This is a genomic window from Bradyrhizobium sp. LTSP885 (genome assembly GCF_000938305.1).
In the GTDB taxonomy this organism is placed as follows: Bacteria; Pseudomonadota; Alphaproteobacteria; order Rhizobiales; family Xanthobacteraceae; genus Bradyrhizobium.
On sequence record NZ_JYMT01000042.1, the window covers coordinates 975,250 to 1,030,701 of the forward strand.

54 protein-coding genes (1 of these 54 only partly in view) are annotated in these 55,452 nt (G+C 64.5%); 29 read left to right on the plus strand and 25 right to left on the minus strand.

Translation table 11 applies throughout. The features are described 5' to 3' along the window. Positions 1 to 272, minus strand: partial view of a DNA/RNA non-specific endonuclease gene (locus tag UP09_RS33570; protein WP_044542562.1) — the 5' portion only. Its footprint begins 1,909 nt before the window's first position; only the first 272 of its 2,181 coding nucleotides appear in the window; the start codon lies at positions 270 to 272; the stop codon falls past the left edge of the window. Between the two features lie 276 nt (positions 273 to 548). On the opposite strand from UP09_RS33570, the gene ruvX reads away from it, so the two are divergent. Both ruvX and UP09_RS33580 read left to right on the plus strand, forming a co-directional pair. After that, the gene (gene ruvX, locus UP09_RS33575) at positions 549 to 1,031 is read left to right on the plus strand and encodes a Holliday junction resolvase RuvX (protein WP_044542757.1); all 483 of its coding nucleotides are present in this window, start codon (positions 549 to 551) and stop codon (positions 1,029 to 1,031) included. Between the two features lie 2 nt (positions 1,032 to 1,033). Then, a complete protein-coding gene (locus UP09_RS33580) occupies positions 1,034 to 1,960 on the plus strand; it encodes an AEC family transporter (protein WP_044542563.1) in 927 nt (308 codons plus the stop codon). Positions 1,961 to 2,105: 145 nt separating this feature from the next. Here the strand turns inward: UP09_RS33580 and UP09_RS37280 are convergent, their stop codons facing one another. The 5 genes from UP09_RS37280 to UP09_RS33605 form a co-directional block, all read right to left on the minus strand. After that, positions 2,106 to 3,080 carry a right-handed parallel beta-helix repeat-containing protein gene (locus UP09_RS37280; protein ID WP_082070386.1) on the minus strand — a complete coding sequence of 325 codons (975 nt, stop codon included), beginning with the start codon at positions 3,078 to 3,080 and terminating at the stop codon, positions 2,106 to 2,108. 224 nt (positions 3,081 to 3,304) lie between these two features. Further along, positions 3,305 to 4,075 carry a CPBP family intramembrane glutamic endopeptidase gene (locus UP09_RS33590; RefSeq protein ID WP_044542565.1) on the minus strand — a complete coding sequence of 257 codons (771 nt, stop codon included), beginning with the start codon at positions 4,073 to 4,075 and terminating at the stop codon, positions 3,305 to 3,307. 150 nt (positions 4,076 to 4,225) lie between these two features. Beyond that, positions 4,226 to 4,678 carry a hypothetical protein gene (locus UP09_RS33595; RefSeq protein ID WP_044542566.1) on the minus strand — a complete coding sequence of 151 codons (453 nt, stop codon included), beginning with the start codon at positions 4,676 to 4,678 and terminating at the stop codon, positions 4,226 to 4,228. Positions 4,679 to 4,711: 33 nt separating this feature from the next. Continuing rightward, entirely contained in the window at positions 4,712 to 5,119 is a 408-nt protein-coding gene (locus UP09_RS33600; RefSeq protein ID WP_044542567.1) for a hypothetical protein, read from the minus strand. A 233-nt stretch (positions 5,120 to 5,352) separates the two neighbouring features. Beyond that, positions 5,353 to 6,048: a M15 family metallopeptidase gene (locus tag UP09_RS33605; RefSeq protein WP_245302348.1), complete on the minus strand. Its 696-nt coding sequence runs from the start codon at positions 6,046 to 6,048 to the stop codon at positions 5,353 to 5,355. Positions 6,049 to 6,337: 289 nt separating this feature from the next. Here UP09_RS33605 and UP09_RS33610 point away from each other — a divergent pair, with 289 nt between their 5' ends. From UP09_RS33610 to plsY, 3 genes are read left to right on the plus strand one after another with little or no spacing between them, the layout of a single operon-like run. Beyond that, positions 6,338 to 7,291, plus strand: a complete 954-nt coding sequence (locus UP09_RS33610; protein WP_044542570.1) for an aspartate carbamoyltransferase catalytic subunit — start codon at positions 6,338 to 6,340, stop codon at positions 7,289 to 7,291. Between the two features lie 4 nt (positions 7,292 to 7,295). After that, entirely contained in the window at positions 7,296 to 8,597 is a 1,302-nt protein-coding gene (locus UP09_RS33615) for a dihydroorotase (RefSeq protein ID WP_044542571.1), read from the plus strand. A gap of 26 nt (positions 8,598 to 8,623) precedes the next feature. Next, positions 8,624 to 9,217, plus strand: coding sequence for a glycerol-3-phosphate 1-O-acyltransferase PlsY (gene plsY / locus UP09_RS33620; RefSeq protein WP_044542572.1), 594 nt, complete (start codon positions 8,624 to 8,626; stop codon positions 9,215 to 9,217). Positions 9,218 to 9,307: 90 nt separating this feature from the next. Here plsY and UP09_RS33625 read toward each other — a convergent pair whose 3' ends face one another. Further along, entirely contained in the window at positions 9,308 to 10,546 is a 1,239-nt protein-coding gene (locus tag UP09_RS33625) for an amidase (RefSeq protein ID WP_044542758.1), read from the minus strand. A gap of 108 nt (positions 10,547 to 10,654) precedes the next feature. On the opposite strand from UP09_RS33625, the gene dprA reads away from it, so the two are divergent. After that, positions 10,655 to 11,761 carry a DNA-processing protein DprA gene (dprA, locus tag UP09_RS33630; protein ID WP_044542573.1) on the plus strand — a complete coding sequence of 369 codons (1,107 nt, stop codon included), beginning with the start codon at positions 10,655 to 10,657 and terminating at the stop codon, positions 11,759 to 11,761. 70 nt (positions 11,762 to 11,831) lie between these two features. Here dprA and UP09_RS33635 read toward each other — a convergent pair whose 3' ends face one another. Further along, positions 11,832 to 12,239, minus strand: coding sequence for a winged helix-turn-helix transcriptional regulator (locus UP09_RS33635; protein WP_044542574.1), 408 nt, complete (start codon positions 12,237 to 12,239; stop codon positions 11,832 to 11,834). Positions 12,240 to 12,338: 99 nt separating this feature from the next. Between UP09_RS33635 and UP09_RS33640 the strand changes: the two genes are divergently transcribed. Next, positions 12,339 to 12,947 (plus strand): FMN-dependent NADH-azoreductase, encoded by a 609-nt coding sequence (locus tag UP09_RS33640; RefSeq protein ID WP_044542575.1) that lies wholly within the window; start codon positions 12,339 to 12,341, stop codon positions 12,945 to 12,947. 53 nt (positions 12,948 to 13,000) lie between these two features. On the opposite strand, the gene UP09_RS38305 is transcribed toward UP09_RS33640, so the two are convergent. Then, on the minus strand, positions 13,001 to 13,174 hold the full coding sequence (locus UP09_RS38305) for a hypothetical protein (RefSeq protein ID WP_197082784.1): 174 nt from the start codon (positions 13,172 to 13,174) through the stop codon (positions 13,001 to 13,003). Between the two features lie 164 nt (positions 13,175 to 13,338). After that, on the minus strand, positions 13,339 to 14,112 hold the full coding sequence (locus UP09_RS33645) for an SDR family NAD(P)-dependent oxidoreductase (RefSeq protein WP_044542759.1): 774 nt from the start codon (positions 14,110 to 14,112) through the stop codon (positions 13,339 to 13,341). A gap of 133 nt (positions 14,113 to 14,245) precedes the next feature. Between UP09_RS33645 and UP09_RS33650 the strand changes: the two genes are divergently transcribed. Continuing rightward, positions 14,246 to 14,746, plus strand: a complete 501-nt coding sequence (locus tag UP09_RS33650) for a winged helix-turn-helix transcriptional regulator (RefSeq protein ID WP_044542760.1) — start codon at positions 14,246 to 14,248, stop codon at positions 14,744 to 14,746. Positions 14,747 to 14,996: 250 nt separating this feature from the next. On the opposite strand, the gene UP09_RS33655 is transcribed toward UP09_RS33650, so the two are convergent. Beyond that, positions 14,997 to 15,236, minus strand: a complete 240-nt coding sequence (locus UP09_RS33655) for a hypothetical protein (RefSeq protein ID WP_044542576.1) — start codon at positions 15,234 to 15,236, stop codon at positions 14,997 to 14,999. A gap of 227 nt (positions 15,237 to 15,463) precedes the next feature. On the opposite strand from UP09_RS33655, the gene topA reads away from it, so the two are divergent. The 6 genes from topA to rpmG all read left to right on the plus strand — a co-directional run bounded on the left by topA (position 15,464) and on the right by rpmG (position 23,703). Continuing rightward, the gene (gene topA / locus UP09_RS33660; RefSeq protein ID WP_044542577.1) at positions 15,464 to 18,214 is read left to right on the plus strand and encodes a type I DNA topoisomerase; all 2,751 of its coding nucleotides are present in this window, start codon (positions 15,464 to 15,466) and stop codon (positions 18,212 to 18,214) included. Continuing rightward, on the plus strand, positions 18,215 to 20,584 hold the full coding sequence (gene rnr / locus UP09_RS33665; RefSeq protein WP_044542578.1) for a ribonuclease R: 2,370 nt from the start codon (positions 18,215 to 18,217) through the stop codon (positions 20,582 to 20,584). Further along, on the plus strand, positions 20,584 to 21,024 hold the full coding sequence (locus UP09_RS33670; RefSeq protein ID WP_044542579.1) for a DUF983 domain-containing protein: 441 nt from the start codon (positions 20,584 to 20,586) through the stop codon (positions 21,022 to 21,024). The genes rnr and UP09_RS33670 overlap by 1 nt, the downstream gene beginning before the upstream one ends. 37 nt (positions 21,025 to 21,061) lie before the next feature. Beyond that, on the plus strand, positions 21,062 to 21,814 hold the full coding sequence (locus tag UP09_RS33675) for an NUDIX hydrolase (protein WP_044542580.1): 753 nt from the start codon (positions 21,062 to 21,064) through the stop codon (positions 21,812 to 21,814). Positions 21,815 to 22,082: 268 nt separating this feature from the next. After that, positions 22,083 to 23,408: an LLM class flavin-dependent oxidoreductase gene (locus UP09_RS33680; RefSeq protein ID WP_044542581.1), complete on the plus strand. Its 1,326-nt coding sequence runs from the start codon at positions 22,083 to 22,085 to the stop codon at positions 23,406 to 23,408. A gap of 127 nt (positions 23,409 to 23,535) precedes the next feature. Further along, the gene (rpmG, locus tag UP09_RS33685; RefSeq protein ID WP_027537094.1) at positions 23,536 to 23,703 is read left to right on the plus strand and encodes a 50S ribosomal protein L33; all 168 of its coding nucleotides are present in this window, start codon (positions 23,536 to 23,538) and stop codon (positions 23,701 to 23,703) included. A gap of 77 nt (positions 23,704 to 23,780) precedes the next feature. On the opposite strand, the gene UP09_RS33690 is transcribed toward rpmG, so the two are convergent. Further along, positions 23,781 to 25,013: an MFS transporter gene (locus UP09_RS33690; protein WP_044542582.1), complete on the minus strand. Its 1,233-nt coding sequence runs from the start codon at positions 25,011 to 25,013 to the stop codon at positions 23,781 to 23,783. Positions 25,014 to 25,146: 133 nt separating this feature from the next. Between UP09_RS33690 and UP09_RS33695 the strand changes: the two genes are divergently transcribed. Both UP09_RS33695 and UP09_RS33700 read left to right on the plus strand, forming a co-directional pair. Further along, the gene (locus UP09_RS33695) at positions 25,147 to 25,743 is read left to right on the plus strand and encodes a TetR/AcrR family transcriptional regulator (RefSeq protein WP_044542583.1); all 597 of its coding nucleotides are present in this window, start codon (positions 25,147 to 25,149) and stop codon (positions 25,741 to 25,743) included. 127 nt (positions 25,744 to 25,870) lie between these two features. Then, on the plus strand, positions 25,871 to 27,076 hold the full coding sequence (locus tag UP09_RS33700) for a serine hydrolase domain-containing protein (protein WP_156164905.1): 1,206 nt from the start codon (positions 25,871 to 25,873) through the stop codon (positions 27,074 to 27,076). A gap of 5 nt (positions 27,077 to 27,081) precedes the next feature. Here the strand turns inward: UP09_RS33700 and UP09_RS33705 are convergent, their stop codons facing one another. Both UP09_RS33705 and UP09_RS33710 read right to left on the minus strand, forming a co-directional pair. Further along, on the minus strand, positions 27,082 to 28,455 hold the full coding sequence (locus UP09_RS33705; RefSeq protein ID WP_044542584.1) for a PleD family two-component system response regulator: 1,374 nt from the start codon (positions 28,453 to 28,455) through the stop codon (positions 27,082 to 27,084). A gap of 15 nt (positions 28,456 to 28,470) precedes the next feature. Next, positions 28,471 to 28,836: a response regulator gene (locus tag UP09_RS33710; protein ID WP_027538546.1), complete on the minus strand. Its 366-nt coding sequence runs from the start codon at positions 28,834 to 28,836 to the stop codon at positions 28,471 to 28,473. Positions 28,837 to 29,065: 229 nt separating this feature from the next. On the opposite strand from UP09_RS33710, the gene UP09_RS33715 reads away from it, so the two are divergent. Both UP09_RS33715 and UP09_RS33720 read left to right on the plus strand, forming a co-directional pair. Next, positions 29,066 to 29,365 carry a DUF3572 domain-containing protein gene (locus UP09_RS33715; RefSeq protein WP_044542585.1) on the plus strand — a complete coding sequence of 100 codons (300 nt, stop codon included), beginning with the start codon at positions 29,066 to 29,068 and terminating at the stop codon, positions 29,363 to 29,365. Beyond that, positions 29,344 to 30,660 carry a DNA polymerase IV gene (locus UP09_RS33720; RefSeq protein ID WP_082070389.1) on the plus strand — a complete coding sequence of 439 codons (1,317 nt, stop codon included), beginning with the start codon at positions 29,344 to 29,346 and terminating at the stop codon, positions 30,658 to 30,660. The genes UP09_RS33715 and UP09_RS33720 overlap by 22 nt, the downstream gene beginning before the upstream one ends. Before the next feature lie 144 nt (positions 30,661 to 30,804). Here UP09_RS33720 and UP09_RS33725 read toward each other — a convergent pair whose 3' ends face one another. Together UP09_RS33725 and UP09_RS33730 are read right to left on the minus strand one after the other, a co-directional pair. Beyond that, complete coding sequence (locus tag UP09_RS33725; protein WP_044542587.1) at positions 30,805 to 31,206, minus strand: RidA family protein; 402 nt, start codon at positions 31,204 to 31,206, stop codon at positions 30,805 to 30,807. Between the two features lie 409 nt (positions 31,207 to 31,615). Next, positions 31,616 to 32,482, minus strand: a complete 867-nt coding sequence (locus UP09_RS33730; protein WP_082070390.1) for a cell envelope integrity EipB family protein — start codon at positions 32,480 to 32,482, stop codon at positions 31,616 to 31,618. Positions 32,483 to 32,736: 254 nt separating this feature from the next. Here UP09_RS33730 and UP09_RS33735 point away from each other — a divergent pair, with 254 nt between their 5' ends. The 4 genes from UP09_RS33735 to UP09_RS33750 all read left to right on the plus strand — a co-directional run bounded on the left by UP09_RS33735 (position 32,737) and on the right by UP09_RS33750 (position 35,803). After that, positions 32,737 to 33,204, plus strand: a complete 468-nt coding sequence (locus tag UP09_RS33735) for a RidA family protein (protein ID WP_044542763.1) — start codon at positions 32,737 to 32,739, stop codon at positions 33,202 to 33,204. 5 nt (positions 33,205 to 33,209) lie between these two features. After that, entirely contained in the window at positions 33,210 to 33,965 is a 756-nt protein-coding gene (locus tag UP09_RS33740) for a glycerophosphodiester phosphodiesterase (protein WP_044542588.1), read from the plus strand. A 106-nt stretch (positions 33,966 to 34,071) separates the two neighbouring features. Continuing rightward, the gene (locus UP09_RS33745; RefSeq protein WP_044542589.1) at positions 34,072 to 35,319 is read left to right on the plus strand and encodes a GNAT family N-acetyltransferase; all 1,248 of its coding nucleotides are present in this window, start codon (positions 34,072 to 34,074) and stop codon (positions 35,317 to 35,319) included. Positions 35,320 to 35,380: 61 nt separating this feature from the next. Continuing rightward, positions 35,381 to 35,803 carry an HIT family protein gene (locus UP09_RS33750; protein ID WP_044542590.1) on the plus strand — a complete coding sequence of 141 codons (423 nt, stop codon included), beginning with the start codon at positions 35,381 to 35,383 and terminating at the stop codon, positions 35,801 to 35,803. A gap of 141 nt (positions 35,804 to 35,944) precedes the next feature. Here UP09_RS33750 and tsaA read toward each other — a convergent pair whose 3' ends face one another. The 3 genes from tsaA to UP09_RS33765 form a co-directional block, all read right to left on the minus strand. Then, positions 35,945 to 36,436 (minus strand): tRNA (N6-threonylcarbamoyladenosine(37)-N6)-methyltransferase TrmO, encoded by a 492-nt coding sequence (tsaA, locus tag UP09_RS33755; protein ID WP_044542591.1) that lies wholly within the window; start codon positions 36,434 to 36,436, stop codon positions 35,945 to 35,947. 3 nt (positions 36,437 to 36,439) lie between these two features. Then, a complete protein-coding gene (locus UP09_RS33760) occupies positions 36,440 to 37,414 on the minus strand; it encodes a Bug family tripartite tricarboxylate transporter substrate binding protein (protein ID WP_044542592.1) in 975 nt (324 codons plus the stop codon). Between the two features lie 158 nt (positions 37,415 to 37,572). Further along, positions 37,573 to 38,520, minus strand: a complete 948-nt coding sequence (locus UP09_RS33765) for a lytic transglycosylase domain-containing protein (RefSeq protein ID WP_044542593.1) — start codon at positions 38,518 to 38,520, stop codon at positions 37,573 to 37,575. 91 nt (positions 38,521 to 38,611) lie between these two features. Here UP09_RS33765 and UP09_RS33770 point away from each other — a divergent pair, with 91 nt between their 5' ends. After that, positions 38,612 to 39,541, plus strand: a complete 930-nt coding sequence (locus tag UP09_RS33770) for a glycine/sarcosine/betaine reductase selenoprotein B family protein (RefSeq protein WP_044542765.1) — start codon at positions 38,612 to 38,614, stop codon at positions 39,539 to 39,541. 13 nt (positions 39,542 to 39,554) lie between these two features. On the opposite strand, the gene UP09_RS33775 is transcribed toward UP09_RS33770, so the two are convergent. Further along, positions 39,555 to 40,565, minus strand: a complete 1,011-nt coding sequence (locus tag UP09_RS33775; RefSeq protein WP_044542594.1) for a bile acid:sodium symporter family protein — start codon at positions 40,563 to 40,565, stop codon at positions 39,555 to 39,557. A gap of 95 nt (positions 40,566 to 40,660) precedes the next feature. Here UP09_RS33775 and UP09_RS33780 point away from each other — a divergent pair, with 95 nt between their 5' ends. Beyond that, a complete protein-coding gene (locus UP09_RS33780; RefSeq protein WP_245302319.1) occupies positions 40,661 to 41,521 on the plus strand; it encodes a LysR family transcriptional regulator in 861 nt (286 codons plus the stop codon). 23 nt (positions 41,522 to 41,544) lie between these two features. Here the strand turns inward: UP09_RS33780 and UP09_RS33785 are convergent, their stop codons facing one another. Together UP09_RS33785 and UP09_RS33790 are read right to left on the minus strand one after the other, a co-directional pair. Beyond that, on the minus strand, positions 41,545 to 42,582 hold the full coding sequence (locus tag UP09_RS33785) for a phenylacetaldoxime dehydratase family protein (protein WP_044542596.1): 1,038 nt from the start codon (positions 42,580 to 42,582) through the stop codon (positions 41,545 to 41,547). A gap of 127 nt (positions 42,583 to 42,709) precedes the next feature. Then, positions 42,710 to 43,726 (minus strand): carbon-nitrogen hydrolase family protein, encoded by a 1,017-nt coding sequence (locus UP09_RS33790; protein WP_044542597.1) that lies wholly within the window; start codon positions 43,724 to 43,726, stop codon positions 42,710 to 42,712. A gap of 226 nt (positions 43,727 to 43,952) precedes the next feature. Between UP09_RS33790 and UP09_RS33795 the strand changes: the two genes are divergently transcribed. The 3 genes from UP09_RS33795 to UP09_RS33805 all read left to right on the plus strand — a co-directional run bounded on the left by UP09_RS33795 (position 43,953) and on the right by UP09_RS33805 (position 47,017). Then, positions 43,953 to 44,909, plus strand: a complete 957-nt coding sequence (locus UP09_RS33795; RefSeq protein WP_044542598.1) for an AraC-like ligand-binding domain-containing protein — start codon at positions 43,953 to 43,955, stop codon at positions 44,907 to 44,909. Positions 44,910 to 45,095: 186 nt separating this feature from the next. Further along, positions 45,096 to 45,449 carry a PilZ domain-containing protein gene (locus UP09_RS33800; RefSeq protein WP_044542599.1) on the plus strand — a complete coding sequence of 118 codons (354 nt, stop codon included), beginning with the start codon at positions 45,096 to 45,098 and terminating at the stop codon, positions 45,447 to 45,449. 146 nt (positions 45,450 to 45,595) lie between these two features. Continuing rightward, a complete protein-coding gene (locus UP09_RS33805; RefSeq protein ID WP_082070391.1) occupies positions 45,596 to 47,017 on the plus strand; it encodes an MFS transporter in 1,422 nt (473 codons plus the stop codon). Between the two features lie 115 nt (positions 47,018 to 47,132). On the opposite strand, the gene clpA is transcribed toward UP09_RS33805, so the two are convergent. After that, positions 47,133 to 49,544, minus strand: coding sequence for an ATP-dependent Clp protease ATP-binding subunit ClpA (gene clpA, locus UP09_RS33810; protein WP_044542600.1), 2,412 nt, complete (start codon positions 49,542 to 49,544; stop codon positions 47,133 to 47,135). A gap of 436 nt (positions 49,545 to 49,980) precedes the next feature. Next, positions 49,981 to 50,313, minus strand: a complete 333-nt coding sequence (gene clpS, locus UP09_RS33815; RefSeq protein WP_044542601.1) for an ATP-dependent Clp protease adapter ClpS — start codon at positions 50,311 to 50,313, stop codon at positions 49,981 to 49,983. A gap of 528 nt (positions 50,314 to 50,841) precedes the next feature. Here clpS and UP09_RS33820 point away from each other — a divergent pair. Further along, the gene (locus tag UP09_RS33820) at positions 50,842 to 52,755 is read left to right on the plus strand and encodes a TadE/TadG family type IV pilus assembly protein (RefSeq protein WP_044542767.1); all 1,914 of its coding nucleotides are present in this window, start codon (positions 50,842 to 50,844) and stop codon (positions 52,753 to 52,755) included. 94 nt (positions 52,756 to 52,849) lie between these two features. Here the strand turns inward: UP09_RS33820 and UP09_RS33825 are convergent, their stop codons facing one another. Further along, positions 52,850 to 53,191: a phasin family protein gene (locus UP09_RS33825; RefSeq protein ID WP_044542602.1), complete on the minus strand. Its 342-nt coding sequence runs from the start codon at positions 53,189 to 53,191 to the stop codon at positions 52,850 to 52,852. 443 nt (positions 53,192 to 53,634) lie between these two features. Between UP09_RS33825 and UP09_RS33830 the strand changes: the two genes are divergently transcribed. After that, positions 53,635 to 55,434 carry a serine hydrolase gene (locus UP09_RS33830; protein WP_044542603.1) on the plus strand — a complete coding sequence of 600 codons (1,800 nt, stop codon included), beginning with the start codon at positions 53,635 to 53,637 and terminating at the stop codon, positions 55,432 to 55,434. Positions 55,435 to 55,452: the final 18 nt, after the last annotated feature.

Sequence of the window (55,452 nt, forward strand, 5' to 3'; positions counted from 1 at the left end):
TGAATGCGGCAGATCGGGCGCGACGCCAGCGTCCCCTTTGCCAGATAATTGATGCTGTCGAGATCATTGCCCTCGATGATCCGTTCCAGTCCGACCTGAACCGCCTGGACGTCGTCGGTCTGCTGCAGCAGTTGCCGCTGGCGCATCTGCTTCTTTTCGGGCGACAGCTTGAGCGGACCGTCGCCCAGCTTCTTGTCCAGAGCGGTGGGCGAAACATCCGCCTGCTTGAGGCGTTGCTCCGAGGCGGCGATGAGGTTCGGTTTGATCAGCATGATGGCCTCCGGTGGAAGGAAGAATCGTATGCTCAGAAAGCCGCTCGTGCCGCGAACCGGCAGGGAGCATCCACCTCGGGGCCGCGCGTTGCGCAAGCTTGTCTCACGGCCCATGCGTCTCGATTGTTACCTGGATCACAACTCCACGTGATCGAGTTGCGACCTACAGTCGCACAACCTATCGATGAAGGGCCTTCCGAGCGTGGCGTTTCCGCAGGTACGCCGCGCCGTGATCGGGCTTTGCGTCACCACGCGGCCGCGTGCTATGCGCAGGCCATGCCCGCTCCCATCCTTCCCCTGATCGATGCCGCATCGCACTGGCCCGAGCGTGGTGCGCTGATCGGACTCGATCTCGGCACCAAGACCATTGGCGTCGCGGTCTCAAATTCAGACCGGCGGCTCGCGACCGGCGTCGAGACCATCAAGCGCAAGGCGTTCAAGGCCGACGCGGCGCGGCTGCTAGCGCTTGCCGCCGAGCGCAACGTGGTCGGCTTCGTGCTGGGCCTGCCGATCAACATGGACGGCAGCGAAGGCCCGCGCGCGCAATCGACCCGCGCCTTCGCCCGCAACTTCGCTACCCTCACCCCGCTTGCGATCGCGCTGTGGGACGAACGGCTCTCGACCGCGGCGGTGGAGCGCGAATTGATCGGGATGGATGTCAGCCGCGCACGCCGCGCCGAGGTGATCGACGAGCACGCCGCGATCTTCATCCTGCAGGGCGCGCTGGACCGGCTCGCAACGCTCCGCCGGGACCGCTGACCATGGCCGTGGTGATCGCCGCGCTGCTGCCGGTGTTCCTGCTGATCGTGCTCGGCGTCATCCTCAAGCGCACGCTGATGCGGCTCGATACCCAATGGCACGGGCTGGAGCAGCTGACCTATTACGTGCTGTTCCCGGTGCTTTTGGTCCAGACCCTGGTCAAGGCCGATCTGACAAAAGTACCGGTCGCAGGCGTCGGCGGCGCGCTGTTGCTCTCGGCACTCATAATGTCGCTGCTCTGTCTCGCGCTGCGCTCCCCGCTCGCCCGCGCCGGGGTCGACGGCCCGGCCTTCACCTCGATCTTCCAGGGCGCGACCCGCTGGCAGACCTATGTCGCGCTCTCGGTATCAGGAAATCTCTATGGCAGCACAGGACTGGCGCTGGCCTCCGTCGCGATGGTCGCGATCATCCCGCTGGTGAATGTGTTCAGCGTCGCCGTGCTGGCGCGCTACGCCTCGTCAGAAAAACGGTCGCCGGGCGCGATCGTGATGACGGTGGTGAAGAACCCGCTGATCTGGGCCTGCGTGATCGGTCTCGCCGTGAACGTGGCGCAGATCCCGCTGCCAAAAATCTGGCACGAGGTCGCCAATGCGCTCGGCGGCTCGTCGCTGGCGATTGGCCTGCTCGTGACCGGCGCCGGATTGCATCTGGAAGGCCTGTTCCGCCCGAGCCTCGCCGCCAGCGTCGCGGTGGTGCTGAAGCTGATCCTGATGCCCGTACTGACAGTCGCGCTGGCCGTGTGGTTCGGCCTCACCGGCTCGACCCTTGCGATCGTTGCCGCCTGTGCGGCGGTGCCGACCTCCCCGTCCGCCTATGTGCTGGCGCGGCAAATGGGCGGCGACGCGTCGCTGCTCGCCCAGATCATCACGCTGCAGACGATTTTGGCGGCGATCACGATGCCGATCGCGATCGCTGCGGTTGGGCCTTAGGGCGCGGGCGCAAAAATTGTCACGTCCGCTTTACCCTCGAAGGGCGACATTGAAGCCGACGTGGATGTAGGTCGGACTTGGGGCCAAGAGGCGACATCGCGTAGAATGAAAGAAGGCCGAAGACCAAGGCGGCTTCCTTTTGGACTCACTGCTGCCCGAGGTCAGACGACGCGCTGCCGAGCGCCGCCGGTGCCGTACCCATCGATCCATTCCCGGAAAAACGGTTGTTGCCGAAGGTGCCGGACCCCGAACCGGAGATCGCGGTGGTGTTGAATGCTATGTCGTTGTTTGACAACCTGACCGTTTGATAGCTTGTTACCCCGACGTTGTTGTGGCTGATGGTCGAATTGTTGACGACAACCTGCGCGCCGGGATCTCCCTCGACGCCGGCGGTAGTATTGCCGGACAATACAGAGCGGTTGACGACGACGCTGTTGCCAGCCGCAACCGCGATGCCAAAGGTATTCCCGGCCGAGGTCACGTTATCGAGGATCGCTGCTGTTCCTGCGGCCCCCGCGACCACGACGCCAGCGCCTGCATTTCCGCTGATAGCGGTATCCGTGATGACCAACTTGCCCGGTGAAGTCCTTAAATCAATGACGCCCTGCTGGGTATGTTGGATGATATTCATGTCTTCGAGAATAACGGTGCCTGCCGCATTGATCTGGACGCCGCGAGTGCCGTTTCCGAAACCGTTGATCGTGTAGCCCTTCAGACGAACAGTTTGCAAAGCATCGCTCTGGGGAAGATTGATTGTAACCAGCACTCCTCCGTGCACGTCGTTGAAAGCAACCCCGGTGCAGTCGATGGTGATGGACTTAGTGATCGTAAGCTGTCCCGACGCGGGCGCGCTGATGCAGGAGATGCTGCCGCCCGAACCGGTAGCGTTGTGCGCCGTAGAAAAACTTGCACATGGAGAGGTTAAGGTACACGCATTGCCATCGTTGCCAGAATTGGAGACGTAACTCTCGTAGTTTTGGGCGCGAGCCGGAGAGCCTGCGCAAACGGCAATCAGAAAAATTGTAAAAAACGAATATCGCAACAACATTTCGCCTCCCTGATGGATGGGGCGTGCGTCGTGAAATGGTCCGGATGATGCCCGCCCAAAGATGGCGATCATGCCGTTGTGCAAATGCCGGCACAAGAGCGTTCCCGCGGTGGCAGCCCTGACTTCTGCCAAAAATTGAAGCAAAGCCGGGCGTCACCTGTGCTGTTGGTCGTGCAACCACCACCGCTTTGGGTCAAAAGCTGCCGATCACCGCTGCGCTGAGTGACGTCCACTCCACCGCAATGAACCGACGTGCCGATCGTCGCAGCGAAGGAGCGCGTTACCGTCCCGACGGGTCACCCCGCCAGCCACCAGGTCTGGATCGTCGCCGCCAGATTGTTCAGCGCGTGCAGCAGGATCGTCAGCCAGACCGAGCCGGTGCGAAAGCGTAGGTACCCGAACAGCAGCCCGATCGACAGCACCTCGCAGAGGAAGAACCAGTCGTATTGGAGGTGCATCACCGTCCAGACGATCGACGACAATACGATCGCGCCATAGGGGCCGAGAAACGATTGCGACCAGCCGCGATAGAGCCAGCCGCGGGCGAACAGCTCTTCCCACACCGGCGCGGCAACAACGAATGCGATCACCAGCAGCCATAGCGCACCGTCAGCCTGCGCCGATTTCAGCACGTCGCCCATGAAACCGGGCGTCACGTCGCGACCGGCCAGGCGGGACACCATGTCCCAGGCCTCGACCAGCACCGCCAGCGCAACGATGCCGATGATCACATTCTTCCACGACGTCCAGCGCAGTCCGAGATAGTCGGCAAACGGAATCCGGGTCGGACGGATCGCGACCCACAGCGCCAGCAGCACCATCGGCAGGCCCGCGACGACCGAGAGCGAAATCGTCAAGCCGCTGGCGACCACATGGGTGAGACCAGCCATCGACAGTGGCCCGTCCTGCCGCATCACGAGATAGACAATGACCGCAAGCTGGCCGAGGAACATTGCGACGAAGATCAGCAAGCCCCACAGCGCGGTGCCCCAGAATTTCCAGACCCGCGGCGGGCGTGGCGCCGGCTCGATCGCCGCAGGCGGCATGTCGGGATTGAGTGCGTCCATCAGCAGACCTTCATGGCAGCGCCCGCGCCAGCAGCGCGCGCGTCGTCGTCAGACAGCTCCACTGCGCCGTACACGTCGGCGTGGCCTACGGCGCGATGGAATCGGGGGATCATAAGCCTGCCCGCTCGCACGGGGCAGCAAAAATGTGCCCTAGACGCTTCCATGCGTTGGCGCATGGCGGCCGAGGCGCACGTCCAGCCAGTCGCTCGCGCGGGTCTTGTTCACGTCATTCCTGGAAGCCTGGACAGGAAAAATGTCGCCGGCCCGCAGCGGCCGGCCATCGGGATACGCCGCCATCTCCATGGTCGCCTCATGCGTGGCCCCGTCCACCGGGGAGATGTAGGCAAAGCGAATCTCGATCTTGTGCTTGATGTCGTAGCCCTGCCACTTCGGATGGCCGCGCGTCAGAAGGACGGCAAGCTCGCACGACAGGAGATCGGAGCTCGAGCTCCGCCGCCCCTCGGTCTTTTCCATGTAGCACTGGTCCTTGACGCTGCTGACACGCGCGTCGATCGGCCGGAAATTCACCCGCTTGTCGAACTCGCTGTGGGCATAGAAAGCCGCAAGACCGACGCAAATCATCCCATAAACGCCAAGACGCATCCTTGATGCTCCCATACTGCCGAGCGGCGCCGATCAGATGCGTGTCTCGTCGACCTTGGTCTTGGAGGCCAGGATCGGAAATGCGTCCCCGGCGCGCAGTGGTTTGCCGTTGGGGAGGAAAGTCAGTTGCAGGCTCGATGTGTGCGCGGCGCTATCGACCGGCGAGACATAGGTGACGCGCAGCTCGATCTTGTGCTTCACGTTGTAGCCCTGCCATTTCGGATGATCGCGTCGCAGCAGCTCGGCAACCTCGCAACGCACCGGGTCGGAGGTGAACGTCGTCTTGGCGACGACCCCGCGCTCGACCTTTTCCAGATAGCACTGCTCGTTGACAGTGGCGATGCGCGCCTCGACGCGCTGAAAGTTCGTGTTCCTGTCGTACTGATCGTAAATCGCAATGCCGAAAGCGCCGACGGCAACAACTGCAATGGCTAAACGCATGACCCGTGCTCCCGCAATGCCGGTACATCACGGGATCGCAATTAAGGAGTGTTGAACACGCGCGCGGCCGCTATCGCGATGGCAACCGCCATCTTGCGAGAATGCCTCGCATTTGAGGCAATGTCGCCGGACTAGAGCCGTTTCCGTTCCGATGGAATCGGAACGGGGCTCTAGATTCTTGTTTTGACGCGTTTTCTTCCCGCGAACCGGTGGCCACTTCGCTGGAAAACGCTCTAGCGCGGTCGCGTGATCGGAAAATCGTAGGCCTGACCGCCCGCCCCCCGCAGCGAAAAGTGCCACCATTCCTTGGAATAGTTCGCAAAGCCCTGCCGGCCCATCGCCGCCACCAATCTGCTGCGCCAACGCCGCTGCGCCGATGTGATCGAGCCAGCAGCGGTATGGCCCTTCACATCCGAGCAGTCATAGCCGGTGCCCATGTCGACGCTGCCCTCCGGGGCGCGCTTTGCCACCGGCGCCGTGCAGTCGGCATAGTCGCGCGCGGGATCGAATTTACCGGAATTGTCGGCCGTGAGATCGACCAGCGTCAGATCGACCGCGGCTCCCGTCGAATGGCCGGAATGGGTGGCGATGTAGCCGAGCCGGAACAGGTCCGCTTTCGAGAAGGCCGGATTGTAGCGCCGCTCGGCCGCGGTTTCCTTGCCGTTCTGCGACCACGCCACCATGTCGGCGACCGCACGCGCCGGCCGGTAGCAATCGAACATCTTCAGCGACAGTTTTTGCCGTGTGAGTTCCTGCTGCACGGCCTTGAGACGCAGCCCCACCTCACGCGTCACCACGCATTCGCTGGCGCCATAGCCCACGATCGGCCGCCCCATGAAATTGTTCGAGGTGGCGTAGCGGATGTCCTGGATGATGGTCGGGTCGATATCGCGCAGGAACACGAAGCCGTCAGGCAGGGTCTGTGCCATCGCGGGTGAAATCCAGGCAGCGACAGCGGCGGCGATCACGACAATTTTCACAAGGCTCACCTTTATCGTCATGGCCGGGCATAGCCGTCCAAAGGACGGCGTCGCTTCCGCTCGCCTATGTCCCGGCCATCCACGTCTTTTTCTCGGGCAACTTCAAGAAGACGTGGATGCCCGGGACAAGCCCGGGCATGACGGCGGGAGACCCGGCGATATCATACTCGGGGATAACTCCTCCGGCCCCTCTTCGCGCTTGCCCCTTGGGCCATCCGCGCCTATAGCTCTCGCTTTAATGACCCCATCATTGAAATCGACTTTCGTCCTTGGTCACCGGCATCTGCTGGGCATCGAGGGCCTTTCCGCCCACGACATCACCGGCCTGCTCGACCTCTCCGAGGAGTATGTCGAGCTCAACCGCCAGGTCGACAAGAAACGCGCCTCGCTGCGCGGCCGCACCCAGGTGAACCTGTTCTTCGAGGCTTCAACGCGGACCCAGTCCTCGTTCGAGATCGCCGGAAAACGGCTGGGCGCCGACGTCATGAACATGTCGGTGTCATCGATGTCCACCCGCAAGGGCGAGACGCTGATGGACACCGCCGTGACGCTGAACGCGATGCACCCGGACATCCTGGTGGTCCGCCACCACGCCTCCGGCGCAGTGGAACTGCTGGCGCGCAAGGTTGACGGTTCCGTGATCAATGCCGGCGACGGCGCCCACGAGCACCCGACCCAGGCACTGCTCGATGCGCTCACGATCCGGCGCAACAAGGGCCATCTCGAGGGCCTCGTGATCGCGATCTGCGGCGACGTGCTGCATTCGCGCGTCGCCCGCTCCAACATCCTCCTGCTCAACACCATGGGCGCCCGCGTCCGCGTGGTGGCGCCCTCCACGCTGCTGCCGGCAGGCATCGAGCGGATGGGCGTCGAGGTCGCGCGCGACATGCGCGAGGGGCTTGAGGGCGCCGACATCGTCATGATGCTGCGGCTGCAGCGCGAGCGCATGAACGGCTCCTTCGTGCCGTCGACCGCCGAGTATTTCCATTATTTCGGCCTCGACCAGAAGAAGCTCGGCTACGCCAAACCGGACGCGCTGGTGATGCATCCGGGGCCGATGAACCGCGGCGTCGAGATCGACACCTTCGTTGCCGACGGCGCGCAGTCACTGATCCGCGAACAGGTAGAAATGGGAGTGGCGGTACGCATGGCGGTGCTCGAAGCACTGGCCCGCAACCTGCCGAACGCGTGACGCCATGCTGACTGACCGCAGACCCATCCTGCTCGCCAACGCCCGAATTATCGATCCGTCGCGCGATTTCGACGGCCCCGGCGACGTCCTGATCGCCGACGGTGTGATCCGCGACGCCAAGCGCGGCATCGGCGCCGCCGGCGTCCCTGAAGGCACCGACATCGTCAATTGCGCCGGCAGGATCGTGGCCCCCGGCCTGATCGACATGCGCGCCTTCGTCGGCGAGCCCGGCGCCAGCCACCGCGAGACGTTTGCCTCGGCGAGCCAGGCCGCGGCGGCCGGCGGTATCACCACCATCATCTGCCAGCCGGATACCTCGCCGGTGATCGACAATTCGGCGACAGTCGATTTCGTGATGCGCCGCGCCCGCGACACCGCGATCGTCAACATCCACCCGATGGCCGCCCTCACCAAGGGCATGCAGGGCCACGAGATGACCGAGATCGGCCTGTTGAAGGCCGCAGGCGCCGTCGCCTTCACCGACGGTGACCGCAGCGTCACCAACGCGCAGGTGATGCGACGTGCGCTGACCTACGCCCGCGATTTCGATGCGCTGATCGTGCATCACACTGAGGATCCCAACCTCATCGGCGAAGGCGTGATGAACGAGGGCGAGTTCGCAACGCGGCTTGGGCTTGCCGGGATTCCTGCCGCCGCCGAATCGATCATGCTCGAGCGCGATTTGCGGCTCGTCGCACTGACCGGCGGGCGCTATCACGCGGCGTCGCTGACCTCGATGGAGTCGCTGGAGATCCTCAAGCGTGCCCGCGATTCCGGGCTCGACGTCTCGGCCTCGGTCTCGATCAACCATGTGACGCTGAACGAGAACGATATCGGCCCCTACCGCACCTTCCTGAAGCTGTCGCCGCCGTTGCGCACCGAGGACGACCGCAAGGCGCTGGTGGCGGCGCTCGCCTCCGGGCTGATCGACGTCGTGATGAGCGACCACAATCCGCAGGACGTCGAGGTCAAGCGGCTGCCGTTCGCGGAAGCCGCCCACGGCGCAGTCGGCCTGCAGACCATGCTGGTGGCGGCGTTGCGGCTGATCCACAATGGCGAGATGGATTTCAAGACGCTGATCCGCGCGATGTCGACGCGGCCGGCCGAACTGCTCGGGCTGGCAGGCGGCACGTTGCGCGCGGGCGCGCCGGCCGACGTGATCGTGATCGACGCCGATACGCCCTGGGTGCTCGACCGCGACGACCTCAAGTCGCTGTGCAAGAACACCCCGTTCGACGATGCCCGTTTCTCCGGCCGCGTGATGCGGACGATTGTCGGCGGACGTACGGTGTACGAACATGTCTAGCGCTCGGCGCGACGGGAGGTTCCGCAATGTCGGGTGATTGGTTTCTCATTGTCGCATTGGTGATCGGCTACCTGCTCGGCTCGATCCCGTTCGGCCTGATCCTGACCAGGCTCGCCGGCACGCAGGATCTGCGCTCGGTCGGCTCAGGCAATATCGGCGCCACCAACGTGCTGCGCACCGGACACAAGGGCCTCGCCGCGGCGACCTTGATCGGCGATATGCTCAAGGGCACGGTCGCCGTCATCATCGCCGGGACCTATGACGGCCCTGACGCGGCGATGCTGGCCGCGCTCGGCGCCTTCCTCGGCCATCTCTTTCCGGTCTGGCTGAAATTCAAGGGCGGCAAGGGTGTCGCGACCTATATCGGCGTGCTGCTCGGCCTGTTCTGGCCGGCGGCGCTGATCTTTGCCGCGATCTGGCTCGGCACCGCCTACACCAGCCGCTACTCGTCGCTGTCGGCGCTGGTCGCGGCCTTCGTGACGCCGATCTTCCTGTGGTGGTTCGGCCACGCCGCGCTGGCGTCGCTGTTCGCCGTGCTGACGCTGCTGCTGTTCTACATGCACCGCGAGAACATCAAGCGGCTGCAGGCCGGCACCGAAGGCAAGATCGGCGCGAAGTAATCCCCTGTCATTCCGGGGCTCGCGAAGCGAGAACCCGGAATCTCGAGATTCCGGGTCTGGTCCTTCGGACCATCCCGGAATGACGGAGCCCTAAACCCTCAGCGCCTCCTCGACAAAGCTCGCCGCCGCCAGCGCCTGCGCGTCAGCGCCGAACTTCGCGATCACGGTCACGCCGACGGGCAATCCGCCCTCGGCAACAAGTGCCGGCACATTGACGCAGGGCACGCCCATCAAAGTCCAGAGCCGGTTGTAGCGGGGATCGCCGGTCGACGCCAAACCCGCAGGTGCTGCGCCCGGCGCCGACAGCGTCAGCAGCACGTCGACCTCGTCGAAGATGGCGGCGAGCGCCCGCCGCGCCCGCAGGGTGACGTCCATCGCGGCATCGTACTCGGCGGGCGTACCGCCCTTGCTCTCGTCGAGCCGACCGCGCAGCAGCGGCGGCATCGCGTCGTAATTCTGCCCGTACTCCCAGGCGAACGACTGATGCGCCTCGAACTCCTGCACGATGGGATGGATGCGCCACGCCTCCGCGACGATCTCCGGCATCGCTAGCTCGCGCACCGATGCGCCAGCCTTTTCCGCCGCACGCGACGCCTTCTGCAGCGCCGCCGCGCCCGACGCCTCCGGTGCGTCGGCAAAGGCCTGCGTCACCACGCCGATCCGCGGCGCCGCAACGCTCGCCGGCACCAGCAGCTCCGGCCTGTTGGTCATCGCCGATAGTCCAGCCGCGACGTCGCGCACGCCGGGCGCAAACAGCCCGACCGTATCAAGGGTCCACGAGAAACATTTCACGCCGACCGTCGGCAGCAGCCGATAGCTCGGCTTGATCGCGGCGACGCCGCAGAACGAGGCCGGCCGGATCACCGAGCCGCCGGTCTGTGTCCCCAACGCCAGCGGGATCATCCCGGCGCCTACCGCTGCCGCCGAGCCGGCCGACGATCCACCCGGCGTATGGCCATGATTGTGCGGATTGAGGGTTGCGGTCGGATCGTTCGCCGCGAACGCCGTCGTCGTGGTCTTGCCGATGATGGTCGCGCCGGCGCGCTTCAGCGCCATCACGACCGGCGCATCGGCGCGTGGGCGATTACCACGGTAGATCTGTGCACCCATCTCGGTCGGGAAATCGGCGGTATCGATGATGTCCTTGATGCCGACCGCGATGCCGCAGAGCGGCCCGGACGATTGCGCGCGGGCGTTCGCATCGGTGCAGACGAAGGCGCCGATGGTCTTGTCCTGCGCGCCGATCGCCTCCAGCGATTGGCCGATGGCGGTATCGGGCGAAAGCGCGCCCCGTTCGATGCGTTGCTGAAGGTCGGCAAGTGAGATCATGGGCACTGCATCCTGCTGCTGTCGGCCGTTTGTACGCAGCGGTTCGCGTGCGGGCAAGCCAATGGGCCGGTTGATCGCAATCTCCGGTTGGGCCAAGCTGCACCCCGCATGCATGACCGCCCGCACAAGATCTCCGACGCCGAACGGCTCAACCGCCTCAGGTTGATCCGCTCCGACAATGTCGGGCCGCGCACTTTTGCATCCCTGCTCCGCCATTTCGGCGATGCGGCGAGCGCGCTGGATCGCCTGCCCGATCTCGCGCGCCGCGGCGGCGCATCGGGACCGGGCCGCATCTGCAGCGAGGCCGACGCCGCCGCAGAGCTCGCGGCCTGCGAAAAGTTCGGCGTCGATCTCATCGCGCCCGATGAAGCCCATTATCCGCCGCGGCTTGCCACCATCGACGATGCGCCGCCGCTGCTCGGCACGCGCGGCGCGCTGGAAACCCTGACGCGGCCGATCATCGCGATCGTCGGCTCGCGCAACGCCTCCGGCGCCGGGCTGAAATTTGCAGGCACCCTCGCGCGCGATCTCGGCGACGCCGGCTTTATCGTGATCTCGGGTCTGGCCCGCGGCATCGACCAGGCGGCGCATCGCGCCACCGTCGCCAGCGGCACGGTCGCGGTGCTGGCCGGCGGCCACGACAGGATCTATCCGCCCGAGCATACGGACTTGTTGACGGCGCTGCTCGACCAGGGTGCTGCGATCTCCGAAATGCCGCTCGGCCATGTGCCGCGGGCGCGCGACTTCCCCCGCCGCAACCGGCTGATCTCGGGCGCTTCGCTCGGCGTTGTCATCGTCGAGGCCGCGCATCGCTCGGGCTCGCTGATCACCGCGCGGATGGCGGCCGAACAGGGCCGCGAGGTGTTCGCGGTGCCGGGCTCGCCGATCGATCCGCGCGCCGCCGGCACCAACGACCTGATCAAGCAGGGCGCGACCTTGGTCACCGAAGCCGCCGACGTCATCAACGCGGTCGCACCGATCATGGAGCGGCCAATCATGTTGTCCGCGCGCGAAGACGACGATCCGCTGGATTTTTCCACCGGCGCGCCCGACCGCAACCGGATCATCGATCTGCTCGGCCCGACACCGATCAGCCTCGACGATCTGATCCGGATGGCGGATGTATCGCCAGCGGTTGCACGCGCGGTGCTGCTGGAGCTCGAGCTCGCCGGCAAGCTCGAGCGCCACGGCGGCGGACTGGTGTCGATGATTTAGCGTTCTGGGAAATTAGGCCGTAATCGCTTCCCCGTCATTGCACAGCAATGACGTGGACAAAGCTGGACGTTCAACCGTCATTCCGCCCATCGAACCGCGTGCGCGCGCCCTCGATCTCGGGCAGATGTGCGAACGCCCATTGGCCGAGCGCCTTCACCGGCTCCGCCAGTCCGCGGCCGAGGTCGGTCAATTCGTAATCGACCCGCGGCGGAATGGTCGGGAATATCGTGCGCGTCACCAGGCCGTCGCGCTCCAGCCCGCGCAGGGTGAGCGTCAGCATCCGCTGCGAGATGCCAGCGATGGTGCGCTTGAGCTCGTTGAAGCGCCGTGGCCCGTCGATCAGCACCATGATCACGAACACGCTCCATTTGTCGCCGACCCGCGCCAGCACCGAGGCCACCGCGCGGCAATCGCTGTGGTCACCTGCCGGTCCCGGCAGCGGCGGTAGGGCAGGCACACGGATGTTCTCGGGTCTCATTGCTGTGCTCTGGTTTCAAAAATGTGCGTTCTTGCGGAGATTTACGACAGTCACTCATATAGCGCCAGTTACAAATATATACCAAAGGTGACACCTGCCATGAAACTCCTGCATCTCGATTCCAGCGTCCTCGGCCCCCACTCCGTCAGCCGCCAGGTCTCCGCCGCCGCCGTCGAGCGGCTGCGCCAAGCCAATCCCGGCCTCGCCGTGACCTATCGCGACCTCTCCACGGCCCCGCTTGGCCACCTCACGGGCTCCCACCTCGCCGCCGGCCAGGGTGCCACGCCGGAACCGTCGCTGCGCAACGACATCGCTGCCGGACAAGCCGTGCTGGACGAGTTCCTGGCCGCCGATATCGTCGTGATCGGCGCGCCCATGTACAATTTTACGATTCCGAGCCAGCTCAAGGCCTGGATCGACCGCGTCGTGGTTGCGGGCAAGACCTTCAAATACGGCGCTAATGGCGTCGAGGGGCTGGCCGGCAACAAGCGCGTCATCGTCGCGATCTCGCGCGGCGGCTTCTACGGCGCCGGCACGCCGATGGCCGCGCTCGAGCATCTCGAGACCTATCTGCGCGGGGTGTTCGGCTTCATTGGGGTGACAAACCTCGAATTCATCCCTGCCGATGGCATCATGGTCGGTCCCGAGCATCGCGAAAAGGCCGTCGCCGGCGCGCTGCTGGCCGCAGGCAGCCTGAACGCAGCCTGACGCCAAAATGCCTGCCGTCGCTTCGGCGACGGCGGGCTGTCAGGTCGACGAAGTCAGAACCAGGCGCCCTGGATTCCGCAAATCACGGCGACGAGTGAAATCAACAGACCGATGCCTGAAAACAATGCGATCGTGACAAGCTGAGACGTATCTGAACTTTCGGAGGCGGATGAAACCGGAACCGATGTCGGGATGGGGGCAGATTTTGGCGCAATTGCTTTGGGCATGATGGCAACTCCAAATGAATCTGCACTGAAAAAATCCCGGCCCATTCAGGAGTCCCTGTGGTCGGTCAAAGGTTCAATTGATTTGGCTCGCGCGACCCTACATGCGCAAATGTTCAGCCGGCGTGATGCGGATCACACCGGCTGATTTTATATTAAGCGATGATTCAGCCGCGATAGATCGGCGCCCCCGCGGGCGAGGCCGTCGCACCGCCATCGACGAACAGTTCCTGTCCCTGCACATGCGCTGAATCGTCCGAAGCCAGGAACAGCACCGTCTTCGAAATGTGATGGGGTTCACCAATGCGTCCGAGCGGCGTGGTCTTGCCGATCCGCGCCTCGAAGATTTTTTCGGCTTCCGGCGTCGCGGTCGCGGCGCCCCAGATCGGGGTGCGTACCGCGCCCGGCGCCACCACATTGACGCGGATGTTGCGTGGCGACAGTTCCGAGGCCATCACCCGCGCCATCGCGCGCACGCCGGCCTTGCTCGCCGCATAGGCCGAATAGCCGGGATTGCCGAGCACCGAGATCACCGAGCCGTTGAGGATGATGGACGCGCCGTCGTTGAGATAGGGCACAGCCGCCTGCACGGTGAAGAACACGCCGGTGAGATTGGTCCGGATCACGTTCTCGAACGCCGCGAGCGTGGTGCCGCCGAGCGGCGTCTGCCCGGGAATGCCGGCATTGGCGAATACGACGTCGAACTTGCCGAATTTCTCCGCGCCCTGCTTCACCGCGGCTTCGAGCGCCGCGACGTCAGTGGCGTCGGCCACCACCGCAAGTCCGTTCGACCCGAGTTCCTTCGCCGCTGCCGCGAGCGTCTCCTTGTTACGCCCGGTGATGACGACCTTCGCGCCTTCGGCCACGAACAGTTTTGCGGTTGCAAGGCCAATGCCGCTGTTGCCGCCGGTGATCAATGCCGTCTTGTTTGCGAGTCTCACGTCCGCCTCCTCTTTGGTTGCATTATTAAACTTCATTGCCTAACTAGGACATCCGGTTTAATATTGCAACTACACAAGGGCGTGATGATCGAGCATGATCCGGAAAAGTGTGAAGCGGTTTTCCGAAGAGATCATGCTCAAACAAGAAGCTTTCCGGAGACCCAGCGTGAAACGAACCAGTCTTGCAGGTGACGGTTGCCCGGTCGCACGTGCGCTCGACGTGTTCGGCGACTGGTGGTCGCTCTTGATCATCCGCGATGCCAGCCTCGGCCGGCGCCGCTTCGGCGAATTCCAGGAGAGCCTCGGCCTGGCAAAGAACATCCTCGCGAGCCGGCTGCGCACGCTGGTCGAGCGTGGCATTCTGAAGATGGTCCCCGCCTCCGACGGCAGCGTCTATCAGGAATATGTGCTGACGCCGAAGGGGCGCGGCATCTTCCCGATCCTGGTCGCGCTGCGGCAATGGACCGAGGAGTTCGACGAGCATCCAGACGAGATCGCGACGATCATGGTCGACCGCGACAACGGCAAGCCGGTGAAGAAGCTCGCGCTCTATTCGCAGGACGGCCGCGTGCTGGATGCCGCCGCGACCATGCTGAAGCCGCGACCGGCGAAACGCAAACGCGTAACCGCATAGCGTTGCTCTGTGCCCGCATAACCCGGGTCACTGAGTTGCCCGACATGGCAAGCCCTCCCGCGAAAGCTCGGGCAAATCATGTCGCGAGAAGGTGAAGCTGCGTCCCCACCCAAAACTGTCATCGCCCGGCCTGTGCGCAATTGCGCACATGGACCGGGCGACCCAGTACGCCGCGGCCTCTCGGTTCAAGCACAGGCGCCTCTGGAATACTGGATCGCCCGCCTTCGCCTTCGCGGGCAATGACACCACCTCACGACAGTTTCCGCCTGCTCCGCACCCGCATCTGTTCGTCGGCTTCCAGCCGCGCCATCGCGAGCAAATGGTCGAGCACCCTGAATTTGTTGCGCTGGGCCAGTCCGGCGAGTTGGGTCACGGCTGCTGCGATCAGGACCAGGGCGTCATCCGCGCTGCCCTCCCCACCTGTATCATCGTCAGCCGATCGACGCCGGCTGGACGCTTTGCGCTTCCGGCCGCCTTCTGTCCTGCTCAAGAAGGCTACTTCCCCTGCACCTGTATAAAGAGAGATACGCTGTTTCCGGCCGCAACTCTAGGGCGTATTTTTCAACTCTGGGGATAGGATTCTCACACCGAAAACTGCCCCTTCAATATCTGTCGATTTGACAGGGACCGCCCCAGCACCCATGTTCGCCCCGACATGGCGGGCCGCGAGTCTAGCGGAACCGACCTTCAAATTTTCCTGTAAACCATTGGAATGACATGAATATCGTCATTGTGGAGTCGCCGGCCAAGGCCAAGACGATCAACAAATATCTGGGGTCCTCCTACGAGGTCCTGGCGTCGTTCGGCCATGTTCGCGACCTCCCGGCCAAGAACGGATCGGTCGATCCGGACGCCAATTTCCAGATGATCTGGGAGATCGATGCCAAGGCCGCCGGCCGGCTCAACGACATCGCCAAGGCGCTGAAGGGCGCCGACCGCCTGATTCTCGCAACCGACCCTGATCGCGAGGGCGAAGCGATCTCCTGGCACGTGCTTGAAGTGATGAAGGAGAAGCGCGCGCTGAAGGACCAGAAGGTCGAGCGCGTGGTGTTCAACGCCATCACCAAGCAGGCGGTCACCGACGCCATGAAGGCGCCGCGCCAGATCGACGGCGCGCTGGTCGACGCCTATATGGCGCGCCGCGCACTGGACTATCTGGTCGGCTTCACGCTCTCCCCGGTGCTGTGGCGCAAACTGCCCGGCGCGCGCTCGGCGGGCCGCGTGCAGTCGGTCGCGCTGCGGCTGGTCTGCGACCGCGAGCTCGAGATCGAAAAGTTCGTCCCCCGCGAATACTGGTCGCTGGTCGCGACGCTACTGACGCCGCGCGGCGATGCCTTCGAAGCGCGTCTCGTCGGTGCCGATGGCAAGAAGATCCAGCGCCTCGACATCGGCACCGGCGCGGAAGCCGAGGATCTCAAAAAGGCGATCGAGGCCGCGCTGTTCAAGGTCGCGACCGTCGAGGCCAAGCCTGCGCGGCGCAACCCGCAGGCGCCCTTCACCACCTCAACCTTGCAGCAGGAGGCCAGCCGCAAGCTCGGCTTCGCCCCGGCGCACACCATGCGCATCGCGCAGCGTCTTTATGAAGGTATCGACATCGGCGGCGAGACCACAGGCCTCATCACCTATATGCGTACCGACGGCGTCCAGATCGATCCGTCCGCCATCACCCAGGCCCGCAAGGTGATCGGCGAGGACTACGGCAACGCCTATGTGCCGGATGCCCCGCGCCAGTACCAGGCCAAGGCCAAGAACGCCCAGGAAGCGCACGAAGCGATCCGCCCGACTGATCTGTCGCGTCGCCCGGCCTCGATCGGCCGCCGGCTCGATGCCGACCAGGCGCGGCTCTATGAGCTGATCTGGAAGCGGACCATCGCAAGCCAGATGGAATCGGCGGAGCTCGAGCGCACCACCGTCGATATCGAAGCCAAGGCCGGCGCCCGCACGCTGGAGCTGCGCGCCTCGGGTCAGGTCATCAAGTTCGACGGCTTCCTCGCGCTCTATCAGGAAAGCCGTGACGACGAGGAGGACGATGAGTCTCGCCGCCTGCCCGCGATGAGCGCGGGCGAGGCCGTGAAGCGCCAGAGCCTCGCCGTCACCCAGCATTTCACCGAGCCGCCGCCGCGCTTCTCGGAAGCCTCGCTGGTGAAGCGGATGGAAGAGCTCGGCATCGGCCGTCCCTCGACCTATGCCTCGATCCTGCAGGTGCTGAAGGACCGCGGCTACGTCAAGCTGGAGAAGAAGCGGCTGCACGGCGAGGACAAGGGCCGCGTCGTGGTAGCGTTCCTGGAAAACTTCTTCGCGCGCTACGTCGAGTACGACTTCACCGCCGATCTCGAGGAGCAGCTCGACCGTGTCTCCAACAACGAGATTCCCTGGCAGCAGGTGCTGAAGGATTTCTGGACCGGCTTCATCGGCGCCGTGAACGACATCAAGGACCTCAGGGTCGCCGAAGTGCTCGACGCGCTCGACGGCATGCTGGGCCCGCACATCTATCCGCCGCGCGACGATGGCGGCGACGTCAGGCAGTGCCCGACCTGCGGCACCGGCAAGCTCAATCTGAAAGCCGGCAAGTTCGGCGCCTTCGTCGGCTGCTCGAATTATCCGGAATGCCGTTACACCCGTCCGCTCGCGGCCGACAACGCCGAGAGTGCCGACCGCATCCTCGGCAAGGACCCCGAAACGGATCTTGATGTCGTGGTGAAGGCCGGCCGGTTCGGTCCCTACATCCAGCGCGGCGAGCAGAAGGATTACGCCGAAGGCGAGAAGCCGAAGCGCGCGGGAATTCCCAAGGGCACGTCGCCCGGCGATGTCGACCTCGAGCTTGCGCTAAAACTGCTGTCGCTGCCGCGCGAGATCGGCAAGCATCCGGAGACCGGCGAGCCGATCACGGCCGGCCTCGGCCGCTTCGGGCCGTTCGTCAAGCATGAGAAAACCTATGCCAGCCTCGAGTCCGGCGACGAGGTATTCGACATCGGACTGAACCGCGCCGTCACGCTGATTGCGGAGAAGGTCGCCAAGGGCCCGAGCGGCCGCCGCTTCGGCGCCGATCCCGGCAAGCCGCTCGGCGATCACCCCTCGCTCGGCGCAGTTGCGCTGAAGAACGGCCGCTATGGCGCCTACGTCACCGCTGGTGGCGTCAATGCGACGATCCCGAGCGACAAGACGCCCGACGAGATGACGCTTGCGGATGCGATCGCGTTGATTGACGAGCGCGCCGCCAAGGGCGGTGGCAAGAAGGTCAAGAAGACGAAAGCTGCGAAGCCGGCCAAATCAGCGAAGGCTGATGGCGACGCTGAGGCCAAGCCCGCCAAGAAGGCCGCGGGGAAGAAGTCCGCCGCAAAGCCGAAGTCTGACGCGGTCAGCAAGGCGCGCGCGCCGGTCTCGTCAGCTGCCAAGACCTCGGCCGCGAAGCCCGCGGCACCAACCAAAGCACCCGCGAAGAAGAGCGCCGGCAAGGCAAGAGGATAAGTGAAACCAAAACACGACCATGGCTTTCCGGCCCGGGACGCCATCGTCGCTTTCATTCGCGCCAATCCAGGCAAGGTCGGTACCCGCGAGATCGCCCGCGAGTTCGGCCTGAAGAACGCCGACCGCGCCGAGCTGAAGAAGATCCTGCGCGAACTCGCCGACGACGGCACGGTCGCCAAGCACGGCCGCAAGATCCTTCAGCCGGCCGCACTGCCGCCGACCGTGCTCGCCGACATCACCGGCCGCGACAGCGATGGCGAGCTGATCGCCACGCCCGCCGAGTGGGACTCGGAAGACAACGGCCCCGCGCCAAAGATCCGCATCGAGACCCCGCGGCGCCCGAAGCCCGGCACCGCCGCCGGTGTCGGCGACCGCGCGCTGCTGCGGGTCGACGTCTCGGACGAGGGCGACGGAACGCCCTATCGCGGTCGCGTCATCAAAGTGATCGACCACGCGAAGAGCCGCATCCTCGGCATCTTCCGCCGCAACCCTGATGGCGGCGGACGACTGATCCCGGTCGACAAGAAGCAGGCCGGCCGCGAGCTCAACATCGCCACAACAGATACCGGCGGCGCCGAGGACGGCGATCTCGTCAGCGTCGATCTGGTGCGCAGCCGCGGCTACGGGCTCGGCTCCGGCCGCGTCAAGGATCGCCTCGGCTCGCTGTCGAGCGAGAAGGCGATCAGCTTGATCGCGATCCACACCCACGACATTCCGCAGATTTTCTCTCCCGCCGCGATCCGCGAATCCGAGGAGGCAAAACCCGCGACGCTGCAGGGCCGCGAGGACTGGCGCGATGTGCCGCTCGTTACCATCGATCCGCCCGACGCCAAGGATCACGACGACGCCGTGCATGCGGAGCTGGACGGAGATCCGAACAACAAGGGCGGCTACATCGTCCATGTCGCGATCGCCGACGTCGCCTTCTATGTGCGGCCCGACTCGGCGCTCGACCGCGATGCGCTCCAGCGCGGCAACTCGGTCTACTTCCCCGACCGCGTGGTGCCGATGCTACCGGAGCGGATCTCCAACGATCTGTGCTCGCTGGTGCCGGGCGAGCCGCGCGGCGCGCTCGCGGTGCGGATGGTGATCGGCGCCGACGGCCGCAAGCGCTCGCACACCTTCCATCGCGTGCTGATGCGATCGGCCGCGAAACTCAACTATGCGCAGGCGCAGGCCGCGATCGACGGCAGGCCCGATGACACCACCGGCCCCCTGCTCGATCCGATCCTCAAACCGCTGTGGACGGCCTACGCGCTGGTCAAGCTCGCACGCAACGAGCGCGACCCGCTCGACCTCGATCTGCCCGAGCGCAAGATCCTCCTGAAGCCTGACGGCAGCGTCGACCGCGTGGTCGTGCCGCAACGGCTGGATGCGCACCGGCTGATCGAGGAGTTCATGATCCTCGCCAACGTCGCCGCGGCCGAGATGCTGGAGAAGAAAAGCCTCCCGCTGATCTATCGTGTGCACGACGAGCCTAGCCAGGAGAAGGTTCACAATCTCCAGGAGTTTTTGAAGACGCTCGACCTGCCCTTCACCAAATCCGGCGCGCTGCGGCCCGCACAATTCAACCGCGTGCTGGCGCAGGTCTCGGGCGAGGATTACGAGCCGCTGGTCAACGAGGTGGTGCTGCGCTCGCAGGCGCAGGCGGAATATTCCGCCGAGAATTACGGCCATTTCGGCTTGAACCTGCGCCGCTATGCGCATTTCACCTCGCCAATCCGCCGCTACGCCGATCTGATCGTGCATCGCGCGTTGATCCGCGCGCTGGGCCTCGGCGAAGGCGCGCTGCCGCAGGACGAAACGCTGGAAACGCTCGCCGAGATCGCGGCACAGATCTCCGTCACCGAACGCCGCGCCATGAAGGCGGAACGCGAGACCGCCGACCGGCTGATCGCGCATTTCCTCGCCGATCGCATCGGCGCCACCTTCCAGGGCCGCGTCTCCGGCGTCACCCGTGCCGGCCTGTTCGTCAAGCTCGATGACACCGGCGCCGATGGCCTGATCCCGATCCGCACCATCGGCAGCGAATATTTCAACCATGACGAAACCCGCCACGCGCTGATCGGCTCGCGCAGCGGAACCATGTACCGGCTCGGCGACGTCGTCGACGTCCGCCTGGTCGAGGCAGCGCCAGTGGCGGGCGCGCTGCGGTTTGAGCTATTGGCTGATGGTCAGGCTATTCCGCGTGGCGGAAGACGCGGGCGCGATGGTGCAGGGCCCGAGCGGCGTGTCACGGGACCTGCCAAAGGATTTGCCAAGGGACCTGCCAAGGGATTTGCCAAGGCGGATCACGGAAAGAAAGCGCGCAACAAGAAGGGTGGCAAGCCGGGGAAGCAAAAGTCCGGCAAATCGAAACGAGGCAAGTGATGGAAACGGTGACCCCATCAACGGTTGTCTGGACCCGCGATACCACGCAGCCCGAGAAGCGTGACGTATGGACTGCGATGAAGCGCGGCTTCCGTGGTCGCTGCCCGCGCTGCGGTCAGGGCAAACTGTTCCGCGCGTTCCTCAAATGCGACGGCCGCTGCCCGGTCTGCGACCTCGATTTCACCCCGCATCGCGCCGACGATTTGCCCGCCTATCTCGTCATCATCATCGTCGGCCATATCGTGGTACCGACCGCACTGTGGATCGAGACCGATTATTCGCCGCCGGTGTGGCTGCAGCTTTCAATCTACTTGCCATTCACGCTGTTCGCATCGCTGGCGCTGCTGCAGCCGGTGAAAGGCGCCGTGATCGGGCTGCAATGGGCATTGCGCATGGGTGGCTTCGACGAAAATGCCCCTAGCGACATCCCGCCGGTCTAGCTAAACCGGACGACAAGAAGAACCTGATGGGGATGAAATGACTAAAGCCGCCGTTGCCGTCCAAGAAGGAAAAGAAGCCGATCACCATCCCTACTTCCGGCCCAAAGATGCGGCGACGCTGATCCTGATCGATCGCACCAGTGCGAAGCCGAAAGTGCTGGTCGGCAAGCGCCACGACAACGTCGTGTTCATGCCGGGCAAATATGTTTTCCCCGGCGGGCGCGTCGACAAGGCCGACAACCGCGTTCCCGTCGCAGCATCAATCACGCCAGAGCTCGAAGCCAATCTGTTGAAGGGCAGCCCGAAGATCACGGCCGGCCGTGCGCGCGCGCTCGCCAATGCCGCAATCCGCGAGGCCTGCGAGGAAACCGGTCTCTGCCTCGGCCGCAAGGTCGAGAAGCCGGCAAAGCTCGACGGCCCGAAACTTGAAGGTCCTTGGGCGCCGTTCGCCGAAGCCGGCCTGCTGCCTGATCCGTCCGGCCTGTTCCTGATCGCACGCGCGATCACCCCGCCCGGCCGCGTCCGCCGCTTCGACACCCGCTTCTTCACCGCGGATGCCTCGGCCATCGCGCACCGCGTCGAAGGCGTCGTGCATGCCGATGCCGAACTGGTCAAGCTGGTGTGGGTCGAGATCGGCTCCGAGCCGCTCGCCGATGCGCACGCCATGACCAAGAACGTGCTCGCCGAGCTCGACCGCCGCCTCGCCACCGGCCCGCTCCGCCACGACGCCGCCGTGCCGTTCTTCCATTTCTACGGCGGCAAGATGCAGAAGGACGTGCTGGGGGCGTAGGAGACGCCCTATCCCCGTCATTGCGAGAAGCGCAGCGACGAAGCAATCCATGGTTCAGCAAGCTGCGAGATGGATTGCTGCGCGGAGCCTGTCATCGGGCGCGCGTTCGCGCGACCCGTTGGCTCGCAATGCCGATGGTACGGGCGACCGCGGACTTATCCTCCAACGGTCCCTCAAATTGCAAAATTCTTCTCAAGCGGAATTGATGGCGTAGCCCTGATCGCCTCCCTATCTGTTCCGCTAACGACATCAACGACGGAACGGGGCAATGGCGAAGCGTCAACTCAAGCTCGGCGCATTCATGCGGCCGGTCAGCATCCACACCGGCGCCTGGCGCTATCCCGGCGCCTGGCCGGACGCCAATTTCAACTTCGGCCACATCAAGCAGCTGATCCGCAAGCTGGAAGCCGGCAAGTTCGACGCCTTCTTCATGGCCGACCATCTGGCCGTGCTCAATATGCCGGTCAATGCGCTGAAGCGCAGCCACACCGTGACCTCGTTCGAGCCATTCACGCTGCTGTCGGCGCTCTCAGCCGTCACCGAGCATATCGGCCTGATCGCGACCGGCTCGACCACCTTCGACGAGCCCTATCACGTCGCTCGCCGCTTCGCCTCGCTCGACCACATCTCCGACGGCCGCGCCGGCTGGAACATCGTCACCACGTCCAATCCCGATGCGGCGCTGAATTTCGGCCTCGACGACCACATGGAGCATGCCGAGCGCTACAAGCGCGCCCGCGAGTTTTATGACGTCGTCACTGGTCTGTGGGATTCCTTCGCCGACGACGCCTTTGTGCGCGACGTCGAGTCCGGGCTGTTCTTCGATCCCTCGAAGATGCATGTGCTCGATCACAAGGGCAAATATCTCTCGGTGCGCGGTCCGCTGAATATCGCCCGCCCCGTGCAGGGCTGGCCCGTGATCGTGCAGGCCGGTGCGTCCGAGGACGGCAGGCAGCTTGCGGCCGAGACGGCGGAAGCCGTCTTCACCGGCGGCGGCAGCCTCGCCGACGGACAGAAGCTCTATGCCGATGTCAAGGGCCGCATGGAGAAGATCGGCCGCGATCCCGAGCATCTGAAGATCCTGCCCGGCGCCTTCGTCGTGGTCGGCGACAGCGTCGAGGAAGCCAAGGAGAAGCGCGCGCTGCTCGACAGCCGCGTGCACTATGAGAGCGCGATCGCCTCGCTCTCGGTGATCCTCGGCACCGACGCCTCCGGCTTCGATCCCGACGGGCAGCTGCCGCCGATTCCCGAAACCAACGCCAGCAAGAGCGGCCGGCAGCGCATGGTCGATGTCGCCGCGCGCGACAAGCTCACCGTGCGCCAGCTCGCCCAGCGCGTCGGCGGCTATGGCGGGCTTGCCTTCGTCGGTACGCCGCAAACCATCGCCGACCAGATGGAGGAATGGCTGACGGGCCGCGGCAGCGACGGCTTCAACATCATGTTCCCCTATCTGCCGCAGGGATTGTTCGAGTTCGTCGACAGGGTGGTGCCGGAACTGCAGAAGCGCGGGATTTTCCGCAAAGAATACGAGGGCAAGACGCTGCGCGAGAATTTGGGCTTGCCGCGGCCGAAAAACCGGTTCTTCGAGGGTTAATTGGCCGGAATCGCTGTTGTTTCGGCCGGGAAATCCTTGACTTTGGGCGGTTTGCGGCTAGTTTCCCGGCCAAACGCGGGCCGATTTGGCCGGCTCCCGATATCCCTGCATTTTCGAGGTTTTGCACATGGCCAAAGCGGTCACCATCAAGGTCAAGCTCGTGTCGACGGCCGATACCGGCTTCTACTACGTCGCCAAGAAGAATTCGCGCACCATGACCGACAAGCTGGTCAAGAAGAAGTACGATCCCGTGGCGCGCAAGCACGTCGAGTTCAAGGAATCCAAGATCAAGTAAGATCGCTTGGTTCGGATATTCAAACGGGGCCTTCGTGGCCCCGTTTTGCGTTTCAGATGCGCTCTTACACGAGCCGGCTAAGCCGTCCTCAGGACCGGCGGCTGCGACGGCCTGATCAATGCGAAGGCCACCTGGATGATGCCGCCGGCAAGGCCAAGCGCGACGCCGATCCGCCAGGCCATCGTGTAGGAGCCGAGCGTGTCGTAGATCAGCCCTCCGCCATAGGCGCCGAGGAAGCTGCCGATCTGGTGGCTCATGAAGGCAAGGCCCTGGATCATCGCCTGCCAGCGCAGCCCGAACATCTCAGCGACCGCGCCTGCGACCAGCGGACCGACGCCCATCCAGAGGAAGCCCATGATGGCGCCGAACAGCAGCGTCGAGGCGGGCGTCGCCGGCAGCATGAAGTACCAGGCCAGCGCCAGCGAGCGGAAAATGTAGATGCCGCCGAGCAGCGCGAGCTTGTTCCAGCGCTGGCCGGCCCAGCCGAAGAACAGCGAGCCCAGCACGTTGAAGCCGCCGATCATGCCGAGCGTCTGCGCGCTCAACATCGGATCGAGGCCGCAGATCGCCAGATAGGACGGCAGATGCGTGGTGAGAAAGACGAGCTGCATGCCGCAGACGAGGTAAGCGCAGGTCATCACCACGAAGGATGCGTTGCTGAAGGCGGTCTTCACCGCGGTCGCAGCACTGGCATTGCCGATGTCGTCGGCTGCGGGCTTCGGCAGCGGAATGTTGTCGACGCGGCCGGCATACCAGGCAGCCGGGATCATGAACACGGACAGAATCACGAAGGCGGCAAGTCCGACGCGCCAGCCGAATCCTTCGTTGAGCATCTGGCCGATCGGCGCCGACAGCAGCGCACCGAGCGAGCCCGCGGCGGAGACGATGCCGAGCACGGTCGAGCGTACCGTTGCGGGCACCGCGCGCGCGGCGACCGACATTGCGATCGCAGCCGCGGTGCAGGCGAGCGAGGTGCCGATCAGCACGCCGCCGCCGATCATGACACTGACCAGGCCGTGCGCGGTCGTCATCAGCGCAAGGCCCGCGATATAGAGCAGCGCGCCGACCATCATGATCGGGCGGAAGCCGTAGCGCACCGTCATCGCACCGGCGAGCGGTTGCAGAAAGCCCCAGGCGAGGTTCTGCACGGCGAGCGCCAGCGTGAAATCGGACACCGAGATGTGGATGTCGTGGGTCAGCGGCTGCAGGAAAATGCCGAGGCTCTGCCGCAGCCCCATGCTCAGCGTGAGCATGATGGAGGCGCCAATCAGGATCGGAAGCGTGGGACGCAGGATCTGCAACAGGGGCATTGTTTTTGGTCTCCCGTTTCGGCGCAGCACGATAGCCGCGGCCTGCGATTCCCGCTTGTTTTAGTTACACAGACCTGTGTAATTAGTCTATACAAGCCTCCTGCTGTCAAGCCAAGAGGATCATGGCCGACGCATGGCTTCCCCGCCTCCCAAACAGACCATGAAAGAGCGGATCCTCGAGACCGCCGACAGACTGTTCTATCTGCAGGGCATTCGCGCCATCGGCGTCGACACCATCGCGGCCGAGATCGGCATCAGCAAGCGGACGCTGTACAACCACTTCCCGTCGAAGGACGCGCTGATCGCAGCCTATCTGCAGCGCCGCTTCGTGCAGCCTCGCCCCTCCGACAAGCCGCCGGCCGAGCAGATCCTTGCGACCTTCGATTCGCTGGAGCGGCGCTTTGCAGCCAAGGATTTTCGCGGCTGCCCGTTCGTCAACGCGGTGGCCGAGCTTGGACCGGACGACCGCGGCGTCAAGAAGATCGCCATTGCCTTCAAGGAAAGCCGCCGCGTCTGGTTTCGCGATCTGCTGACACAGCTCGGCGTCGCCGATGCCGAGGGACTTGCGACCCAGCTCGTGCTGCTGGTCGACGGCTCGATCGCCCAGGACCTGGTGCGCGACGATCCGGGGATGGCGCGGGCGGCCAAGGAAGCCGCGAGGGTGCTGTTGGCAAACGCCGGGGTGACGATCGACAAATCCGGTCCCGCGGCGAAGGCGCTCGCCGGCTGAATTCGGTTGCGTCCCGAACTCCGGTTTGGTTGTTAGCACTGACCGCGCGACGATATCACCAAATGAATATTCCGCGGGACGAGATTGTCCGGCGAACGCGACAGCAGCCATTCAACGAGGAGCGACCATGGAAGACCTGAAGGTGACCGCCACCGGCTACGATTTTGCGCCGGCGCGCGCGGCCATGCAGCGCTACATCGACAACGATCTGCTGTCCGGCATCTCGTCCGCGGTCATGGTCGGCCGCGAGCTCGTCGATGTCAGCTGCGTCGGATGGGCCGACAAGGAAGCGCAGATTCCGCTGCGCACCGACCACATCTTCCGTGTCTTCTCCAACACCAAGCTGGTCACCTCCTGCGCGGCGCTGCTGCTGTTCGAGGAAGGCCGCCTCAAGCTCGACGACGCAATCGAAACATTCATTCCCCAGCTCGGCAACCGGAAGGTCTTGCGGCCAGGCGCGACGTCGATCGATGACACCGAGCCTGCCAAAAGCTCGATCACCATCCGCCAGTTGCTGAGCCACAGCGCCGGCCTGAGCTACGGCTTCTTCGACCCCGGCACCGTCATCTTCAAGGCTCTCAACGAGCGCGGGGTCCACAATCCCAACACGACCTTGGCTGACATGGTGGACGTGCTGGCCGACCTGCCGCTGATCTATCACCCGGGCACGTCGTGGGAGTATTCTCTCGCGATCGACGTGGTCGCGCGGCTGGTGGAAGTCATCAGCGGGCAACCGTTCGACAAGTTCATCAAGGCACGGATTCTCGATCCGCTCGGCATGGTCGATACCGGCTTCGTGGTGCCGGAGAAGGACCAGAACAGGTTCGTCGCGTACTACGCCGGCGCGGATCTGATGGAGCCGATGAAGCCGGGCCTCACCCGCACCGACAATGCGCCCTTCCCCGGCGCTTATCTGCGCCCGGTCGCAAGACTCAATGGCGGCGGCGGTCTGGTTTCGACACTGCCCGACATGGTGGCGCTGATCCGCAGCCTGCTGCCGGGCGGACCGACCCTGCTCAAGCCGGACACAATCGCACAGGCGATGACCAACCAGCTCACGCCGGGACAATGGATCCGTTTCGCGATGATGGGCGAGCAGCCCGGCAAGGTGCACGGACTTGCCGGCGGCCTGATCCAGACGCCCTCGCCGATCGATCATCCCGACGCGGCCGGCGAATTCTACTGGGGCGGCGTCGCCGGCACGCAATGGTGGATCTCGCCGAACGCCAATATCGCGGGCGTGATGATGGCGCAGCGCCAGATGGCGTTCGTCCATCCGTTCTCGTTCGAGTTCAAGCGGATGGCCTATGACGCGGTGAAGCGCGGGCGCTAAGGGCGTTAGGCGGCGGCCGAAACCACCCGGTTGCGGCCGTCGTGCTTGGCGCGGTAGAGCGCGGTGTCGGCGCGCTTGAGCACGTCGGCGACCGGCTCGCCCTTGCGTTCCAGCGTGGTGAGGCCGATCGAGATCGTGACCTCGATCCGCTTGTTGCCCTTGTCGACGGCAAAGGTCTCGCCGGCAATCGAGCGGCGCAGCCGCTCGGCGACCATGCCGGCGACGTGGAGGTCGGTTTCCGGCATCACGATCACGAATTCCTCGCCACCGTAGCGGCAGGCGAGATCGATGCCGCGGATCGACTTGCGGATGCGGACCGCGAATTCGCGCAGCACGTCGTCGCCGGCGTCATGGCCGTAGGTGTCGTTGATCGCCTTGAAGTAATCGATGTCGAGGATCATCAGCGCCAACGGCTTGCCGCGCGTTGAGGCCTGCTCGGCCAGCGTGCCGAGATGGCTTTCCATGTAGCGGCGGTTATGCAGGCCGGTCAGCGCGTCGGTGATCGCCATTTCGATCGAGTTCTGTACGTTGTCGCGCAAATGGTCCGTGTAGCGGCGGCGGCGGATCTGGGTCCGCGCCCGCGCCAGCAGCTCGTTCTTGTCGACCGGGCGCAGCAGATAGTCGTTGACGCCGATCTCGAGCCCGCGCATCAGCCGCGCGTTGTTGTCGGCATCCGAGATCGCGAGAATCGGGACCTGGCGGGTGCGCTCCAGCGAGCGCGCCTGGCTGCACAGGCGCAAGCCATCGTAATTGTTGAGACCGAGCGACACGATCAGCAGGTCGTAATTGCCCTCGGCCGCATGGAACAGCGCTTCCGACGGATTGACTTCGACATCGACGGTGTGCTCGGCGGACAGGATCGGTGCCAGCTTCTCATAGGACGACGGCCGGTCGTCGACCAGCAGGATGCGGCCGCCCATGCCCTTGTCGGCGATCGCGCTGCGCTCGGGCGCCTGCATGCCGATCTCGAGCGAAGTGATGGCGCGCATGCGCAGCTCATCGGTCATCATCTTCAGCCGGGTCAGCGAACGCACCCGCGCGATCAGCACGACGTCGGACACCGGCTTGGTCAGGAAATCATCGGCGCCGGCTTCGAGGCCGCGAACGCGATCGGAGGGACTGTCCAGTGCGGTGACGATGACGACGGGAATGAAATGGGTCGCCGGATTGGACTTCAGCCGGCGGCAGACCTCGAAACCGTCCATGTCGGGCATCATGACATCGAGCAGGATGATGTCGCATTCGGCGCGGGTGCAGATATCCAGCGCCTCGGTTCCGTTGGACGCGGTCAGCACATCGAAATATTCGGCCGACAGCCGGGCTTCCAGCAGCTTGACGTTGGCCGGAACGTCATCGACGACGAGGATACGCGCGGACATCGAACCACTACTCCCCTATCCGATAAAGCGTCGGACAGTCTCAATGAATTTCCCGACCGAGATCGGCTTGGACAAATAGGCCTCGCAGCCGCCTTCGCGGATACGTTCTTCATCACCCTTCATGGCGAAGGCGGTGACCGCGACCACCGGAATCGCGCGCAGTTCGGGATCGTCCTTGATCCAGCGCGTGACTTCGAGGCCGGACACTTGCGGCAACTGGATATCCATCAGGATCAGATCGGGGCGCAGCTTGCGGACGAGATCGAGCGCCTCGAAACCATTGCTGGTGCCCGAGGTCTGATAGCCATGCGCTTCCAACAGATCGCGAAAGAGCTTCATATTGAGCTCGTTGTCCTCCACGATCAGGACGGTTTTGGCCATCCCGTCCCTCCCAAATCTCGAGAACGGGCCCGCCTGCGGTGCATCACGCACCGCGCTTGGGGCGCGTAGAAAATGTGAATTCAAACTAGCGCCAGAATCGCTCTAACCCGTTAACCCCACAGTACAACTTCCGCAGCGTGGTTTCCGTTGCTTGAATACGCCTGGAAGACTCGGGCATGATGGGCTTCTCATTAGAGACCATAAGTTAACGGAAAGGCAAACCGGCGCTTTGAAAAAGCCTGTTCACAACCCTCGGGAAGTCGCTGAAATCGTTGCGATTCAGGCGCTGAGCTTCATTGCCGGCGATCCTGAACGTCTCGGGTTGTTTCTGGCCGAGAGTGGAATCGGGCCGGAGACGTTGCGGAACGCGGCGTCCGATCCTCAATTTCTCGCGAGCGTGCTCGATTTCGTGATGCGCGACGATGCCACAGTGAAAGCCTTTGCTGCGGCCTCGGAACTGCACCCGACCAACATTGCCGCCGCCCATCAGGCGCTGGGTGATCCGCAGTGGGAGCGCGACGTGCCGTGACGGCGGCGGCGCCAACTTTCGACGGCCCCCTCAGTTTCTGCCGAGACTGCCTCGGCGATCTCGACATCAAGGCGAAGCGGTGCAGCCATTGCGGCTCGCCGCGGCTGGTGCGCCATCGCACCCTCCCCGCGCTGGCGCTCGCGCATATCGACTGCGACGCGTTCTACGCCACGGTCGAAAAGCGCGACAATCCTGAGATCGCCGACCGGCCGGTCATCATCGGCGGCGGCAAGCGCGGCGTCGTGTCGGCCGCCTGCTACATCGCCCGCACCTACGGCGTCCGCTCGGCGATGCCGATGTTCAAGGCGCTCGATCTCTGCCCGGGCGCGGCCGTGATCCGGCCGGACATGGCGAAATATGTCCGGGTCGGGCGCGAGGTGCGCCACGCCATGCAGGCGCTGACGCCGCTGGTCGAGCCGCTGTCGATCGACGAGGCCTTCCTCGATCTGTCCGGCACCCAGCGCGTCCACGGCATGATCCCGGCCAAGGTGCTGGCGAAGTTCGCGCGCGATGTCGAGCGCGATATCGGGATCACGGTGTCGGTCGGCCTGTCCTGCAACAAGTTCCTGGCCAAGATCGCCTCCGATCTCGACAAGCCCCGCGGCTTTGCCGCGCTTGACCAGCACGAAGCCCGCGAGATGCTGGCCGGCAAGCCGGTCGGCTTCATCTATGGCGTCGGGCCGGCGACGCAGGAGAAACTGGTGCAGCGCGGCTTCCGCGTTATCGCCGACCTGCAGCGCGCCGACGAGACCGAGCTGATGAAGCAGTTCGCCAGCGAAGGCCGCCGGCTGTGGCGGCTGGCGCGCGGCATCGACGATCGCCCGGTGGTGGCCGATCGCGGCGCCAAGACGATCTCGAGCGAGACCACGTTCGAGACCGACGTCCGCGATTTCGCGCCGCTGGAAAAACTACTCTGGAAACTGTCCGAAAAAGTCTCTGTGCGGCTGAAGGCCAGCGATCTCTCCGGCTGCACCATTACGCTGAAGCTGAAGACCGCGGACTTCCGCCAGCGCACCCGCTCGCAGTCGATCCAGACCCCGACGCAGCTCGCCGCCAAGATCTTTGCAGTGTCGCGCGAGATGCTGGCGAAGGAGATCGACGGCACCGCCTTCCGCCTGATGGGCACCGGCGTCAGCGCGCTGCGGCCCGGCTCACAGGCCAATGACGCCGACATGCTCGACCGCCGCTCCGCCCACGCCGAACGCGCGATCGACAGCCTGCGCAAGAAGTTCGGCAATGACGCCGTGATCAGGGGCATTGCCTATGATGGGCCGGAGAAACCGGCGGAGGATTGAGAGATTGTCATTCCGGGATGGTCCGAAGGACCAGACCGCAGGTGCGCAATTGCGCACCGGGGAATCTCGAGATTCTCAGGTGCGCAATTGCGCACCGTAGTTCGATGCTTCGCATCGCCCCGGAATGACGTGGATAGAGCGAACTCAATCCACGACCGCCACCGCTTCGATCTCGATCAACCATTCCGGAGCCGCGAGCGCGGAGACGCCGACGAGCGTAGAGGCCGGCGGCTCCATGCCCTCGAAGAACACCGAGCGCGCCTTGCCGATGATCGGACGCAGCTCTGGCTTATAGCCGACGACGAAGGTGGTGATCTTGACGATGTTAGCGTAGGTCGCGCCAGCGGCTTTGAGTGCCAGGCCGATATTGTGCATGACCTGTGTCGTCTGTGCGGCGAGGTCACCGGGACCGACCAGCCGTCCCTCGTCGTCGGTGGATACCTGTCCCGCGATATAAATCGTGCGCGCGCCCGAGGCGACGACGACGTGGGAGTACGCTGGATTGTGGTGAAGGCCGCTGGGGCGAAGATGGTCGAGCTTGCTCATGGTGGTGCCTCCCTGACACGTGTTGTTGGGGAAGCGTATCCGGGTCCGGAGGTTCCGGCCAGCCGCGCGTGATGCCGGGATGCCGACAGCTTGCTCCGCCGTCGTCCCGGCGAAGGCCGGAACCCATAACCACAGGATTGTGTTGTTACGCGACGCTGTGGCCCCAGCGAACTCCATCACCTCTAACGGTGGTAATGGGTCCCGGCCTTCCAGGCTGTGTAAAAACTCGAGAGTGACGCTTCGACGTAGAACCTGATTCTGCCGTGTGAGATGAGAGAACCGAATAGTTGGCCGACGACCTGCAAGTCGAGTCGCATAGAGTTCTATTCTATCGAGACCCGCCGCGATCGAGTTTTTACACAGCCTGCTTCGCCGGGACGACGGCTGAATTTGTCGCAAAATCAGCCCCTCACTTGCAGGGCTTCGAGTCCTTGACGTCGAACTTGCCCATCGCGCCCGAAATCACGAAATCGTTGTAGTCGAGCACCAGCGCGCGGGAGACGCCGTTCTCGTAGAGTTCGAACGACATCGCATAGACCGGCGTCTGCTCGCCGTCCTTCGCCCTGGCGTCGCGGTCGTAATAGCTCACGGTCACCGGCCAGCGCGTCATCGACTTCATCACGTCGTTCGACGTCGACGGATCGGGCGATGCGGGGGCGTGGTCGCCCGGGATCGGTTGGCCGATCACCGACAGCGTGTTGTAGACCTTCTCGCCATTGTCGGAGCCGTCATAGACGGTGAGTTCGAGCACCGACTTGCCGGCGCGGGCCGCGGCGATGATGTGCTGGATCTGCTCGGTCGGGAACACGGTATTGCCGTCGAGATCGAAGGTCTTCTTTACCGGCTCGGTGAGCTTCACGGTGATGTGGTCGCCGACCCGCTCGGCCACGCCGTCGACCGGCGCGGCATCGCTGTCGTTCATGCGGGTGTCGATCTTGAACCGGTAGCTCTTGCCCGCGGCATCCTCCCAGGACGTCGAGCGCAGATCGGAGAGCGTCACCTTGCCCTCGCCGCTGTCGAGTTCGGACACCTGGCGGAACTCGGACGTGTAGCCTTCGCAGGAGCTGCCCGAGAAATTGTAGAGGATGCGCCCGCGCGCATCGCTGATCGCGTTGTTGCCGCGCGATTTGACCAGGCTCAGTTCGTAGAGCGCCTGGTGCGAGAGAAACACCCCGCTCGCGGCGGCGGCGGACGGCCCGTGCGCCCAGCCGGATCCTGCAACAACAGCGAACGTCAGCACCAGGGCACGCGACGGATTCCGGAATGGCAGGATCATGGCTTCTCCTCGATGCCGCGGCGACTCGCCACAATAGAGACGGCCCTATTGCGCCGCAACTGGGGCGATTTCACAAAAAGGTAACGGGCCGGTACGGCAATGCCGACTTTTTCGGCACCTTTCCGTGTGATTTCGCACAGATCGGCAGAAGTATTCGCGAAGCCCCCTCGCTTGCAACCGGCGCCGCGATGCGCGAAACAATGCCCGGCCTGAGCGCGTTTCAGGCAACAAATCATCCAACCGGGGACAAGAACATGGCAGGTACGGTCGAACAGAAGCTGACGGCACAGGGCATCACGCTGCCGGAGCCCGCCTCCCCAGTCGCAAACTATGTACCCTTCGTCCGCAGCGGCAACCTGCTGTTCGTGTCGGGCCAGGTCTGCTTCGGCGCCGACGGCAAGCTGATCGCCAAGGGCAAGCTCGGGGCCGGCGTCACCCTCGAGCAGGGCGCGGCCGCAGCGCGCGGCTGCGCGATCAACCTGCTGGCGCAGGTCAAGGCCGCGCTCGGCGATCTCGACAAGGTGGTGCGCGTGGTCCGGCTCGGCGGCTTCATCAATTCGACGCCCGACTTCCTCGACGGACCGAAGGTGCTGAACGGCGCCTCCGACCTGATGGTCGCCGCCTTCGGCGACAAGGGCCGTCACGCCCGCACCACGGTCGGCGTCGCCTCGCTGCCCGCGGATGCGGCGGTCGAAGTCGACGGCATCTTCGAAGTCGCCTGATATCGATGCGCGCGCCTGATTGGCTGACCAAGCGGCCGGTCGCCCATCGCGGCCTGCATGACGCCGCACGCGGCGTCATCGAGAACATGCCGGCCGCCGCGCAAGCCGCGGTGGCCGGCAATTTCGCCATCGAGTGCGATATCCAGCTCACCGCCGACGGTGAGGCGATGGTGCATCACGACGATGCACTCGGCCGCCTCACCGAAGGCTCGGGCGCGCTGCTGACCAAAACCGCGGCGGAACTGAAGGCGGTCACGTTCAAGAACACGCCCGAGCAGATGATGACGCTGAGCGATCTCTGCGCGTTGGTGGCCGGCCGCGTACCGCTGATTGTCGAGGTGAAGAGCCATTTCGACGGCGACCGCAAGCTGGTGCGGCGGATGGCGGAGGTGCTGTCATCCTATTCCGGCCCGGTGGTCGGGATGTCCTTTGATCCCGACCAGGTAATGGCGCTGCGCGAGATCATGCCGGCCTTGCCGCGCGGCATCACCGCCCAGCGCACCTATGATGACGACGGCTCCTGGGCCAAGCTGACGGAGGCGCAGCGCGACAGCATGCTCCATCTGCGCCACGGCTTCCGCACCGAGCCGCATTTCGTCGCCTTCTGGGTCAACCAGCTGCCGGCGCCGGCGCCCTGGATCGCCCGTAATGTCTTCGGTTGCCCGCTGCTGGCCTGGACCGTACGCACCGCCGAACAGCGCGAGCGCGCGGCGCGCTACGCCGACCAGATGATTTTCGAGGGGTTCGTCCCGGGAACCTGACATGCCCCTTGCAGCCTTGAAGTCGTCGCTGCGATGCACGATCTTGGCTAGGGTTGGTCGCCATGCGCGATCGCTGATCGCAAGATGGGACCGGTCTCAATTCTCGATGGCGTCTTCCGAAATCACTCTCGAAGCGGTTCCTGATATCGGCGACATTCCGGCTGCGGAATGGGACGCCTGCGCCAATCCAAAGCCAGATCCGGACAGTCTTGATAATCTGGATACGCTGGGCTCGCCTGGTTCATCAGGAGATTGCCAGGTAATCTCAAGAACGACCTACAACCCATTCGTGTCACATGCCTTTTTCGCCGCCGCCGAAGCCTCCAATTCGGCCTGCGCGCGGACCGGCTGGGGCCCGCGGCATCTGGTGGCGAAGCTCGACGGCAGAATCGTCGGCGTGGTGCCCTGCTATCTGAAATCGCACTCGCAGGGCGAATACGTGTTCGACCGCGGCTGGGCCGAGGCCTATCACCGCGCCGGCGGCAGCTATTATCCGAAGCTGCAGGTCTCCGTCCCCTTCACGCCCGCGACCGGGCCGCGGCTGTTGATCCGCGATGGCGTCGACCGCGAGCAGATCGGCGCGGCGCTGGCGCGGGGACTGCGGGCGCTCTGCAACGCCACCGAGGCCTCCTCCGTGCACGTGACGTTTGCCCGCGAGGAGGAGGCAAAATTCCTCGGCGAGCACGGCTTCCTGCAGCGCACCGACCAGCAATTCCACTGGCACAATGACGGCTACAAGACCTTCGACGACTTCCTGGCCACGCTGAACTCCCGCCACCGCAAGGCGATCAAGCGCGAGCGCCGCGAGGCGGTTACCGCAGGGATCACCATCCACCATTTGACCGGGCCTGATATCACCGAGGACGCCTGGGACGCGTTCTTCGAGTTCTACATGGACACCGGCTCGCGCAAATGGGGCCGGCCGTACCTCACCCGAAAGTTCTTCTCGCTGATCGGCGAGAGCATGAGCCGCGACGTGCTGCTGGTGATGGCCAAGCGCGACGGACGCTGGATCGCCGGCGCGATCAATTTCATCGGCTCGGACACGCTGTTCGGCCGTAACTGGGGTGCGGTCGAGCACCACCCGTTCCTGCATTTCGAAGTTTGCTACTATCAGGCGATCGACTTCGCGATCCAGCGAGGACTGAAGGTGGTCGAGGCCGGCGCGCAAGGCGAACACAAGCTGGCACGCGGCTACCTGCCGCAGACCACCCATTCGGCGCATTACATCGCCGATCCCGGACTGCGCAAAGCGATCGCCGATTACCTCAGGCGCGAGCGCGACTATGTCGCCGAGGTCGGCCGCGAGCTCGCCGAGGCCGGCCCGTTCAGGAAGACCGACGACGACGCCTGACGTTTCTGATAGGACCCAAGAAACCGAGACTAAAGAAGACCGGAGCCGAGGAGCCGCCACCATGACCGCCTATGACCCGCAAAACCCCTTCGCAAAAATCCTGCGCGGTGAATTCCCCTGCTACAAGGTCTTTGAGGACGAGCACGTGCTGGCCTTCCTCGACATCATGCCGCGCTCGCCTGGGCATACGCTTATCATTCCGAAGGCCCCTGCCCGCAACATCCTCGACATCAAGCCTGATGATTACGCCCACGTCGCGCGCGCGGCCCACAAGATCGCCTCTGCGGCGATGAAGGCCTACAATGCCGACGGCATCACCGTGCAGCAGTTCAACGAGCCCGCCGGTGGCCAGGTCGTGTTCCATCTCCACATGCATGTGATGCCGCGCCACGACGGCGTCGCCCTGTTGCCGCCCGCCAGCAAGAAGGAGGATGGCAAGGTGCTGGAGGCGAACGCGGCGAAGCTGATCGCGGCGTTGAAGTAGACCCACCTTCGTCATTCCGGGGCGCGCCACTTGGCGCGAGCCCGGAATCCATTCATCCACAAACTTTGAAACAACTGGCGACCGAACCTGCGGCACCATGGATTCCGGGCTCGTCGCTGCGCGATGCCCCGGAATGACGGCTTACTCCGTCTCGAAATCCCCCGCCTGTGGCGGCGCCAGCGGCGTGAACTCGCATCTGTCCGGCTTGACGTCGATCAGCGGCGTCTCGTCGAGGCAGTCGAGGCCGCGCACCAGGATGACATTGCCCTCGACGCCGACCAGCTTCACGATCGAGGTCCCGATCGGATTGGGGCGTACCGGCGAGCGCAGCGAGAAGGTGCCGCGCGTGTTGCCGTTGTTCTTCGGGCTCTGCAGCACGATGTCGCGGCGCGACTGGTGCAGCCAATAGAGCACTTCGAGGTTGCTATAGAAGTCGACGCCCTTGAGCGCGGCGATCCAGGGCTCGAAGATCTCGAGCCGGCACACCGGGCCGTCATGCCGCCCCTGCCGCGGCGTCGCCAGCCGCGAGGTCCAGGGGGTGCGGATGCGGCCGATGAAGACGAGGCCGGCGTCGCGCGCCGACGGCATGTCGACGGCAATCTCGCCCTGGCGGAGTTCACTTTCGCGTACCATGTCTCAGTCCAACGATATGTTCAGCGACTTGACCACTTGAGCCCACCGCGCGCGATCGGCGTCGACGAATGTGTCGATCTCGGCCTGGCTCTTCGGACGCAGCGGCGGAAAACCGATCCTGACCAGCGAAGCGCGAAATGCCTCGTCGTTCAAGGCCCGGTCGAGGCTCGCCTTGATCCTGTCCGCGACGTCGTCAGGCAGTTTCGACGGCGACGCAATACCATACCAGACGCTGACGGCATAATCGGGATAGCCGCTCTCGGCGATGGTGGGCACGTCCGGCAAATCGGCAACGCGCTGGGGCGAGCTGACGCCGAGCGCGCGCAGCAGGCCTGACCTGACCGGCGGCAGCGCGGTGCCGAGCGTATCGAACATCAGCTGGATGTTGCCTGAGAGCAAGTCGGTCAGCGCAGGTCCTGCGCCCTTATAGGGCACGTGCGTCATCTCAATACCTGCCATCTGCTTGAACATCTCGCCGGCGAGATGAACCGTGCCGCCGGTGCCGGCCGATCCGAAATTGAGCTTGCCCGGATTTTTCTTCGCATAGGCGACAAACTCGGCGATCGTCGTGGCGGGCACCGAAGGGTTCACCTCCATGATCATCGGCGCGTCGGTGATGACGGCCAGCACCCGCAAATCCCTGGGATCGTAGGAGAGCTTCTTGTAGAGCAGCGGATTGAGCACGAAGATCGAGGCCGCCGTCATGAACAGCGTGTAACCGTCGGGGTCGGAGCGCACCACGGCCTCGGCGCCGATCGCACCCTGCGCGCCGGCCTTGTTCTCGACCACGACCGTCTGCTTGAGGTCACGCCCGAGATATTCGCCGACGATGCGGCCGAGCACGTCGGTCGGTCCACCCGCGGCATAGGGCACGACGAGTTTGATCGGACGCGTTGGATAGTCGGCGGCGTGGGCCTGCGAAACGAGCGCGAGCGCTGCGACAAGGCCGACTACAAATGCTGACGCCCGCCATGTCATGCCGTTTCCCCTGTTGTCGTTTCTTGGGGCGCGACAGTAGCGGAATATGCAGTGGCTGCAATCAGCGGTAGCCCGGATGGAGCGAAGCGCAATCCGGGACAGCCTTCTCCGCGGATAAAGCCCCCCCGATTTCGCTTCGCTTCATCCGGGCTACGAATTCACGCTTTATTCTTCAACACAAAACACGCCCCGCCAGCCTTGCGGATACGGCTGCAGAGACCATCGGCCTCGGGGCGCGTGTCGGTGCCGATGCGCACCTGGTAGAAGGTGGCGCTGCCGCGGGTCCGCAGGCGCGAGGAGAGCAGGCTGGGGTCCTGGTCGCCGATCACGGCGGACAGCCGCTTGATGGCGCGGGCATACATTGCGAGCGCCTTGTCGCGGCTGAAGCCGGCGGCGAGCTGCACGCCCCACAGTCTGGCCGCTGATAGCGTGATGTGCTGCTCGAGCCCGGCCACGAACGGGTTCGGCGCACGCGTCAGCAGCGCCATCAGCTCGCGGCAGCTCGACGTCGGCGCGCGCTCGGGCATCTTGCCGGTGCGGCCGGCGGCGGCCCAGTCGTCGACGCTGGAGCCCGTGATCGCGACCACATAAGCGCGGGTCTGCTGCGGCATATATCCGGTACCGGCAAGCCATTCCTGGATCCGCCGCGGGCCGGCATTGTAGGCGGCAGCGGCAAGGCCGAGATTACCGAACTGGCCGCGTAATTCGCTGAGGAACTCGGCCGATTTCGGCAGCGCCTGCACCGGATTGAACGGATCGAGCAGCCCGCGCTCGTTGGCGGTCCCCGGCATGAACTGTGCGATGCCCTGCGCGCGCTGGCCGCTGCGGGTGACCGGCCCGATCGCATCGGACTGGAATCGGCTCTCCTGCCAGATCACGCGGGCGAAGTATTCGAGCGGCAGATCGTTCGCCCGCGCCGCCGACTCGATCATCAGGCACATCGCCTCGCGGGTGTCGCTCTCGGGCGCGTCCGCGGGCTTCTCGGGAGGTATCGCAAGCTCCTCGACGCTCGGATACATATAGCGGGGCGCGTCTTCTGCGCCAGCGCCGACCGGCGAGGCCAGCACCGCCAGCATGCTCAGTCCGGCATAGAGGGCCGTTCGCATCGCAATCCTGTTCCCGCGCGGCGCGGCTTGACACCGCAGGCCCCTAGTCTAGCTATGGCTGACAATGATGGCGCGCAAAAGGGAGCGCAACATGGCCGCATCTTCCGACGACCAGCTCGGCTTCTCGCCCGACGACGACGCCCCAATCGGCTACATGAAGCGCACCCGCGACTATTACACGGCGATCGGCTACACCACGCCCTATCGCTGGGCGCATTACACCTCCGCGCCGTTCCAGCCGATCAGGAAGCCGCTCAACAAGTCCCGCATCGCCCTCATCACGACGGCGGCACCGTTCGACCCCGCCAACGGCGATCAGGGCCCGGGCGCGAAATACAATGGCGGCGCCAAATTCTATTCAGTCTATGACGGCGACACGTCGCAGCCGCACGACATGCGGATTTCCCACATCGCCTACGACCGCGTGCACACCTCGGCCAAGGACAGCGGCACCTGGTTCCCGCTGGCGCAGCTCAAGCGGCTCGCCGAGGCCGGTATAATCGGCGAGGTCGCGCCGCGCTTCTTCGGCGCGCCGACCAACCGCAGCCACCGCGTCACGATCGAGACCGATGCGCCCGAAATCCTGGAGCGCTGTCGCGCCGATGCGGTCGATGCCGCGGTGCTGGTGCCGAACTGCCCGGTCTGCCACCAGACCGTCAGCCTGGTCGCGCGGCACCTCGAGGCGAATGGCATCCCCACCGTCGTGATGGGTTGCGCCAAGGACATCGTCGAGCACGCCGCGGTGCCGCGCCTTATGTTTTCCGATTTTCCGCTCGGCAACTCCGCCGGCAAGCCGCAAGATGTGGCTTCGCAGGCCGTCACATTGGAGCTGGCGCTGCGCGTGCTGGAGACCGCGCCTGCTGCGCAAACCACCGTGCAGTCGCCGCTGCGCTGGAGCGAAGACCATTCCTGGAAGCGCGACTATAGCAACTCCGACGCGCTCAGCCCCGACGAGCTGGCGCGCCTGCGCCGCGAGTTCGACGCCCAGAAGGAGATCGCCAAGGGCTTGCGCGTCGCGTAGACCCTGGCTTGTCTCAATGAGCCTCAACGAGCGCCGGGGCAGGATCGCGTGAGCCATCGGTGGCGCCCGCGTAACGCCGCGCCAAGGCCGCGCAGGTCATCAGCTGAATCTGGTGAAACAGCATCAGCGGCAGCACGATCAGTCCCACCGATTGACCCGCGAGCAGCACGCTCGCCATCGGCAGCCCGCTTGCCAGGCTCTTCTTCGAACCGCAGAACATGATGGCGATGCGATCCTCGCGAGAGAAGCCGAGCAGCTTGCTGCCGAAACTGGTGATCAGCAGCACCACGGCCAGCAGGACCGCATCGATGCCGAGCACGGTCAACATCTGCGTCGCATTGACCTGATGCCAGATCCCGTGGCTCACCCCGTCGCTGAAGGCGGTGTAGACGATCAGCAAGATCGAGCCGCGATCGACCAGGCCGAGCAGCGTATGGTGCCTGGCAACGAAGCGACCGATCAGCGGCCGTGACAATTGCCCCGCCACGAACGGCAGCAGCAACTGGATGACGATGTCGCGCGCGGCACTGCCGGAGAACCCGCCATGGCTGGAGAGCAAGACACCCGCGAGCAGCGGCGTCGCCACGATCCCGAGCAGATTGGAGGCCGTCGCCGAGCACAGCGCCGCCGACACGTTGCCGCGCGCAATCGAGGTAAAGGCGACCGACGACTGCACCGTCGACGGCAGGATGCAAATCAGGATCACGCCCGCCCACAGCGCCGGCGTCAGCAAATGCGGCACCAGCGCGTGCGCCGCGAGCCCGAGCAGCGGGAATAGCCCGAACGTGGCGAAAAAGATCACCAGATGAAGCCGCCAGTGCCGGGCGCCGACCAACGCCTCGGTCGTCGATAGCCTGGCGCCATGGAGGAAGAACAGCAGGGCGATGGCCGCCTCGGTGGCGTAGCCGCCGATGACGGCCCCCTGCCCGTGCAGCGGCAGCAGCGTGGCGAGACCGACCATGCCGACGATGGCGGCAATGTAGGGATCGGCGGGGATAAACGATCGCAACCGGGTGGTGTTCATGGCGGGTTCCTTTCCGTCTCTGAAAGGTGCCCCCGAAGCCGCCGATTGTGAACCGCGCTTACCGATGTTACTGTCACTACGTTATGTAATGACAGATGACAACCATGCTCGACCCGATCCAGCTCGAAACCTTCCTCACCGTGGCGCAGACGGAGAATTTTACGGAAGCCGGCCGCCGCCTCGGCCTGAAGCAGTCGACGGTGAGCCAGCACATCCGCAAGCTCGAGGCCGAGACCGGACGCCGCCTGTTCGTGCGCGACACCCACTCGGTGGTGCTCACGGCTGACGGCGAGGCGATGGTGGGTTTCGCGCGCCCGATCCTGGACGCCAATGCGCAGGCCCGCGACTACTTCGCGGGATCGCAGGTCCGCGGCAAGATCCGCTTCGGCGCCGCCGAGGATTTCGCCAATTCGCGCCTGCCGGACCTGCTGCGCGACTTTGTCCGCCGGCACCCGCAGGTCGATCTCGAACTGACGATCGGGCCAAGCGCCGTGCTCTACCAGCAACTCGACACTGGCGAGCTCGACCTCGTGCTCGGCAAGCGCCGCCCCGGCGACACACAAGGCCAGTTGATCTGGCAGGACCGACTGGTTTGGGCCGGCGCGCCCGGCTTCCGGCTTGACCCCGACCAGCCTCTGCCCCTGATCCTTTACGTGCCGCCGAGCGTCACCCGCAGCGTCGTGCTCGAGGCTATGGAGCGGCTCCGGCGACCGTGGCGCATCGTCTGTTCGAGCGGCAGTCTCAGCGGGCTGCGCGCCGCGGCGCTTGCCGGTCTCGGCGTCACGCCGCAAGCGCTGTCGTTGCTCCCCGACGGCCTCGTGGAGGTGACCGCCGCAGCGCTGCCGCCGCTAGGCCACGTTGAATTCGTGGTCCGCACGACGCGCAGGACCAGGCGTGGTCCTGCCGTCGAGCTGGCCCAGGCGATCACAACGCAGAGCAGCCGGCTGCGGCCGTAGATTGATCAGCGCAAGAGCAGACGTCAGGCGGCCTGGACCGCGCCAAGCATTCCGGTCCGCTCGTGGCAGCCGAGATATTCGAAGAACTGCTCATCCGCCGCGGCGACCGTGACCTCGTGGTACAGCCTGAGCTTGGCGCTCGGCCCCAGCGTCGACAGGTACTTCATCGCGGCGCCAAAAATCCTGACATGGGTCGGGTGCGATTCCGCCCAGCGCTCCAGCGTCGCCAGGCTCTTCCACCAGCTCTGGCCGTAGGATTTTTCGGTCAACCGGCCGTCCGCGTCGACGACACGCATGTATCGGTTGGCGTAGCAGCCGATCGGCCCGCCGTCATCGCGCAGGAAATCCATGCCCTCGCGCAGCACCGGTTCGACATCGTCGAGATACATCTTGCGTTCCGAATCCTCGGTGTCGCTCCAGTCCTGGCCGGAGCGGATCAAACAAAGATTATCGTGTGCGACGATTCGGATGCGTGCGCCGTCGCGGATCGCACGCGGCTCGCCGTGTGGGGCCATCGCGTCGGTCTGCGACAGCGGGATGCGATCGCGCATGCCGCCCCAATAGGCGTGCTCCTGCACCTCGCCGCTCATACTATCCGCGAGGACCGCGACACCCTCCGGACGCCCGAGCGACGAGAACAGCGTTTCGTAGCGCTCGACATGCGGGCGCAGCACTTCGATAAAGCGGCCGACGCCGTCCGAAGCGCCGCTGCCGGTCCAGGCCTCGCGCGCCTGTTGAAACCAGGCATCGAAGCGCGCAGCGTTGTCCCAATAGGCGACCGAGACGACATTGGTGAAGCCGGCCTGATCGACATATTGCGCGCGGTCCCAATGCGTGGGCCCATTGTCCGCGGCAAAGCGCGCCGCAATCTGCGCCAGCGCCTCGGTCGCAGCGGCCGTCGGTTCGCCACGATACTGTACCCCGAAATAGGCCATGATCACGCTCAAGACCGCGGGCTTGTGGCGCGCGACGAAGGACGGATAAGGCGGCGCGTAATCGTCAGGCACGCGCCGGTGACGGGACCGTGCCGTCTCCAGATGGGATGGAATGGCGGATTCCATGGCAATCGTCTCCGGTTGGATTGTGCAGAGCGTTTTCGAGCGAAGTGGATACCGGTTCGCGTGAAGAAAACGCGTCAAAACAAGAATCCGGAGCCCCGTTCCGATTCCATCGGATCGGGGCTCTGGATCAGCTCGCGGCAGCGTCGATCTCGTCGCCGGCGAGAGTGTCGAGCGGCAGAGCAAAATGCTCGACCCGCTTCGAGGGCTTCTTGTTCAGCAGGAGCCGCGTCACGTCGGGGCGCGAATAGTGTCCGGCGGGATCGGCGGCATTCTTCGCAACCCCGATCGCGCCGAGGTCGATATCGGCAATGAGAAGGCCTTCCTGCTCCGGCGGAAGCTTTTCTGCGATCGAACTGCCATCAGGTCCAAAGATCGCGGCGTGTCCGCCGCCAACATGCAGCAGCGCGTGCTTGTCGTCGCGGTCGCAGAGCTCGTCCACCATCGCCTTGGAGACCGTCGCGCATGGCGCCAGCACGAAGCACGAGCCTTCCACGGCATAGACGCGCGATGCCGCGTTGTTGACCTCCCACCCCAGCGCCGTGGCAAACGGATCGTACAGTGAGAAGCTCGGCCAGGCCGCGACATGCACCTGCTCGTTCTGGGCATACATCGCGTATTTCGACAGCGGCTGCATGTGCTCCCAACAACAGAGCGCGCCGAGCCGGCCGATGCCGGGGCGGTCATGCACCGCAAGGTCGCTGCCGTCGCCCTCGCCATAGACGGTGCGCTCGACATGGGTCGGCCGCAGCTTGCGCCGCTTGGCGATGGTCTCGCCGTCGGGTCCGATCAGCCATTGCGCGAGGTAGAGACTGCCGCCTTCGCGCTCGGACAGGCCGAGCACCGCGGTCATGCCGGCCTTCTTCACCGCAAGCCGCAGCTTTTCCGCCTCCGGGCTGTCATAGGCGAGCGAGTTGTCGAAATAGCGCTGCACGAAGCCGCGCCCGATCGCCCAGGCCGGCGAGTCCAGCCAGATGTACCAGGGATAGCCGGGGATGAAGGCCTCCGGAAACGCGATCAACTTGGCGCCCTTGGCCGCCGCCTCCTCGATCAGCGCGATGGTCTTGGCGATGGAGGCGTCCAGGTCGAGCCAGGCCGGGGCCGCCTGCACCACCGCAACACGATATTTCGGATGTTCAATGCCCATGATGTCCTCCAGCCGCCGGCAATGCTACCGTCTCAGCACTTGATCGGCCCCGTCGGCCTCTGACATCATGCTGCCCGGAAACCGGGACCGCCGTTCGACTGGGACGGAAGGAAAACTCGACTGCCGGCCCCAATCGGCCGGCGGGCATGCGGTACGGACCTTGCTTTAAGATGAAGTGGCTAGAGGATTAAGTGGCTAGCGTTGCGACTCGTGAAGGGAGGAAATCATGCCGGCCCTGTTCACCACGGAAGACGCGCCCACCCACCGGCGCCTCGCGCTCTGGCAGGACATCGTCTGCGATGTCTTTGTGCAGCTCGACTGCAAGTCCGACCTCGGCGGTGCCTTCCACGGCGCGATCACCAGCTCGCAGCTTGGCGCGGTCAAGTGCTCGACCGTCTCATCGGGCCGGCAGCGCGTCACCCGCACGCCGTCACGGATCTCGCGAGCGAGTGAGGACTTCGTCCTGATCGCATTGGGCCGGCAGGGCGCCGGCGCCGTGCTGCAGGACGGCCGCGAGACCGTGATCCAGCCCGGCGAGTTCGCGTTCTACGACACGACGCGGCCCTACGAATTGCGGTTCACGGACGACTTCACGCAAACCATTTTCCAGGTGCCGCGCGACATGCTGCACCGGCGGTTTGCCGGCACCCAGAACCTCACGGCAACCGCCTTCACGCCGGACCGCCCGGTCGAGCGGCTCGCCTATCAGTTCATCGCGGCGCTCTCGGACGTCGCCGACAGGCTTGACCAGGACAATGCGATCCGCCTCTCCGATCAGGCCGCAGACCTGCTCTCGATGGCGATGAGCGAGCGGCTCGGCAGCGGCGCGCTGCCGTCGTCGACCCATCGCTCGGCGCTGCTGTACCGGCTGAAGGCGCATGTGCTGGCGCACCTGCCCAATCCGGAGCTGAGCCTTACTGAAGCCGCCACCGCGCTTCGTATCTCGCCGCGCTACGTCAACAGCCTGTTTGCCGACGAGCAGACCTCGTTCCAGCGTTTCGTGCTGGCGCAACGGCTCGAACACTGCAAGCGGGACCTCGCCTCGCCCGCCCACGCGCATCGCCATGTCAGCGAAATCGCCTTTGCGTGGGGCTTTAACGATCTCTCGCATTTCGGCCGGGTGTTCCGCGAGCACTACGGCCTGTCGCCGCGCGACTGGCGGCAGAGCCGGCTGCCGAACTGATCGGCCAAGGACTTGCGGCGGCGGGCTTGTGGCGGCCTTGCGGCGCGTTTGCGACGCAAAAACTGGCGCGGAATCCGCAGCGCGGGGGATGCAATCAATTTACTTTAATCCCAACCGGTTCCACCGACGCCCTTCTCATCGCGCCGCATCCCGATACAGTCCCGCCGTTGATTTGGAGGATTTCCGATGCAGGACCGGCGCCAGGGCGCACGTGACAAAGTGCTCTATGGCGGCGTTGCTGCCGTCAACGAGCACGGCTCCACGATGGATTGCGTGGTCCGCAACATCAGCGACACCGGCGCCTGCGTGGAATTCGACACGGCAGCGAGGCTGCCGGAGGAGATGAACCTCACCATCGCGCGCAAGGGCCGCTCCTTCCTGGCCCGGATGATCTGGCGCCAGGCCAACAAGGTCGGCCTCGCCTTCCGCATCATGACATCGGACGCCCCGGTCAGCGATCTCGACGAGCGCCTGCGCAGGAGCGAGATCAAGAAGCGGCAGCTGCAGCGCCGCATCAAGCAATTGCTCGGCGAAGGCTGAGCTGGGCGCGTTCTCGCGGCTGCCAAATTTACGACCTGAAGCCCCGTTCCCGCAGGCGGCCCGGCATTTTCGGGGGTTGCAAAGGACAGGCTAATCCAGCATGCGGTAGGCTCCGCCAATGCAGGAACCGAAGGCCAGTTTACGATATGTCGTCCGCGATGATCGAGCACGCCGACGGCCTGCCGCAGCCACAACGCAATTGGGCCATTTTCACGATTGCGCTCGGCCTGCTGGTGGCCGTGATCGATGGCTCGATCGCCAATGTTGCTCTCCCCACCATCGCCCGGGATCTCGACGCGAGCCCCGCGTTTTCGATCTGGATCGTCAACGGCTATCAGTTGGCGATCACGATTTCGCTGCTGCCGCTGTCGTCCCTCGGCGAAATCATCGGCTATCGCCGCGTCTATCTGGCGGGGCTGCTGCTCTTCACGCTGGCTTCGGTGTTTTGCGCGCTGGCGCATAATTTGCCGCTGCTGACGGTGGCGCGCATCGTGCAGGGATTTGGCGCCGCCGGAATCCTGAGCGTCAACGCCGCGCTGGTCCGCTTCACCTATCCGAGAGATTTGCTCGGCCGCGGCATCGGCCTCAACGCGCTGGTCGTCGCCATCTCGGCCGCGGTCGGCCCCACCGTCGCCTCGTTCATCCTGGCGGTCGGAACATGGCCCTATCTGTTCGCCATCAACATCCCGCTCGGGATCGTGACACTGGCTTTGGGCTTGCGCTATCTGCCGCACACCAGGCCGGCCGTCCACGCCTTCGACTGGCAAAGTGCCGGGCTCAGCGCCGTTGCGTTTGGGCTTGGCATCGCCGCGATCGACAGCGCCGGCCATGGCGAGGCGCTGTATCTCTGTCTCTCCGAATTTGCCATCGCTGCGGTCGCGTGCCTGTTGCTGGTCCGGCGGCAGACGCACCTTGCCGCTCCGCTGTTGCCGGTCGACCTGCTGCGGATTCCGATTTTCGCGCTATCGATCGGCACCTCGATCGCCTCCTTCTGCGGCCAGATGCTGGCCTTTGTCGCGATGCCGTTTTATCTCGAGAGCCATTTCGGATATTCGGCGGTGCAGATCGGCCTGCTGATCACGCCGTGGCCGATTGCGGTCGGATTCGCAGCTCCGATTGCTGGTTGGCTGGTCGAGCGCTATCCGGCCGGCCTGTTGGGCGGCATCGGGTTGCTGGTGTTCGCGGTGGGACTGGGCACATTGGCGCTGATGCCGGCCGCCGCCTCGCCGTTCGACGTGATCTGGCGCATGGCGCTCGCCGGCGCGGGTTTTGGTTTGTTCCAGACCCCCAACAACCGCACCATGATCGCCGCAGCCCCGCGCGAGCGCTCGGGCGGCGCCAGCGGAATGCTCGGAACGGCACGCCTGCTGGGACAGACGATCGGCGCGTCGCTGGTGGCGTTGCTGCTGGCGCGCTTTCCGGCTGACGGCACCAGGATCTCGCTCATGGTCGGCGTCGGCTTTGCCGTGGTCGGCGCTGCGCTCAGTATGCTGAGGCTGTCAACGGCAGGCAGCCAGGGCGCCGAACGGGTGCGGGTCCACGAGAGCCAGCGCCTGAAGGGCGAGTGACGCCGCGCGCAAGATTTGATCTGAGAGCATCATGCTCTGATCGGCCGTTCCGTGCCGCAAAGAAAAAAGGCCGGCTCTGCAGCCGGCCTTTTCGATTTCACTCGTCGTCTGGGCGTTACGCCTTGACCAGCGGACCGCGCGATGGCGGCGCCTTGGAGCCGCCGCCGCCGTTGGAGCCGCCGCCCGACTTCGGCTTGCGCTTGCGGGCGCCGCCGGGAAGCTTCTCGGGCTTCGGCGTCACCGGACCCTCGACGAACTCGAAGCCGATCTTGTCCTTGGCTGTCGCGTCGTCCTTGATCAGGACAACGCGGACATGGCCGCCGCCCTTGAGCTGGCCGAACAGCACCTCGTCGGCCAGCGGCTTCTTGATGTGCTCCTGGATGATGCGCGACATCGGACGCGCGCCCATCTGCTCGTCATAGCCGTTCTCGATCAGCCAGGCCTTGGCGGGCTCGGACAACTCGATCGTGACCTCACGGTCGGCAAGCTGCGCCTCGAGCTGCAGCACGAACTTCTCGACCACCATGCCGATCACGTCGACATTGAGATGGGCGAACGAAACGATCGCATCCAGCCGGTTGCGGAATTCCGGCGCGAACTGCCGGTTGATCGCCTCGTGGTCGTCACCTTCCCGTTTTGACCGGGTGAAGCCGAAGGCCTGGCGTGCGAGATCAGCCGCGCCGGCATTGGTGGTCATGATCAGGATCACGTTGCGGAAGTTGACCTGCTTGCCGTTGTGGTCGGTCAGCCGGCCGTGATCCATGATCTGCAGCAGCACGTTGTAGAGATCGGGATGCGCCTTCTCGATCTCGTCGAGCAGCACCACACAATGCGGGTGCTGGTCGACGCCATCGGTGAGCAGGCCGCCCTGGTCGAAGCCGACATAGCCGGGAGGCGCGCCGATCAGGCGCGACACGGTGTGCCGCTCCATGTATTCCGACATGTCGAACCGGATCAGCTCGACACCAAGCGAGGCCGCGAGCTGCTTTGCCACCTCGGTCTTGCCGACGCCCGTCGGACCCGAGAACAGATACGAGCCGATCGGCTTTTCCGGCTCGCGCAAGCCTGCCCGCGACAGCTTGATCGACGCAGCCAGTGCCTCGATCGCCTTGTCCTGGCCGAACACCGTGCGCTTCAGGGTCGTCTCGAGATGCTTCAGCACCTCGGCGTCATCCTTCGACACGCTCTTGGGCGGGATCCGCGCCATGGTCGCGATCGTGGTCTCGATCTCCTTGATGCCGATCGTCTTCTTGCGCTTGTTCTCGGCGACCAGCATCTGCGCCGCACCTGACTCGTCGATCACGTCGATCGCCTTGTCGGGCAGCTTGCGGTCGTGGATATAGCGCGAGGAGAGCTGCACCGCGGCCTCGATCGCCTCGTTGGTGTATTTCAGCCGGTGGTAATCCTCGAAATAGGGCTTCAGGCCCTTGAGGATCGCAATCGCGTCTTCCACCGTCGGCTCGTTGACGTCGATCTTCTGGAAGCGCCGCACCAGCGCGCGGTCCTTCTCGAAGTGCTGACGGTACTCCTTGTAGGTGGTCGAGCCCATGCAGCGAATCGTGCCGGACGCCAGCGCCGGCTTCAGCAGGTTGGAAGCATCCATCGCACCGCCGGAGGTGGCGCCGGCGCCGATCACGGTGTGGATCTCGTCGATGAACAGGATCGCGTTCGGATGCGCCTCCAGCTCCTTCAGCACCTGCTTGAGGCGCTCCTCGAAATCGCCGCGGTAGCGGGTGCCCGCGAGCAGCGTGCCCATGTCGAGCGAGAACACTGTGGCGGCCGCCAGCACCTCCGGCACTTCACTGTCGACGATCCGCTTGGCGAGGCCTTCCGCGATCGCGGTCTTGCCGACGCCGGCTTCACCGACGAACAGCGGGTTGTTCTTCTGGCGGCGGCACAGCACCTGAATCGCGCGATTGATCTCGGCGTTGCGGCCGATCACCGGATCGATCTTGCCGTCACGCGCCTTCTTGTTGAGATTGACGCAATAGGTATCGAGCGCCTCGCCCTTCTTCTTGGCGTCCTCGTTGCCCTTGGTCTCAGTTTCCTCGTCGACGCCGCGCACCGGCCGCGCCTCGGACACGCCGGGGCGCTTGGCGATACCATGGCTGATGTAATTGACGGCGTCGTAGCGCGTCATGTCCTGCTCCTGCAGGAAATACGCCGCGTGGCTCTCGCGCTCCGCGAAGATCGCGATCAGCACGTTGGCGCCGGTCACTTCCTCGCGACCGGACGACTGCACATGGATCACCGCGCGCTGGATCACGCGCTGGAACCCGGCCGTCGGCTTGGCGTCGTCGGCGCCGTCGGTTACGAGGTTCTCGAATTCGGTCTCGAGATAATTGACAAGACTGGTCCTCAGCTTGTCGAGATCGACGCTGCAGGCCCGCATCACCGCGGCCGCATCCGAGTCGTCAATCAGCGACAGCAGAAGGTGTTCGAGCGTCGCGTATTGATGGTGACGCTCGTTTGCGATCGCCAATGCACGATGCAGGGATTGTTCAAGGCTTTGGGAAAAAGTTGGCATTCGCGTCCTCTAAGGCCCCCGGCCATCATGATCGCCATTACCCGGTCAGGCAACAACAACCTTTGTCATGCCCCTTGATATAGTTACGTCGGATCGTGGCGAAAGGGCCGGTTCCGACAGCTTGATTGAGCATGATCTTTTCGGAAAATCGCTACGCATTTTTCCGGATCATATCCTAGAGCCGTTTCCGCTCCGATTGAATCGGAACGGGGCTCTAGATTCTTGTTTTGACGCGTTTTCCCAGCGCGAACCGGCATCCACTTCGCTCGAAAACGGTCTAGTTTCCCTCTAAATTCCGGCATAACTGAGTCGCTCAACCGGGCCCCGCAATCATGCGGGGATGTCCGTCGCCGGCGTCATGGCAAGTGACGGCGTCGCACCCGTTGAGAATGCAAGACCCGTTCCGGTTTCCGGCGGGCCAGCCGTTACCGGCGAACTACTTCTTTTCCATCACACATTGCAGCGGGTGCTGGTGCTTGCGCGCGAAATCCATCACCTGCGTCACCTTGGTCTCGGCGATCTCGTAGGTGAACACGCCGCACTCACCGATCCCGTGATGGTGAACGTGGAGCATGATCTTGTTGGCCGCCTCCGCGTCCTTCTGGAAGAACCTCTCCAACACGTGAACGACGAACTCCATCGGCGTGTAGTCGTCGTTCAGGATCAGGACGCGATACAGGTTCGGACGCTTGGTCTTCGGCTTGACCTTGGTGATGACCGAACTCGACGGGCCGCCGGCCCCGCCATTGCGGTTCTCGTCGCCGCTCATGCTCGGGGCGCGCGCGGCTGATGCCGCCGGCCTGGACGAAATCAACTCAGACGAAAAGGCTGTGGACGTGGATTGCAGCATGGCTCAGCGTTCGAATTCCCCAGGGGAAACCGGTTGGCGTATCGGGGGTGTTTCGCAATTGCCGCAGCGGCCATCATTGCCGCAGTAGCCATAGCGGAACTCCCAGCAACGCTTTCCAGATTGCCGCTCCCGGTCCGATCCAGCGGCTGGATCGGCCCCACGAATATGGGGCCGCCGGCGCCGTGCCGCAAGCAGAGAAGCTCCGCACGTACCCGGACCCAAACCGGACCGATTCCCGGCGCGGCAATCCCGGCAAGGTTAATCATTTCTGCCGGGTTTGACAAAGGAGTCCGCTAACCGATTTAGCGGGCATTGAGGGTATCGGCGGCTTTTGCCCTACTTTTCATCGCCAGCGGCGGGCCCTGCCCGGTTTCGATGCCGGGATTCATCATCTGTTTAGCGGCGTGCGTAGAGATGACGCCCTCAATTCATTTCGACGAGAGCATCATGCTTGTAACAGCTTTTCTCAGTCGCATCCGCGCCGCCGCCGCCCGGTTCTCCGCGGTAACCGACGGTAACGTCGCAGCCATGTTTGCCGTCGCAGCCGTGCCTATCGTCTGCTTCGTGGGTGTGGCAATCGACTACTCCCGCGCCAACAGCGCCCGCTCCTCGATGCAGGCGGCGCTGGATTCCACCGCGCTGATGGTCGCAAAGGACCTGAGCAGCGGCACCATCACGACCTCGCAGGTCACTGCCAAGGCGCAGGCCTATTTTACCGCGCTCTACACCAACACAGATGCCAAGTCGTCGGTCACGGTCAACGCAACCTACACGGCGGCCTCTAGCTCGAGCACCTCGACCATCCTGGTCACAGGGTCCGGCTCCGTGAAAACCGATTTCCTGAAATTTGCGGGCTACTCCCCGAACATCAGTTTCAACAGCAGCTCGACCTCGACCTGGGGCAACGCCAAGATGCGCGTCGCGCTGGTCCTCGACAACACGGGATCGATGGCCCAGAACGGCAAGATCACCGCGCTGCGCAACGCAGTGGCCGGATCCGGCGGCCTGATCGACCAGCTCAGTGCGCTCAGCAAGACCAACGGCGACGTCTATATCTCCGTCATCCCGTTCGCCAAGGTCGTCAATGTCGGCGCCTCGAACTACACCCAGAGCTACATCGACTGGACCGACTGGCTGAATCCGCCGACCACCCAGCCTGCCAATGCCGTCACCAGTGGCTCCAGTAACAGCCTCCAGGCGGGGCTTCCGATCAACTGGCATGCGGTGGGACCAGGCGCGAGATGCCCGTGGACCAACAGCAGCGGCGGCTTCACCTGCCAGCAGAGCCCGACCAGCACCCAGTCCGCGTCGACGGTTCCGTCGAGCGGCACCTATAAGGGCTACGTCTGCCCGAGCGTCGATTACAATTCCCACACGCTGTACAATGGCTGCTGGGTCAGCACGCAGGTCGGCACCACCGCCCAGGTATTTTGCACGGGAAACAACAATTGTAGCTGCCCGTTGAATTCGCTCGGTCTGCCCGTCACTGGTTGCGGCTGCAGCACCACCGGCGGCGTCAAATCGTGCTCCGGATATATCTATACCCACGACTGGACGCAGCCCGGACCGAACGACACCGCACACAACACGTACCAGCCCCGAGTGAGCGCCGTTGTTGGTTGGACAAGCAACCAGTATACGGCAGCCAATCCGACGCCCACGGTGACGAACAACTGGCAGCAGGCGTCCACCAATCCCATCACCAACTGGACCGGCTGCATCACCGACCGCACCCAGCCCAACGATGCAACAGGCGTGCTGCCGGACACACACGATGTCACGACGCAGTTTCCGGCCAACGAGTATTACGAGAACAACTCGTCCTATTGCAGCAGCAGCGCCTCGACGCCGCTCGAGCCGATCATTCCGCTGAGCTACAATTGGAGCGCGCTGAAGACCGCAGTCAACGCGATGCAGCCGACCGGCGGCACCGACCAGGCGGTCGGATTGGCGTGGGGGTGGCAGTCGCTGCTGCCGAACGGCCCGCTCAACACGCCGGCGGAGGATTCCAACACCACGTACAACCGGGTCATCATCCTGTTGTCGGACGGCCTGAACACGGAAGACCGCTGGCCCGCTTACGGCGACGGCAGCTCGCAGGCGAACGGCAATCCGATCGACGTCCGGCAGGCGCTGATGTGCCAGAATCTGCAGAATGCGAAGGATACCAACGGCAATCCGATGTACACGATCTACACGATCCAGGTGAACACGGACTCGCCCCAGGACCCCACCTCGACCGTGCTACAGAACTGTGCGAGCAGCCCCGACAAGTTCTACATGCTGACCAGTTCGAGCCAGATCGTGACGACGTTCAACACGATCGGAACGGCTCTCAGCAAGCTGCGCGTGGCGAAGTAGCACCGCAACACACCTCACAAAAAAGCCCGGCTAAACCAGCCGGGCTTTTATTTTGTCGTCAGTGCCTTTTGTCGTCAGTGCCTTGCGGCAGTGATCAGTGCGAGGCCGCCGGCGTAAACTTGGAGACCAGGCCTTCATAGGGCTTGAAGGTCTGCTTGGCGCAATCGCTGTAGAGGCCGGCGATCTTCTGTGTTTCCGCAACGAAGGTCTCGTAGGAGGCGCGCACGAACTCGGTCTGCGCCTCGAGCACCTTGTCGATCGACTTCACGCCGGACAGCTTCTCGACGAATGACTTGGTGTCCTCGAAGGACTTCTTGGCGTAGTCGCCGTAGGCGGTGGCGATCGCCTGGACGCCGCTCTGCAGGTTGCTTGCGGAAGCGGTCACCGATTCCATGTGCTCTTTGCCGTAGCTCTGAATGTCTTCAATCTTGACCATAATGGAGATTTCCTTTTCCCAGACTCTTGAACGTGTGCGTTCCCATTGCCGGGAAGCTCCCGGCCCCCTGACACCAATAGAATAGTGCACTGCACAAAATAGTCAAGAAGAATTGTGCAATGCACAATCAACCTGGCCGTTGCGGGCCGATTTCGACCATTTGCGATAAACCCCCGGGGACTACGCAACGGTTGCTTAATCTTTTAGAAACTTGGCCCGCCTACCCTGATTCCTGGACTTTCTTGGACTTTGTTCGTCTTCCGACAGGCAGCCTGAAAACTGTTTGTGAACAGCACCTTAGCTAGAACAGCGACCTGAGTGGCCACCGCGGCCCGAGCATTCTGCCCGGACCGGTATGTTGCGCAGGCAAGGATCGGCGGCCGTCGGGCACAATTTCGCCTCACGAGCCGGTGATCTAGATAGAAATTGGGACGGGGAAGTAAATGCTTCGCACAACCTTGGCTTCCTCGCGCGCGTTGCGAGTTGGCGTTCTCGGGCTCGTTACCCTCACCACAGCGATCCTGATCACCAGTGACAGCGCCGAGGCGCGCCGTTACCGGCGCCACTACGCCCGCCATCATCACAGCGAAGAGGCGCGCGAGAGCTACAGCCCGCAATTCGCGTCGATCATCGTCGACGGCAATTCCGGCGCGGTGCTGACCTCCAGCAATCCCGACGGCCTGCGCCACCCCGCCTCGCTCACCAAGATGATGACGCTCTATCTGCTGTTCGAGCGTCTCGATGCCGGCAAGATCAAGCTCGACACCGAGATGCCGGTCTCCGAGCATGCCTCCGAACAGGATCCGACCAAGCTCGGCCTGCGGCCCGGCCAGACCATCAGGGTCGAAGACGCCATCAAGGGCCTCATCACCCGCTCGGCCAACGACGCCGCGGTGGTGATTTCAGAGGCGATCGGCGGCAACGAGGACGACTTCGCCAGGATGATGACGCGCAAGGCGCGCGCGCTCGGCATGAGCAAGACCGTCTATCGCAACGCCTCAGGCCTGCCCAACGACGAGCAACTGACGACGGCGCGCGACCAGTCGACACTGGGCCGCGCGCTCCAGGATCGCTTCCCGCGCTACTATCGCTACTTCTCGACCACGGCTTTCAATTTCCGCGGCCACACCATCACCGGCCACAATCATCTGCTCGGCAGCGTCGAGGGCGTCGACGGCATCAAGACCGGCTACACCCGCGCCTCCGGCTTCAACCTCGTGACCTCGATCCACCGCGGCAACCGCTTCCTGGTCGGCGTGGTGCTCGGCGGCCGCAGCGGCGGTTCGCGCGACGCCATCATGCGCAATTTGCTCGCAGAGAATATCGTCAAGGGCGCGACGACCCGCACCGCTATCGCGATCACCGAGCGCAACCCGGCTGACGCGAACGTCGAAGTCGCCGACGCCGACGACGCTCCGCGCGCGTCCGACAGCATGGCCGCCGCGTCCGAACCCGCCGTGGCCGCCATGCCGGCCCCGGCGCCGCGCCCGGCCAACAAGCCCTCGCTGATCGCGGCGGCCGCCGCCTCCCTGCCGCCTCTGCCCGCAAGGCCGGAGCCGCAGGCCAAGCCCGAACCGGCGCCGTTGACCTCAGGCGTGATCCAGACCCAGCCGATCGCAGCGATCCCAGGCTCGGCTGAGCCGATGAAGCCGGTCAAGGTGAAGACCGTGCAGGTCAAGGCCGGCCAGATCAGGCTCGCCGCCGCCGGCCCGGCGCAGTCGGCGCCGCCGATCACCAACACCATCCCGCCACGCGCCGAAGTCGCCGAGACCTCCAATGCGATGATGGCGCGGGCCACCGAGACCTCCAGGCCTGAGATGCCGCCGCAGCCGGCCAATTTCGGCACCGGCAAGGGCATCCTCGGCGTGCTGCCGGCCTCGGCCGTGCAGGCGCCCGCGCCGGCCACATCGCAGGCCATGGCGTCGATCGAACCCGCCCGTAGCCAGCCCGTCGTCCAGCAGGACACCGCAATCAGGTCGGCTGCGGCCGGCGCCCATACCGGCTGGATCATTCAGGTCGGCGCACTGGAGTCCGAGGACCAGGCCAAGCAGCGCATCGACCTCGCCCGCAATTCGGCCCGCGGCCTGCTCAGCAAGGCCGATCCGTTCACCGAGCCGGTGGTCTCCAAGGGCGATCGCAGGCTCTACCGCGCCCGCTTCGCCGGCCTCGAGCGCGACCAGGCCGAAGCGGTATGCAAGGCGCTGAAGCGCGCCGACATCTCCTGCATCACCGTTCGCAACTGAGCTTCCACATCATCTGAA

What these genes read in the sequence shown, in the direction of transcription:
- UP09_RS33825 (WP_044542602.1), bottom strand. Translation starts at nt 53,191, where the DNA reads ATGGTCAAGATTGAAGACATTCAGAGCTACGGCAAAGAGCACATGGAA.
- UP09_RS33705 (WP_044542584.1), bottom strand. Translation starts at nt 28,455, where the DNA reads ATGTCCGCGCGTATCCTCGTCGTCGATGACGTTCCGGCCAACGTCAAG.
- UP09_RS33765 (WP_044542593.1), bottom strand. Translation starts at nt 38,520, where the DNA reads ATGCGAACGGCCCTCTATGCCGGACTGAGCATGCTGGCGGTGCTGGCC.
- ruvX (WP_044542757.1), top strand. Translation starts at nt 549, where the DNA reads ATGCCCGCTCCCATCCTTCCCCTGATCGATGCCGCATCGCACTGGCCC.
- UP09_RS33775 (WP_044542594.1), bottom strand. Translation starts at nt 40,565, where the DNA reads ATGAACACCACCCGGTTGCGATCGTTTATCCCCGCCGATCCCTACATT.
- UP09_RS33590 (WP_044542565.1), bottom strand. Translation starts at nt 4,075, where the DNA reads ATGGACGCACTCAATCCCGACATGCCGCCTGCGGCGATCGAGCCGGCG.
- UP09_RS33675 (WP_044542580.1), top strand. Translation starts at nt 21,062, where the DNA reads ATGACTAAAGCCGCCGTTGCCGTCCAAGAAGGAAAAGAAGCCGATCAC.
- clpA (WP_044542600.1), bottom strand. Translation starts at nt 49,544, where the DNA reads ATGCCAACTTTTTCCCAAAGCCTTGAACAATCCCTGCATCGTGCATTG.
- UP09_RS33700 (WP_156164905.1), top strand. Translation starts at nt 25,871, where the DNA reads ATGGAAGACCTGAAGGTGACCGCCACCGGCTACGATTTTGCGCCGGCG.
- UP09_RS33740 (WP_044542588.1), top strand. Translation starts at nt 33,210, where the DNA reads ATGCGCGCGCCTGATTGGCTGACCAAGCGGCCGGTCGCCCATCGCGGC.
- UP09_RS33605 (WP_245302348.1), bottom strand. Translation starts at nt 6,048, where the DNA reads ATGGCACAGACCCTGCCTGACGGCTTCGTGTTCCTGCGCGATATCGAC.
- UP09_RS33610 (WP_044542570.1), top strand. Translation starts at nt 6,338, where the DNA reads ATGACCCCATCATTGAAATCGACTTTCGTCCTTGGTCACCGGCATCTG.
- UP09_RS33640 (WP_044542575.1), top strand. Translation starts at nt 12,339, where the DNA reads ATGAAACTCCTGCATCTCGATTCCAGCGTCCTCGGCCCCCACTCCGTC.
- UP09_RS33650 (WP_044542760.1), top strand. Translation starts at nt 14,246, where the DNA reads ATGCTCAAACAAGAAGCTTTCCGGAGACCCAGCGTGAAACGAACCAGT.
- dprA (WP_044542573.1), top strand. Translation starts at nt 10,655, where the DNA reads ATGCATGACCGCCCGCACAAGATCTCCGACGCCGAACGGCTCAACCGC.
- UP09_RS33750 (WP_044542590.1), top strand. Translation starts at nt 35,381, where the DNA reads ATGACCGCCTATGACCCGCAAAACCCCTTCGCAAAAATCCTGCGCGGT.
- UP09_RS33690 (WP_044542582.1), bottom strand. Translation starts at nt 25,013, where the DNA reads ATGCCCCTGTTGCAGATCCTGCGTCCCACGCTTCCGATCCTGATTGGC.
- UP09_RS33805 (WP_082070391.1), top strand. Translation starts at nt 45,596, where the DNA reads ATGTCGTCCGCGATGATCGAGCACGCCGACGGCCTGCCGCAGCCACAA.
- UP09_RS33600 (WP_044542567.1), bottom strand. Translation starts at nt 5,119, where the DNA reads ATGCGTTTAGCCATTGCAGTTGTTGCCGTCGGCGCTTTCGGCATTGCG.
- plsY (WP_044542572.1), top strand. Translation starts at nt 8,624, where the DNA reads ATGTCGGGTGATTGGTTTCTCATTGTCGCATTGGTGATCGGCTACCTG.
- UP09_RS33725 (WP_044542587.1), bottom strand. Translation starts at nt 31,206, where the DNA reads ATGAGCAAGCTCGACCATCTTCGCCCCAGCGGCCTTCACCACAATCCA.
- UP09_RS33780 (WP_245302319.1), top strand. Translation starts at nt 40,661, where the DNA reads ATGACAACCATGCTCGACCCGATCCAGCTCGAAACCTTCCTCACCGTG.
- UP09_RS33820 (WP_044542767.1), top strand. Translation starts at nt 50,842, where the DNA reads ATGCTTGTAACAGCTTTTCTCAGTCGCATCCGCGCCGCCGCCGCCCGG.
- UP09_RS33790 (WP_044542597.1), bottom strand. Translation starts at nt 43,726, where the DNA reads ATGGGCATTGAACATCCGAAATATCGTGTTGCGGTGGTGCAGGCGGCC.
- UP09_RS33830 (WP_044542603.1), top strand. Translation starts at nt 53,635, where the DNA reads ATGCTTCGCACAACCTTGGCTTCCTCGCGCGCGTTGCGAGTTGGCGTT.
- UP09_RS33595 (WP_044542566.1), bottom strand. Translation starts at nt 4,678, where the DNA reads ATGCGTCTTGGCGTTTATGGGATGATTTGCGTCGGTCTTGCGGCTTTC.
- UP09_RS38305 (WP_197082784.1), bottom strand. Translation starts at nt 13,174, where the DNA reads ATGCCCAAAGCAATTGCGCCAAAATCTGCCCCCATCCCGACATCGGTT.
- UP09_RS33800 (WP_044542599.1), top strand. Translation starts at nt 45,096, where the DNA reads ATGCAGGACCGGCGCCAGGGCGCACGTGACAAAGTGCTCTATGGCGGC.
- UP09_RS33680 (WP_044542581.1), top strand. Translation starts at nt 22,083, where the DNA reads ATGGCGAAGCGTCAACTCAAGCTCGGCGCATTCATGCGGCCGGTCAGC.
- UP09_RS33735 (WP_044542763.1), top strand. Translation starts at nt 32,737, where the DNA reads ATGGCAGGTACGGTCGAACAGAAGCTGACGGCACAGGGCATCACGCTG.
- UP09_RS33580 (WP_044542563.1), top strand. Translation starts at nt 1,034, where the DNA reads ATGGCCGTGGTGATCGCCGCGCTGCTGCCGGTGTTCCTGCTGATCGTG.
- UP09_RS33635 (WP_044542574.1), bottom strand. Translation starts at nt 12,239, where the DNA reads ATGAGACCCGAGAACATCCGTGTGCCTGCCCTACCGCCGCTGCCGGGA.
- UP09_RS33795 (WP_044542598.1), top strand. Translation starts at nt 43,953, where the DNA reads ATGCCGGCCCTGTTCACCACGGAAGACGCGCCCACCCACCGGCGCCTC.
- UP09_RS33745 (WP_044542589.1), top strand. Translation starts at nt 34,072, where the DNA reads ATGGCGTCTTCCGAAATCACTCTCGAAGCGGTTCCTGATATCGGCGAC.
- UP09_RS33710 (WP_027538546.1), bottom strand. Translation starts at nt 28,836, where the DNA reads ATGGCCAAAACCGTCCTGATCGTGGAGGACAACGAGCTCAATATGAAG.
- UP09_RS33615 (WP_044542571.1), top strand. Translation starts at nt 7,296, where the DNA reads ATGCTGACTGACCGCAGACCCATCCTGCTCGCCAACGCCCGAATTATC.
- tsaA (WP_044542591.1), bottom strand. Translation starts at nt 36,436, where the DNA reads ATGGTACGCGAAAGTGAACTCCGCCAGGGCGAGATTGCCGTCGACATG.
- UP09_RS33695 (WP_044542583.1), top strand. Translation starts at nt 25,147, where the DNA reads ATGGCTTCCCCGCCTCCCAAACAGACCATGAAAGAGCGGATCCTCGAG.
- UP09_RS33625 (WP_044542758.1), bottom strand. Translation starts at nt 10,546, where the DNA reads ATGATCTCACTTGCCGACCTTCAGCAACGCATCGAACGGGGCGCGCTT.
- UP09_RS33670 (WP_044542579.1), top strand. Translation starts at nt 20,584, where the DNA reads ATGGAAACGGTGACCCCATCAACGGTTGTCTGGACCCGCGATACCACG.
- clpS (WP_044542601.1), bottom strand. Translation starts at nt 50,313, where the DNA reads ATGAGCGGCGACGAGAACCGCAATGGCGGGGCCGGCGGCCCGTCGAGT.
- UP09_RS33760 (WP_044542592.1), bottom strand. Translation starts at nt 37,414, where the DNA reads ATGACATGGCGGGCGTCAGCATTTGTAGTCGGCCTTGTCGCAGCGCTC.
- UP09_RS37280 (WP_082070386.1), bottom strand. Translation starts at nt 3,080, where the DNA reads ATGATCGCCATCTTTGGGCGGGCATCATCCGGACCATTTCACGACGCA.
- topA (WP_044542577.1), top strand. Translation starts at nt 15,464, where the DNA reads ATGAATATCGTCATTGTGGAGTCGCCGGCCAAGGCCAAGACGATCAAC.
- UP09_RS33785 (WP_044542596.1), bottom strand. Translation starts at nt 42,582, where the DNA reads ATGGAATCCGCCATTCCATCCCATCTGGAGACGGCACGGTCCCGTCAC.
- UP09_RS33730 (WP_082070390.1), bottom strand. Translation starts at nt 32,482, where the DNA reads ATGATCCTGCCATTCCGGAATCCGTCGCGTGCCCTGGTGCTGACGTTC.
- UP09_RS33770 (WP_044542765.1), top strand. Translation starts at nt 38,612, where the DNA reads ATGGCCGCATCTTCCGACGACCAGCTCGGCTTCTCGCCCGACGACGAC.
- rpmG (WP_027537094.1), top strand. Translation starts at nt 23,536, where the DNA reads ATGGCCAAAGCGGTCACCATCAAGGTCAAGCTCGTGTCGACGGCCGAT.